The sequence below is a fragment of the Mycolicibacterium neoaurum ATCC 25795 genome (assembly GCF_000691525.1).
Taxonomy (GTDB): domain Bacteria; phylum Actinomycetota; class Actinomycetes; order Mycobacteriales; family Mycobacteriaceae; genus Mycobacterium; species Mycobacterium neoaurum.
The window spans coordinates 285260-342930 of sequence record NZ_JMDW01000011.1 but is presented as its reverse complement, the minus strand read 5'-3'; the positions used below and the strand labels follow the sequence as shown (position 1 = coordinate 342930).

The following is a 57671-nucleotide window of genomic DNA, read 5'->3' as shown; positions in this document are numbered from 1 at the left end:
GCGTGTTGGAGCGCAACGGCCGTCTGGTGTTGTTGGTCGAGGCGATGCACCCGGTGCAATCCCTGCCCGAGCTGTCCGGCAAGCACGGTCAGCAGGGTGTGATCCGGTGCGGTGAACGGCCGGTTCTCGGCGAGTTCCATCCACACGACCAGCACACCGTCCGGGTGCGACACCGCGATCGCCGCGGTTCCCGGCCCACCGGTGAGCGAGGTGAGCGGATCCGCGTCGCACAGCGACTCGATGAATCTGCGCTTGCTCGACGGGAGGTCATCCCATTCGGTGGGCACTCCGGCCGCGATCACTGCCGGGTGCTCGGCGTCGGTCCCGAAGGTGACGGCGAGGACCCGTCGCGCCTGCCAGATCTGGCGGACCACCGCGACGGTGGATGCCACGGCCTGGTCCACCGTCTCGGCGAGGACCAGCGCGTGATTGAGATCCGCCAGAGCGGTGTCATGGCGTCGCCGGTAGTGCTCGGCGGTCGCGTCGCGCAGCGTCCCGACAGTCAGACGCTCCCCGGTATCCGGGTCTTCGGCATGGGTGAACGAGAACGTCACCCATAGCCGATGGCCGTCGCGGTGACACACCGGCACCGTGTGCACGCCGCGGTCCTGGTGCAGCAGGTCCTCGAAAGCCGCCGCGATCTGCCGATGGGCGTCGGGCTCGGTGACCGCGTCGGGCCACCAGGGATGAATGGCCGAGTAGGGAAGGCCTTCGGGGCCGTAACCGAGGATCTCCGTGAATGCCGCGTTGATCTCGACGACGGCTCCGTCTGCGTCGCAGACGAAGAACGCTTCCTGCAGGGAGTCGATGAGTGCGTCATGCCAGCGTGCGTGATGAGCCCGCATCCGGGCCAGGCTGATGTTCGCCTGCACTCGTGCGAGCAGCTCCGATGCGGCGAAGGGCTTGACCAGGTAGTCGTCGGCGCCGGCGCGTAGGCCGTCGATGGAGGCCTCCGCGCCGGCACGCGCCGACAGCAGCAACACCGGCAACGCGGCAGTGCGCGGATCCGCGCGCAGCGTGGCCACCAACTCCAGGCCATCCAGATGCGGCATCATCACATCGCTGACCACCAGTTCCGGCGGCCGCGACCGGATGATGTCGAGGGCATGCCTGCCGTCGGAGGCCTCTTCCACGGCGTAACCCGCGCCGGTCAGCAGTCGGGTGATGTAATGCCGCATATCGGCGTTGTCATCGGCCACCAACACCCGTGCCGTGGCGCTCGCCGACGGTTCGGCCGCCGGTGCCGCATCGGTGCCCTCGTCCTCGGGCAGCCAGCGCAGGGCCTCCTCCAGGAAGGGATTCGCCGTCTGCGGTGGCGGGGCGCCGGGCGGGCCGGTAGCCGCGCCCGCGGCGACGATGGCGTCCTCGGGTAAGTGGTTGGCGCCGAACGGTATCCGCACCGTGAAGGTGGTGCCGACACCCTCGGTACTCTGCGCGGTGATGGTGCCGCCGTGCAGGGTCACCAGCTCACGCACCAACGCCAATCCGATACCGCTGCCTTCGTGCGATCGCGCCCATGCCGCCGGGATGCGGTGGAAACGATCGAAGAGCCGGGGCAGTTCATCGGCGGAGACACCGATGCCGGTATCGGCGATGACGAACACCGCGTCGCCGCCATCGCGCTCCGTACGCACCGAGATGGAGCCGGCGGCAGTGAATTTCACCGCGTTCGACAAGACGTTGAGGATGACCTTCTCCCACATGTCCCGATCGAGGTACACCGGTTCACCCAGCGGTGGGCACTCCACCAGGAACTCCAGGCCCGCGCGCTCGACCGCGGAGCGAAACCCGCTTGCCAGCTCGGCGGTCAGTGCCGCCGCGTCCACCGGTTCGTAGCGCGCCTGCGTCCGGCCCGCCTCGATGCGGGCGAAATCCAACAGCGTGTTGACCAGCTTGGTCAGACGAAAGCCGTTGCGTTGCACGACTTCCAGATCCCGCCGAGCGTCCGGGCTGATCTTGTCAGCGTCACCGCCGAGCAGTTCGGCGACCGGACCGAGCATCAACGTCAGTGGGGTCCGGAACTCGTGGCTGACATTCGAGAAGAACACCGTCTTGGCGCGGTCCAGTTCGGCGAGCTCGGCGGCGCGGCGTTGTTCGGCCAGATAGCTTCGTGCGCTGCCGATTTCGCCGGCGATGTGCCCGGCGACCAGGTCGATGAATCCGCGGTAGGAGTCGTCCAGCGGGCGCAACCTGTTGAGACCGGCGACGAGCATTCCGTAGGGCGCGGCGCCCTGTTGGGTGAGCGGAGCCAGCAGCGCCTGGACGGGCGGCTGCGACCACGGTTCGGTAGGCAGATCCGTGAACGGTGCGCCGGTGAGCTCGACGACCGTCGAGCGCCCGGCGACGGCATCTGTGCAGGGCCAGACCGTCGAGTCGGTGCAGTCATCTGTGATAGGCAGCTGTTCGGGTGCCGCCGGGTGCCCGGCGGGTATCCCGGTGCGCGCCACCAGGCGGGCGTGGTCGGTGCCGTCGAACAGGTACAACAGGGCGAACGGGAGGTCGAAGCGGTTGCGGCGCAGCTTGGCCGCCGCCGTCTGCAAAGTTTGATCTTCCGAGGGCAGCAGATTGGGATCGGAACCCAGCTCCCGCAGGGTGGCCATCCGCCGCTCCGTGATTACGCGGGTGGTGTCCTCACTGACGACGCACAACAAGCCCACCACGCGTCCGTCGTCGTCGCTGAGCGCGCTGTAGGAGAACGTGTGGTAGCTCTCCTCGGGGAACCCCGAGCGTTGGATGATCAGCTGCAACCCCTCGTCCCAGGTCGCCTCGCCGGTGCTGAACACGTGGTCGATCCGCGGGCCGATATCGTCCCAGATCTCGGCCCAGACCTCGCGGGCCGGTCTGCCGAGCGCCCACGGGTATTTGCTGCCCAACGTCTGGTCGCGGTAGGCCGCATTGCAGAAGAAGGTCAGTTCCGGCCCCCAGGCCATCCACATGGAGAACCGTGACCTGAGCAGGATGCGTACCGCGGTCTGCAGGCTCTGGGGCCAGGCCGAGGGATCACCCAGTGGGGTATCTGCCCAGTTCACCCGTGCCAGATCAACACCGATCTGCGGATCGGAACTGAAGACATCCCCGACCGGATGGCGCGGGTCGGGCGTGGTGTCAGCGCTCATCGGCGGCCTCGGGTGTCCTGGCAAGCGGCCTCATGATCGGTAACTACCCACCGAACGATCCCCTCCAACGTGATGTCGGCGTTCCGTTTTGCCGCACCGACCATACCCGGCAGATCATCGTTCACCGGACGACGGCGGTTGCGCCGTCCCCCCTCAACGGATCCGGGTGACCAGACCTCGATCACCGTCGACCCGGATGCGGTCACCGGTCTGGAAGGTCTGGGTGCCGATCAAGGTGTTCACCACACAAGGCAGGCCGTACTCGCGCGCCACCACTGCGCCGTGGGATACCGAGCTGCCGATATCGGTCACCAGAGCGGAGATCACGGTGAAGTACGGTGTCCAGCCGACATCGGTCACGGGTGCCACGAGGATCTCCCCGGGGCGCACGGCCCCGGCGTCGCGGACGGATTTCGCCACCCGCACGGTGCCCTCGACCACGCCTCGACTCGCCGGACGGCCGATGATCGTGTCATCGTCGCCGAGTTCTCCGGCGTGCGGTGTCGCGATCCGTGGTCTCGGTCGCCCCACCGAGACATCGTCGAATTCGAGCGCGTCCTGGTAGGGGAGGGCATCGCGGCGTTTCGCCGCACGGTGGACGAGATCGGTGATGTCATCGTCGCCCACCACCTGCTCCAGCTCGGAGCGGTCGAAGAAGAACACGAGATCGGCATCGGGCAGTCGGCCGGTGCGCTGGAGTAGCTCACCGAGATCGCGGTACCCACGCTTGAGCGCATGGGCCATCAGCGCCATCTTGGCTTTGGTCTGTTCGCGTCCGCGGGCGCCGCCCCTGGCGAGACGGGCCAGCAGTTCGATCGGCGCGGGGGACTTCTCATGCACCGCATCGGGTGCGGATACACGCCCGGGGGTGACGAGCGAGGCCCGCAGCATCGCCTGCATCATCGATCCGAGGCCCGCCGGGTCGTCTGCCCAGGACGGGTCGCGCATACACAGTTCCCGGTATCCGCGGTGTCCGTGCCTGCCGAGGAACTCGCGCAACCCGTTGCCCGCTACGTCGCCGCACAGATTTCGGACAGCCACATCGGGTGCATGGGCGAGGAACCGATCCGCCGCCGGCGGATCGGCAGCCAGCTGCGCCACCACCGACCTCAGCTGCTGGAGCATCAGCGCACTCTCGACGTCATCGGCGCCGGCCATCAGGCGCATGGCCTCGGCCCGACCGTCGGTTTCGGTACGACCCTGTCGGACGGCCCGGCCGATCAGGGTGCTCTCCAGGACGTTCGCCGCGACGGCGGCACGTGATGAGGACCGCACGTGGATGAGCGTGACGTCACAGTAGAGCTCGACACCGGATTCCAGCGCGCGCAACATTTCTCGTGCATCGGCGGTGGCGGGAATGCGGAATCGGGTGATCCGGTCGTCGAGTCGGCGGATTGCCGGGCCGACCGACAGCGCGTGGCTCACCAATCGAATGGTGTTGCCGAGCTTGCGGATGAATGGTTGTGCGGGTTTGGCTTCCAGCTCGTCGATCACCCGGCCGCATATCGACATCGAGAACTGCTCGCGCGAGTTGCCGAGGATGCCCGAGCTCAGCGCCGTACCTTCGGTGAGGTTCAAGAACATGTGGCCGTAGAAATAGCCGACCTGCAACCAGGGTGTCTCGTAGCGCGGCTGGGCTCGCGCGACCACCTGGGTCATCTGCATCGCGTAATCGATGGCGTAACCGGATACCGACGCCGTGAGCGGACAGAACGCACCCGGCATCATCTCTCCGATGTTGCAGCGGGTGTAGACATGATCGACACCCGCCGGCGGGGAGTCCATTTCGTTGAGGTCGCCGGGGAGGGTGGTGATGGGGCGGGCTTGCAACCACCACAGCGTTCCCGATCGGTCGATGGCCCATTCGAGGTCCATCGGCATGTCCCAGTGCCGAGCGGCCCGTAACGCGCCGGTGCGGATCGCGGCGATGTCGTCGGTGGTCAGTATCGGTGTTCCGGCGGATTCGCACAGTGCGGTGGTTCCGTCGGCGTTGAGCACGAGGTGGTCCGACGAGGCTGATCCATCGACCAGTGCCTCCCCGAGACCGGCGACGGAGTCGATGATCATCAGGTCGCGCCGTCCGGTGGTGGGATCGGCTGTGAAGACCACGCCCGCGGCGCGGGCGTCCACCATCTGCTGCACCACCAGATGCATGGTGGCCGTGTCGCGCCCGCTGTATGCCGACGCCCGTTGCGAGGCGACCGAGTCGGCGCACCGGCGCACTGCGGTGACGAACTCGTCGACGCTGCCGACGCTCAGCACGGTTTCGTACTGACCCGCGAAGGATTGGTCGACCCCGTCCTCGCCGATGGCCGAGGAGCGCACTGCGACGGGAACCGTTCCCGCGGAGACCATTTGGGTGAAGCGTTCGACCGCGTCCTGGAGGGTGTCGTGTTGCGCGGCATCGGCGAGGACGAATCCGACCGGCACGGGCAGGCCGATTCGGCGCAGCTCCGCCAGTCCGGCGGCTTTACCGCCGAGGCTGCCGTCGGTGATGTCGTCGAACTCCACGATCGGCGACGTCTCCATCAGGCCCCTTCAGAATACGATACGGACGGTATTGTAATTACGGTCGGCATCATGACAGCAGACGGCCGCGCGGTTGGCAAGACCGCGCTCTGATCCCTATCTGATGCCGAGACGTCGCCGCCGCTCAGCTACGGGTGTTGATCACCTGCTCGGCGATATCGGCAAGTTTGGTATTGCTGTCCTGGGACAGCTTGCGCAGCAAGGCGAATGCCTGCACGTCGTCGATCTTGAAGCGTTCCATGATGATCCCCTTGGCCTGCCCGATGCGGTCGCGGCTGGCCACCGCCGACTCGAGCTCTTCGCTCTGGCGGCTTGCCAGGATCGCCGCGGCGGCATGCGCGGCCAGCACCAGGCCTGTGGTTTCGGCGCGGGCGGTCCAGACGTTGGGGTGAAAGCTGAAGAGATTCAATGCTCCGGCAGTGCGGTTGGCGGTGTACAGCTTGAACGACAGGCCGCTGCGCACGCCGTGCTCCAGGGCCGCCGGTGAGTACTTCGGCCAGCGCGGCTCGTTGCGGAAGTCGTCGGTGCGCACCACGATGTCATCCAGCGCTGCCTGCATGCAGGGACCCTCACCGAAGGTGACCTGCAGCTCGTCGAGCTTGTTGGGCAGGTCGCTGGTGGTGGCCAGCGACTCGTACGTCGAGTCCTTGCCGATCAGCAGGATTCCCGCGGTGTCGGCCTCCGGGATCAGTTCGATTGCTGCGGTCGTGACATCGCGCAGCACGTCGTCGACACTCTGCAAGGCGACGGCGCGAGCCAGTTCGGCCATCCGCTGGGCGAGGTCGCCACTGGAGTCAAACGTCATCCCGCCACCCTAGAAGAATGCGCGCTGCCACGTACAGTTTGGTCAACCGAGTTCACGGGTAACGCGTCCTTAGTGCCGCGATGACAGGCTGCGTTATCCCGGCATGAGGTGGGCTCAGGGTTGGTCGGCAGCCGCGTTAAGAAGTCAGCGGGACCAGAGTCTCACCGTCGCGCTCACATGATCTTCCGGGTGGCTTTCTTCGCGGCCAGTGTGGTTGGCCAGAGCCCGGACAGCATTTCGCCAAACTGGCGGCCCGACCGTGGTCCAATGACGGCAGGGCAGCCGGACCAACGGTCCGGTCGAGGGGGGAGTCTGCTGTGGGCGACACCGGCGTGGTCGCCACGTTCGGACGGTGGTGGCGGCAACCCAGCCGCTATGACTGGCTCATCCAGCTCGTCCAGGACAGCGGCTACGGACGGCTCGCCCGATTCGGCGTCGGCGCATCTTGCGTCGCCATCGGGGCGTGGCCGATCCTGATGACGTTCAGCGCCCAGGGCGTCGTTGCGCCCGTCGCGCGCATCGTGACCATGTCGTGTGGCGTGCTGGCAATATTGCTCGGCTGGTGGTGGTTCGCCGGGTGGCCCACTTACCGACAGTCCAGATTCATCGTGATCGTCCTGAACGCCAGCATCGCCATCACCTGCGTGCTGTACATCCTCGACGGCAGTCCCGTCACCGGAACCTTGGCATTCGCCCTTACCGCCACCTACGTCGCCGGCCTACACACGTTGCCGCATCTGGCGACCGTATTGGGGATGGCCACGGTGCCGATCATCATGAAGATCGTGTCGGAGGCGCTGGCCGGCGACCTCTACGAGGGATTGGCCGATGGCGTGCTGCGACTGGCCACGGTCACGGTGGTGCCGATCACCCTGCGACTGCTTTTGCAACTGCTCAGCGACGCCGCCGTCGACTCCGATATCGACCCCCTGACGGGACTGGCGAATCGGCGCGGGCTGTCGCGATCTGTCGGCCAGCTCGTGGGGACCGCGGGGAACGGTGGAGGTGTCAAGGTATCCCTCACGATGCTCGATATCGACAACTTCAAGGCGATCAACGACACCCATGGACATGCCACCGGGGACGGCGTGTTGGTCACGCTGTCCAGATTGATGCGCATGACCTGTCCCGACCACGCGGTGATCGCCCGGGTCGGCGGCGAGGAGTTCGCGATCATCGCGATCGGGGCCATCGGAGATGCGGTGGTGATGGCCGAGCGGCTGTGCAGCCAGTTCCATCGGGCTCCGGCTCGCTTCACGGTCAGCATCGGCATTGCCGGCGCCACGCTCGAGCACGCCGCATTCGTCGACACCATTGCCCTCACCGAGCGCCTGCTCGACGCCGCCGACCGGGCGATGTACACCGCCAAGCGCGCAGGTGGCGACCGGGTTCAGGTCGCCGCTGGGTGAACCGCAGGTGAGGATGCGGGGGTGAGCGGGTACTCCTGAGCCGCGGCACCCGGTCGCGTGGCGGGAGGATCGCGATGTTGGCTTGGCTCGACCGTGTCCAACAGCGCAGCCGCGCCGCCGGATTTGCGATCGCGGTGGTCTACAAGTACGTCGACGACCAGGCCAATTACCTGGCCGCGTTGATCACCTACTACACCTTCGTCTCGCTCTTCCCGGTCCTCATGTTGCTCACCACGGCACTCGGGGTTGTGTTGCGCGATCGGCCGCAGTGGCGGGAGCAGATCGTCGATTCGGCCATCAGTCAGTTTCCGCTGCTGGGCGATCAGATGAGCGAGCCCAATGCGCTCAGCGGCGGGACGACGGCCGTCGTCGTAGGGATCATCGGCGCACTCTATGGCGGTCTCGGGGCGGGCACGGCGCTGCAGAACGCCATGGACACCATCTGGGCGGTGCCGCGCTATGTGCGGCCCGACCCGATCAGGGCTCGGCTGCGTAGCCTGATGCTGCTGCTGGTGCTCGGCTCGGCACTGATCGCCACCACGGTGCTCACCGCCGTGGGCCGCAGTTGGGCCGACCTCGGATTCCTCGGGACGAGTGCGGTGGTCATCGCCTCACTGGCCCTCAATACTGCGGTCTGCGTCATTGCATTCCGTGTCACGACGGTGCGCGAGCTGACCGTGCCCCAGGTGTTGCCGGGTGCGTTGATAGCTGCGTGCCTGTGGCAGATCCTGCAATGGTTCGGTGCCTCTTACGTCACCCATGTCGTCGGTTCGGCAAGCGTCACCAACAGCGTGTTCGCCATCGTTCTCGGCTTGCTGGCCTTCCTGTACCTGGTCTCCACGTCGCTGTTGGTCTGTGCCCAGATCAATGCCGTCCGCGTGGACCGTTTGCATCCCCGCGCACTGCTGACCCCGTTCACCGATAATGTCGAGCTGACCGCGGCGGATCGCCGCATGTACTCCGGGCAGGCCGAAGCCCAGCAGGCCAAGGGTTTTCAGCGAGTGGATGTCAGCTTCGACGAGACACCGGTCGATCACGAGGTTTCCCGGCGCGACGGTGAGGGTATGGCCGGAGCCAATCAGTGAGTGGCCGAAGATTGTCCGGCCACTCTTACTCCAGATGGGAGCATGCTTGTGAGCGTCACCGGTAAGGCGAAGTCTGCCACTCGGTTCGGACTCAAGGTGCAACGCAGGATCGTGATTGCGCAGGCCCTATGGTGGCCCACGCTCATCCTCGGGGGAATCGTCGCCGGGGCGACTGTGCTCGCCGCGGCTCGCCGACGTACTGTGCCGCAACCGATTTCGGCGCCGGAGCCGCTCACGACCGCCTACTGAGCTGTCCGTGCGCGGCGCGGGTGCCCAAGAAGAGCACCGCGCCGACGGCCACCAGAATGCCGGCGAACAGCCAGACCTTGGCCGACTGTTGGGTCAGCAACAGCACGCACGACGCCACACCGAGTACCGGGACGATAGTCCATACGCGGAAATGTGGATGCTCGACCACATCACGACGCAGCACCAGCACGGCGATATTGGTCGAGATGAACACCACCAACAGCAGCAGGACGACCGTCTCGGCCAGTGTCGACAGATCGCCGATCAGGGTCAGCGCCATGGCCACCGCGGTCGTCGACACGATGGCGACCCATGGGGTTCGGCGTCGTGGCAGGACTCTGCCCAAAACTCCGGGGAGCAGGCCGTGCTCGGCCATTCCGAATGCCAGCCTGCTCGCCATGATCATGGTGAGCAGCGCACCGTTGGCGACGGCGACCAGAGCGATGGCCGAGAAGACCCACGCCGGGATGTTCAGTCCGGAGGCCGAGACGACGTCGAGCAGCGGCCCACTCGATGCTGCCAACTAGTCAGTCGGCAGCACCACCGCGCTCGCCAGACCGACCAGGACGTACACCGCGCCCGCGGTGATCAGCGCGGCGAACAACGCCCGGGGATAGATCCTGCTCGGATCTCGGACTTCCTCGACGATATTGGCCGAGGTCTCGAATCCGACGAATGAGTAGTAGGCGATGATCGCACCACCCAGAATGGCCAACGCCGGGGTCGAGTCCGCCGGGAACTCCATAACGCGGTCGACATCGCCCCCGCCGCGACCGATGAGCACGGCACCGGCGATGATCACGATCAGCAGACCGGTGAGTTCGATGACCGTCATGACCACGTTGCTCTTCATCGATTCGCTGATGCCCCTGGCATTGAGCGCAGCGACCAGGCCGAGGAACACCACGGCGGCCGGTATGGCCGGGACGTCGATGAAGGTGCGCAGATAGTCGCCGGCAAAGGCCAGCGCCAGACCGGCCGCGCTGGTGACCCCGGCGGCCAGCATGCAAAATCCCACCAGGAACGAGACCAGTGGCTGGCGGAACGCTCGCTCGGCGAATACCGCGGCGCCGCCGGCCTTGGGGTACTTGGTCACCAGTTCGGCATAGGAACCCGCGGTGAGTAGCGCCAGCAACAGCGCAACCAGCAGCGGCGCCCACAGGGCACCGCCGACCTCCTCGGAAAGCACGCCCATCAACGCATAGATGCCCGCGCCCAGCACATCACCGAGGATGAACAGGAACAACAGCGGCGCTGTGATCCTGCGCTTGAGCTTCTCGGTGGTGCGTTGCGGGCCGACCAGTGTTTCCGACGACGTTGCTTCCTCCACACTCCGTTGATCTGCGCGCTGCGGTGTACCCGGCGGACCGCGGTTTATGCACGCAGTCCGCCTTGCGCATCAGGACGATTCGCCGGCGTGCCGTTTGGCCGCTGCCGAAACGAGCATCCGATGACACGTGACGCTCGGACACACACCATTCAGACAACCGGAGGAAACCCGATGACAGCACGTGATGCGTCAGGCCAGGCCCGCAGGGGTCTGATCGATTCGGTCAAGGGCAAGGCCAAGGAGTTTGCCGGCGCCGTGACCGGTAACAATTCGCTGACCGCAGAAGGACAGCTGGAGCAGGAACAGGCTCGTCAGCGCAAGGAAGCGAACACCGTCGAGGCGGTCGCGAACGCCGAAGCCGAGACGGCCCGCCGCCAGGAGCGCGAAGCGCATCGACAGGCCGCTGAGCAACGAGATTCGGTGCGACATGTCACCGCTGCGATCGACGAGTCGATTGCCGGGGAGCAGGACGCCCAGACACAGGCGGGTGTCGAGGCTGCCCGCAGCGAAGGTGCTCGGCAGCAGTTGCAGGCCGAGCAGGACGCTCGGTTGGAGATCGGGCGAGCCGAGGCGCAGGAGCGGGTTGATGCGCGGGCCGCTGCGGCTGACGCCGTCGATGCGCTCGAAACCCACGCCGCGCAGGTCGATGAGGCCGACCGCCGGGCGGCCGAGGCCGACGAATTGCGGAGCAGGGCAGAGAAGTTGACCGACCGGACCGAGAATCGGTGATCCCGAACCGAACAGGAGCTCGTATGAACGTCATGGAAGTCCCCCGCACGATAGCCAGGGCGCAGTATCGCTTGGCGCGAATCCCATTGCAGCTGTTCGAAGATCGAGTGCTATCCCGATTTGATGTAGAGGCGCCGGCGCGACTGCTCTACGAGCGGTCCGTCGGCGCGCTGGACGCTGTGATCGGGCATGCGCTGGGCGATCGGCAGCTATCCCACGACGGAGTTGTGCTGGCGCATCGCATCGCAGCGCAGCACGCGGCCGCGCCGCCCGGCTCGACGCCGACGCCGATGCCATGCGGCGACAGGCCGACGAAACGCTGCAGGAGGCGCGCGAGGAGGTCGTGCAAGAACGCGAGGATGCGCGCGCCGCCAAACGTGACGCCGTCGCCGAGGCGGTCAGCGATGCCGATCAACGCCGGCGCAATGCCACCGAGACCGCCGGACGCAAGGCCGACACTGCCGCGCGCCGAGCCGCCGATGCGGCCGCTCAGCGGCGGGAGTCGGTACGAAAGGTGCAACGCGGCGAATTCGACCGCATCGACGCGGCCGAGAACGCGGTCACCGCCGACGCATCGGACAAGCGCGCCGCGGCACAGACCAAACGCGAAGACGCCGCCGACAAACGCACCACCGCCGATCGGGTGGAGGGCTTGGCCCATGCCGAGAAGCAGGGGCGTCGCGACGCCGCCCGTTAACTCAATCGAGCGATTCGCCCCGGTGTTTCTCGACGACATCCGGGGCGACTTCGCGCGTCGCCATGCCCCCGGTGCGTCCCTGATCTGTCGGCCCGGGAGGTGGAACCTCATCAGTGTCGGTACTCGCGTCGGTGTCGGACTTGTCAGGTTGAGCGTTCATGGGGCGGGGGTGCCCGCCGAACCGGTCGGCCAATCCGCGGCACAGGCGGTACAGCACAATCGGGGTCATGCAGCAGGATGCGAAAACCATCGTCATCACAGGGGCCGGTAGCGGCATCGGGCGGGCGTGCGCGCGGTCCCTGCTCGGTGCGGGGCAGCGGGTCGTCTTGGCAGGTAGGCACGCCGACTCATTGGCCGAGACTGCGCAAGGCAGCACGGACGCACTCGTCGTTCCCACCGATGTCACCGATTCCGATTCCGTCGACGCGTTGTTTGCACAGGCTGTTGAACGATTCGGGCGGGTAGATGCACTCTTCAACAACGCCGGTGTCTTCGGGCCGCGTGCGTCGATCACCGATATCGAGGTCGAGCAGTGGCACACCGTCTGGCGCACCAATGTCGACGGTGCGGTGTTCTGCGCGCGTGCTGCTGCGCGCACGATGATCGCGCAGTCGCCACGCGGGGGGCGCATCATCAACAACGGGTCGCTCGCGGCGCACCGGCCACGGCCGGACAGCGTGGCTTACGCCGTCACCAAGCATGCGATAAGCGGGTTGACGGCATCCATGCTGCTCGATCTCCGGGATGTCGATATCGATGTGACCCAGATCGACATCGGCAATGCCGCCACCGACATGACCGCCGGATTCGCAGAGGCGTCGATCGACGTCGCCCATGTGGCCGAACTGATCACCCATATCGTGGGTCTGCCGGTCGATGTGTCGGTGCCGACCATCACCGTGATGGCCCGCGGGATGAAGTACGTCGGACGGGGTTGACGTGTCGTCCCGCTATGTCGTCAACTGCTCGATGCTGTTCGCCGACGTTCCGGTGTTGCAGCGGCCGCAGGCCGCTCGCGATGCCGGGTTCGAGGCTGTCGAGTTCTGGTGGCCGTTCGATTCGGCAGTCCCGAGGGACAGGGAAGTGCAGGCATTCATTCGGGCGGTCGAGGAAGCGGGTGTTCAGTTGGCCGCACTGAACCTCGCCGGTGGTGACATGGCCGTGGGGGAGCGCGGACTCGCCTCGGACCCGGATCGGCGAAACATGTTCCGCGACAACGCCGAAATTGCTTTCGGCATCGCAGAGCATTTGGGCGTCGGTGCTCTGAACACCCTCTATGGGAATCGGATGCCCGATATCAGCGCGGCGGCGCAGGACGAGATGGCGGCGGAGAACCTGGCCCATGTTGCGGGAATGGCCGAGCGCATCGGCGCGGTCATCCTGATCGAACCACTCAGCGGCATCGAGGCTTATCCGTTGCGGACCGCCGCAGACGCGATCGCCGTCATCGACGGGGTGGGCGCCCCTGCCCTGCGCCTACTCGCCGATCTCTATCACCTGAGTGTCAACGGTGACGATATCGGCACCGCCATAGCGGATTTCGGGGATCGGATCGGTCACGTCCAGATTGCCGACGACCCGGGCCGGGCTGAGCCCGGCACCGGGACGATCGATTTCGATGGTCTTCTCGCACAACTGTTCGCCCGCGGCTACCGGGGGCATGTCAGTCTCGAGTATCGACCGACCGCCCCCGATCCGTTCGGGTGGTTGCCGAGGAATCGACGCGGCGGCAGCCCCTGGGATCAGTCGGCGGCGCGGTCGAATTCGTAACGCTGCGCGACAGCGATCAGCTCTTCGCGCACCGTCGAATGGGGCATGGCGTTGATCCGCGCGTATAGGCGGCGCCGGTTGTTGGCCCGCTTCATATCGGCACGAAACTTCGCGAACGACATTCTTCTCACTCCCTCAAAGTGCCCTGGGTCACAGAGCTTGCGTTTCAAATCCGTTGTCACAGCGGGGATCACCCGATATGAGCAACACCTCGATCGTCGGTGTTAATTCTGTGTAAAGCAAGTTTCGAGGTGTGAGTTTGGCTACAACGCAAGCCATTACCGCACCTGTCAGGCGGTGCTCAGTGTCAGCAGAGTGATCTCACTGGGGGCGAAGATCCGGAACGGCGGACCCCAGTAGCCCGTGCCGCGGCTGGTGTAGAGCTGGGTGCGCTCGCCGTGGCTGCTCAGTCCCTGCACGACGGGCTGTTCGAGTCGTACCAGAAAGTTGAAGGGCCATATCTGGCCGCCATGGGTGTGACCGGATATCTGCAGATCCACTCCGGCGGCCACCGCGTGACGGATCTGTTTGGGTTGATGTGCCAGCAACAGGATCGGTGCGCCGTCTTCGGCACCGGCCAGCGCCGCCGCCAGGTCCTGGCCATGACCGCTGACACCGGAACCGGCGGCGGTGGCATCGTCGATCCCGGCCACGATCAGCCGGTCGCCGCCGCGCTCCACGGTCACGTGCCGATTGTGCAGGGAGCTCCAGCCGATGGAATCCAGGTGGTCGAGCCACTCCTGCGCCTCGCTGAAATACTCGTGATTGCCGGTCACGTACGCGCGCGTCGCCGCGGTGATCGCCGCCAGTGGCGCTGCCTGCTCGCGGCGCATCTCAACCGTGCCGTCGGCGATGTCGCCGACGTGGCAGACGATGTCCGCATCGAGTTCGTTCACCCTCCCCACCATGGCGGCAGACCAGCGCGCCCGGTTGATGGGGCCGTAGTGGGTGTCGGTGATGATCGCCACCCGCAGGCCGTCGAGGCCAGGGCCCAACCGCGACATCCGGACCGGCACCCGACGCACCCGCGGGATCCGCATCGCTTCGTAGTGACCCCAGGCCAGCAGCACGGTCGACACCACCAGGACGGCGGCGGCGATCAGACGTGACCGCAGCGGATCGTCGATTCCCAGGCCGATGAGCACGAGCCGCGCGATGTTGCCGAGAAGCGACCAGACGAACACCACCCAGATCACGCCGAGGAGCACGTCCCCGATCGCGGCCGGCACGTCGCGATGTTTGCCGTGCCCGGTAAACATCAGCAGCGGCAACGCCACCAGCGCGACCGCGAAAGCCAGCGTCCCTGCTATGAAGACCGGCGCCGGCCACGCGGCGGCGACCACCAGCGTCCACCAGGGGACGCCGAAAAGCAGTCCCAGCACCACCGACACCACCGCAAACCGCCGCCAGTGCTTTGACGCCGGCCGCGGGGGATGGCCGGTTTCTTCGACTACTTCGGCTGGGTTTTCGGTCATGGCACCTCGGTCACGCTCTGGGGGTTGAAAACGACGGTACCCATGGCGGGCGACCAGGCACGTTGCCGAACGGGCTGTCCATGATCAGACAGTGCGCGTAAGCTGACGTCATCCGGCTTTTTGCTCGGAGGTTAAGAGTCAGCCTTTGAGTCATCGCGCCCTACCAAATATTGGTCTGCGAGGCATCATGACTGATCCAGGCTCTATCACCGTCAAAACCATGTGGTTGGACTCGACGGTGATCATGAATTGTGTCGGCGATCTAGACATCACGACCGCCGCGGTACTCGAACGGCAGATCGATGAGGTCCTCAACCGCGGCCCTGATGCGATCGTCGTCGACCTGACCGAACTCGACTTTCTGGCCGCGCGCGGCATGAATGTACTGATCCGAGCAAATGGCCGGCTGAGCGACAGGGTGAAATTCCTGGTCGTCGCCGATGGTCCCAAGACGAGGCGGCCCATGACACTGATCGGTGTCGACAGCCAGGTACCCCTGCACAGCACACGCGATACCGCGCTTGCCGCTGTCAGGCGGGACCCGCTGGCCAGTCAGATCTGATCGGCGGACGCCTCAGCCCGGCAATGTTTCGCCGCCGATCGGTGCCAGCACTTCACCGCTGTAATAGGACGACATGCGTCCTGCGGCGAAGAACACATACGACGGTGCGATCTCGTCGGGTTCGGCTGCGCGCCCCATCGGTGTCTGTTCACCGAAGGACGCCGTCTTCTCGGCATCCATCGTCGCGGGGATCAGCGGGGTCCACACCGGCCCTGGCGCAACGCAATTGACGCGGATCCCGCGGTCGCTGAGCGCCTGAGACAGTGAGTAGGTCAAGGCGATGACTGCACCTTTGGTCGCCGAATAGTCGATCAGCGTCTTGTTACCGCGCAGCCCGTTGATCGACCCGGTGTTGATGATCGAGCCGCCCGGCGTCAGATGTGGCAGCGCGGCCTTGGTGACATAGAAGAAGCTGTCGATGTTCACGGCGAAGGTACGGCGCCATTGTTCGTCGGACAGCTCGGTGAGGTCGTCGACAGGCGACTGGTAGGCCGCGTTGTTGACCAAGATGTCCAGGCCCCCCAGAGCCGAGACCGACTCGTCCACGATGCGGCGGCAGTGCGCGGGGTCGGCCAAATCCCCTGGGAGTGCGAGGGCGCGGCGCCCTTGCGCCTCGATGAGTCCGACGGTGTGTGCGGCATCGGCGTCTTCGTTGAGATAGGAGATCGCGACATCGGCCCCCTCCTTGGCGAACGCCGCCGCGACGGCACGGCCGATACCCGAATCACCGCCGGTGATGAGGGCCCGCTTGCCTGCGAGCAGGTCGCGACCGACATAGTCGGCCATCTCGTCGCGGGGGGCGCGTTGCATCTCGTCCGTGCGGCCGGGGTAGGGGATGACGCCATGTGGTGCTGGGTCGGAATGGGAGGCCATATCTTCCTTCACTCGGGGTTTGAGCCGACGAGATACCCCGGCGCCTTTCCGTGAAACGGTCGACGCATCAGCAATCCGTAAAGATCGGCAGGGGTCGCGTCAGCGCCGCGTATGAGCCATTCCGCGGGCGTGCGGGCAGGCGTAGGCATGAGACATGACATCAGCTGTTGACGCCGCGATCGACGACCCGCTCCTACCCCCGGTTCCGCGCAGTGCCGGCCACAGTGTGCCGGCCGCCGCGTTGGGCGATCGCCGGTCGGCGCTGTGGGTTCGTGCGCATGGCATATCGGTGACGGCATGCGACGACCGGGACCTCGACCTGGTGCGGTTTTGCGGGATCCGGCCGCGGCAGGTCATCGTTCGTTGTCCTACGGCGACCGCGACGCTGCGTCGGGCTTGTGATCTGGGTGTTTCTCGTTTCGTGGTCACCACCGGTCCGCAGCTCGCACGGCTCGCGATGTGCGCCGAGCGCAATCACTATGTGTATCTCGACGATGATGCCCCGCTGATGCTCGGGGATCCGAAGGTGAAGGTCATCGGGCTGCACACGCGGGTGCAGGATCAGGACTGGTGTGGCGCAGCGCGAAAGTTGGTCGCCCGGTCGGCGGTCCTGTTGGCATGCGGATCGCGGGTCAGGCGGATCATGCTCAGCGGTGGTCCTGCGGAGTTGTGGATGGACGTCAACTCCGGCGGCGCGCGACAGATCGTGGCCGATGTCGATGCCGCTGTCCGTGCTGAGGCCCATCACTGGCATGTGCCGGTTCCCGCTGTCTCGATGGCGGCGCTGAGCAGCTGACCCACTGTCCTCGGACATAGCAATGGGCCCCGCGACGCTGCGGGGCCCATTGTCTTGTTTTGATGCTGCCGTCTTCTCGCGGGTTATTTGGCGCTCTCGGCGCTCTTCTGCCGCGCCTCGGCGGCGCTGGCGGCGGCGCGGGCGGCATCGGCCTGCGCTTCCTTCTTGGCGACGTTGCGCTCTGCCTCGGCCTTGTCTTGCTGGGCCCGTCCCTCTTCGCGAAGTCCGTCGTTGCCGGAGACGATCCCGGCGACCTCCTTCACCTTGCCCTTGACGTCTTCGACGACACCACTCACGGCATTTTCGGGTCCACTGTCAGCCATGGCGATTCCTTTCTACGGGGCGATATTCGCGAGGGCGATGTTCGCTGCGGTGTTAATACCCGTCGCTTTTCGGATCATTCCAATTTGTGATGTGCGTCACTTTTGGGTGAGATGGCGAGCTCGGCGGCGTTGCGGGTGCGTTCGGCGTTGATGCGGTATTGGCGGTCGTGTTGTCGGGTGCGTTGGCGGCGCGGGATGTCAGGTTCGCGGTCGCCGAGATTGCCGCGCTCCCCGATCAGGGTGATATGTCGTGTTCTCGGTATCGGGATGTCGATGGTGTTGTGCGGGAACAGGACCGGCCCGAGCGGCATCGTCGTGTAGGTCTGTCCGGACGGTGAGGTCCACTCGGTGGTGCCGTCGGGGTGCGCTTTCGGGGTCCACCCAACTTTCACGGTTTTCAGTAGGTGGTGTTCACGGCACAGTGGGCGCAGGTTGCCCGGGTGGGTCGCCCCAGCCGGCCAGGGGGTGACATGGTCCAGGTCGCAGCGCTGGGCGGGTTTTCCGCAGCCGGGGAAGCAGCAGGTCATGGCGGTCATGCGGACATAGGCGGCCAGTTTGGCTGAGGGGCGGTAGCGGGGTTCGGAGCCCAGGTCGGTTGCGCTGTTCAGGGGCCGGACTTTCGCGCCGGTGTTGATGAGCTCGGTGAGCAGGTGGGCGGGGATGATGGCCCCGTCGAGGGTGATACCCGCACCCAGTCGGGTGCTGGCGGCTGGGGCGGTAGGTGCGGCGGGCGTCGAGGGTGGCTGTGGCTCGGCCTCCGGCGGCGTGGCCGCGGGTTCCCCGGGCACTGCCGGTCCGGTCCTCGGGTCCTGTCTACCGCTGCCATCGGGCGTAGGCCCGTCATCGGGCTTCGCTCCGTGTCCGGTGTCGGGTTCTTGTCCGGTGAGCACGTAGATGGTGACCGCACCGGCCCGGGGATCCTTGCCCGACCCTGCGCAGTCGGGGTCACCGCACAGGCATGTCAAGGTTTCGGCGCCGGTCAGGACCGCGGCCAGGGCGTCGGCGCGGCGTTCGGCCACGGTCCGCGGATCACCGTCACACACACCGTGGGCGAGGTCGTTGAGCCGGGTGTCGCTGAGCGCGGCGTCGGTGGCACGCATCCGTCCCCAGAACGACACCACCCCGTCGGGGTCATCGGTGTCGCCGAAGTCGATATAGCGGTCGTTGGCCGCGGCCTTGGATCGGATGACCGCGATCGGATCGAACTTGTGCACCCAGAAGTCGACCGCCCGGATCAACGCGGTCTCCGATAAAGCCCCGTATTGGTGGGCGGTGCCGGCGATCCCGGCGTCGATCAACCCCAACGCCTCCTCATCGCAGACCAGCTGAGTGCGCCAAGTGATTGCATTGATCACTTTCGCCGACACCAACCCGCGGGCGAACACTTCCGCGGTCTTCGGCAGCCGATCACGCAGGGCCATCGCGATGCGCATCTGCGCGCTGGCGGCACGCGGACCAAGATTGCAGGCGGCACTGACCTCGGCCTTCGCGAGTGCCCACCCGTCGATCAACCTCAACGCCGACGACTCGTCTTCGTCCTCGCAGTGCCGTGCGGTGACCTCGGCCACCAATGCCAGCCGCCGGGCCGCCGCAGCCGCCTCCGCGCGGGTGGCATCGGTGACCGCGGCGATGAGCTCCCCATCGCTCAACTCCGACGACCCCGACTGTTCGAACATATGAGCGATTCTACTGACACCCACCGACAAGGTCGGCCACCGAAACATTGGAACGGCCCCGGGAAACACACCGGGGCCGTTCCGTGGGCCTGGAGCACCCGCTCCGTAAAGATCGTTGCCGCCTCAGTACCCGCGGCATACGACGATACTAACTTCTTTGTGACGCGGATCACATGCGGGGTAGCAATCAGACATCCAATCGTGACCCGACCAATATCGTTCGGTCTGGCGGCAGGTGGAAGTAGCCGGCCGCATCGGCTGTGAGGAACGATGTGGCGACGAAAAGCCTTTTGCGCCAACCGGTCATGTCGGGGCTGTCGCCCGGTACCAGCTCCAGGTGCGACAGGAAGTACGACGCCGTGTCCAGGTCGACACCTCCTTCGGTGACCTCACTGGGCAACATTCGCAGGGCAGCCGGGACGTCCGGGCGCTCCATATAGCCGGCATGGACCGTGACGTGCACGATCCCGTCATCGCGGTAGCCAAGAGAGTCCACGGAGATGCGCTTGTCGTCGGGCAAGCGGGGCACCGGGACGGTCTCGACAGCCACGATCACCGCATGTTCGTGCAGGACGTGGTTGTGCTCGACATTGGTGCGCATTGCCAGCGGAGTGGTGTCATCGGACCGGTTCAGGAACACCGCGGTGCCTGGAACGCGTACCAGCGGGGGTTGCCGGTCGGCCAGTTCGTCGATGAAGGGCCGAAGCGGTCCTTCGATCTCGTGCCGGGCCGCGGTCACCAGATGTCGTCCGCGCTGCCAGGTCGTCATCACGACGAAGGCGCAGATCGCGATGACCAGCGGTAGCCAGGCGCCGTGGACCAGTTTGGTGAGGTTGGCCGCCAAGAACATCACATCCACGAGCAGCAGTGCGCCGCCGCCCGCCACCAGGCCCCACAGCGGCCACCTCCACTCCTGTCTGGCGTAGTAGAGGAACAACAATGTGGTGATCGTGATCGTCCCGCTGACCGCCATGCCGAACGCGTAGGCCAGTGCTGCCGAGGACCGGAAGGCGAATACGAGGGTGAGTACCGACATCATCAGTACCCAGTTGATCCACGGGACGTAGATCTGCCCGATCGCGTTGGCCGATGTGTGTGTGATGCGCAGGCGCGGCAGATAGCCGAGCTGGACGGCCTGGGACACCACGGAGAACGCGCCGGTGATCACCGCCTGCGAGGCGATCACGGTGGCCGCCGTGGCCAACAGAACCAGCGGCAGCCGCGCCCACTCGGGGGCCAGCAGGAAGAACGGCGCGCTGTGCACGTTGTCATCGCGCAACAGCAGCGCACCCTGCCCGACGTAGTTCAGCGTGCAGGCCGGCAATACCAGGCCCAGCCATCCGATGACGATGGCCCGTCGTCCGAAGTGCCCCATGTCGGCGTAGAGCGCCTCGGCACCGGTGACCGCCAGCACGATCGCGGCAAGCGCAAAGAACGCGATGTGGAAGTGTCCGCCCATGAACGCGATGGCATACGTCGGCGACAGCGCCGCCAGAATCCCCGGGTTACCGGCGATGCCGAGGACGCCGCACGCACCGATCGCGATGAACCACAGGATCATGACCGGACCGAAGAATCGTCCGACCACCGCCGTGCCCTGGCGTTGCACGCTGAACAGCGCAACGATGATCACCGCGGTGATCGGGACAACCCAATCCTTGAGGCCGGGTTCGACCGTCTTGAGGCCCTCCACCGCCGACAGCACCGATATGGCCGGCGTGATCATCGAATCGCCGAAGAACAGTGCGGCCCCGAACAGGCCGAGGAAGCCCAGCGTGATCGCGGTCCGGTGACCGCGCGTACTCGCACCGCGGCGCAGCAGCGTGATCAGCGCCATGATGCCACCCTCGCCGTGGTTGTCGGCACGCATCACCAGGGTCACGTAGGTGAGGGTGACGATCGTCATGACCGACCAGAAGATCAGGGAGACAACGCCGTACACATTGGCCTCGGTCAGTGGCACCGGGTGCGGATCGGCGGGGTTGAAGACCGTCTGCAATGTGTAGATGGGACTGGTGCCGATATCGCCGAACACCACGCCCAGCGCTCCGATGATGATCGCCAGCCGCAGCGGTGGCGCGGACTGCTGTGGCTGTGCGGTTTGGTCTGGCATGCCTACATCATCGGTACCAGCGCGGGATGAAGCTGCACTTCCTGGGTTTTCATGACGAAGTACACCCGCTGCCCGACCTCCAGGTCCAGCTCAGCGGCCGCGGCGGGGGTGATATCGGCGGCCAGACCCGTGCCGCCGTCGGGTTGCTCGGCGCCGCGAACCCGCACCGTCGAACCGTGGATGTCGAGTTCGGCGATCTGCACCTGGAAGATATTGCGCGGACTGGCGTGCGGTGCGCTCAGGTGGACCGCGACCGTGGCGGGACGGAACAGTGCGACGCCGGCCGACCCGACCTCCAGATCGCCCAGCCCGGAGATGGTGTGACCCCATGCAGTTCGGAGAAGACCAGGTTCGGACGCGACGCCCGCAACCAGATTCACCCCGGCGATGCGCGCGGCGAAGTCGCTTCGCGGCGAGCTCAGCACCTCGCGGACATTCCCGCTCTCCATCACGCGGCCGCCCTCGATGACGACCACGGTGTCGGCGAGCGCGAGCGCGTCGAGCAGATCGTGGGTGACGATGATCGCCGTGCGTCCGGTTTCTCGCAGCACCGTGCGCAGCAGACGCCGCATGGCGGGCGCTGCGGTGACATCGAGGGCGGCCATCGGTTCGTCGAGCAGCAGCAGCCGCGGTTCGGCGGCCAGCGCCCGGGCGACCGCGATGCGCTGCGCCTGTCCACCGGACAGCTCCATCGGCCTGCGTGCTGCCAGCTCCATGGCGTCGACGGCCGTCAGCCAGTGTCGAGCCTGCTCTCGGGCGGCCGAGCGCGACAGTCCTCGGCAGCGGGGGGCGTAGGCCACGTTGGTCTCGGCCGTCATATGCGGAAACAGCATCGCCTGCTGGGACAACATGGCGATGCCCCGGCCGTGCGGCGGGATGAACGTCTTGGCGGCGGTGTCGGTGAGGACGGTGTCACCCAGGGTGATGCGTGCCGTCTCGGGCTGGAGGAGGCCGGCGATCATCTGCAACAGCGTCGACTTGCCGGCGCCGTTGGGGCCCAACACTGCCAGCACCTCGCCTCCTGCGACTGTGATGTCGACGTCGACATCACGTTGGGGGAGCCGAGCCCGCACCGAGAGATCGCTCACAGGGCTCCCGCCAGACGCCTACTGGCCGAGGCGATCACGATGGCCGCAGCGACGACGATGAGCAACAGCGATAACGCCACGGCCGCATCGGGATCCGTCTCACGTTGCAGATAGATCTCCAAAGGCAGCGTGCGGGTCACCCCCTGCAATGATCCCGCGAAGGTCAGCGTCGCCCCGAACTCGCCGAGGGAACGCGCGAAGGCCAACACCGCGCCCGATATCAGGCCGGGTAGCACCAGCGGCAGAGTCACCGTGCACAACACGGTGGTGGGGCGGGCGCCCAGGGTCGCCGCGATGTGCTCGTAGCCGTTACCCGCCGAGCGCAGCGCGCCCTCCAGGCTGACGACCAGGAATGGCAGCGAGACAAAGGATTGCGCGAGTACGACAGCGGTGGTGGAGAATGCGATGCGCAGACCCCACAGTTCGAGGTATTCGCCGAGCAGTCCTTGACGGCCGAACGTGTAGAGCAGTGCGATACCGCCGACCACCGGTGGCAGCACCAGCGGGAGCAGTACCAGCGAGCGCAGGATCGCTTGGCCGGGAAAGTGTCCGCGCGCCAGCACCAGCGCCATCGGTACCCCGAGCAACACACAGAGCACGGTGCTGGCGCTCGCCGTCCTGAGGCTCAACAGCAGTGCGGCACGCGATGATTCGGAGGTGATCAGCGGGACGAAGTTCGACCAGTCGATCCGCGTCAGCACGGCGATCAGTGGCAGGATGGCGAACAGGGCGCCGACAACGGCGGGCAGGTAAATCCAGACGGGCAGGCCGACCTGGCGTATCCCGCTACGGTGCCGGACGAATCTCACGGGGACGCGAAGCCCGCCGCGGTGAGCGCTTCCCGGCCGGGCTCGCCGACTACCAGATCGATGAACTGTTGTGCAGCTCCCGGGTTTCCGGCTTCGGCCACGGCCGCGATGGGATAGGTGTTGACCGCTTCGGCGGACTCGGGGAACGGGACCGCTGTCACGTCGTCTGCGGCGCCCGCCGCATCGGTGACGTACACCAGTCCGGCATCGGCCTGGCCCGAGGTCACCTTGCCCAACACATCCGTCACCGCCGATTCCTCACTCACCGGCGTGAGGGTGACTCCGGTGGCCTTCTCCACTTTCTCGGTGGCCGACCCGCACGGGACCTGCGGCGCGCACACCACAACCTGGGTGCCCGGCCGCGCCAGATCAGCGAAAGTCGTTATCTTCTTCGGATTGCCGAATGGCGTGACGATCGTCAGGGTGTTGGTGGCGAAATCGACGGGCGCTCCTGCGATGGCACCGGCATCCACTGCCTTCGTCATGTTCGCGGTATCCGCGGAGGCGAACACATCGGCGGGCGCGCCCTGGGTGATCTGGGTGACCAGGTCGGATGAGCCGGCGAAATTGAAGGTGACCTTCGTTCCGGGATGGTCCTGTTCGAATCGGGCACCCAGTTCGGTGAACGTCTTCTTCAACGATGCGGCGGCGAACACCGTGAGCTGTGCATCCGGTTGCGCGGAATCAGTCTGCGACGACGAGCATCCGGTGAGCAGGAGGGCGAGGGCCAACAGTCCGGCCAGCGGTTTCACGATGTTCCTCCGGGAGTTTCGATGATGACGTTGGTGGCCTTGACGACCGCGACCGCGAGCGCGCCGGGCTCCAGCCCGAGCTGTTCGGCGGAGGTGGTGCTCATCAGGGAGACGACGGTGAAAGGTCCGCACTGCATCTCGACCTCGCACATCACCCGGTCGGCCGTGACCTTCGTGACCAGTCCCACGAGGCGGTTGCGCGCGGAGCTGCTGGCCCCCGTGGGGTCGGCGGGAGGGGAGGCCTGGTCGCGCACGAACGCGGCCAGTACGTCGCCTGCGATGACCTTGCGGCCGCTGTCGTCCTTGTGGGATGCCAGCGCGCCGCTGTCGGTCCACCGGCGCACCGTGTCATCGCTGACGCCCAGTAGGGCGGCGGCGTCCCTGATGCGAATTGCGGGCACCAATATCCTCCTTGGTCCGCTTTTACGGTCAAGAAAGGATAGATCACCCGCTTTTGCGGTTCTCCGTCAGGGCGACGAAGACGAGGTCGAGCACCCGTGGTCGACCGGCTTCCTCGGCGGTCCGGCGAGACGCGTTGTTCAAGCCGTCGATGGTGCCGATCAAATGCTCATCGCGGTCGGCGCTCATATCGGCGGCCCATCTCCGCTGCGCGTGGCTCGCGTAATGGTGACCGGCATGATCGGTGTCCACGACCTCCTCGTGGATCTCGGCTCCAGGGAGCCAGTAGATGCGGCTCGGCCGGACGGCGAATGCCCCGACGGTGACATCGGACACGGTGATCGCGTGCAGCTGTCCGGCGGCATGCCAGGAGCGCAGATCCTCGGCGTCGGCAGCAACGATGTTCTGGGCCAGTACGGGATTGAGCGTGTGGTAGCGGGCTTGTATCAGGCCGACGGCGTCCTCGACCTGTTCGAAGGGAACCAGCTGGACCTGCGGGTCCGGCACGCCCAAATCCGTGCAGCGTGCGGCGTGCACGGTCTGATCCACGACGATGTCTGGGCCCTCTAGGCTCCGCGGCAGGGTCCGCAATCGCAGCGCCTTCGGCGCGAACGCCGACCACTCGGCGGCCACGCACCGTGCCAGGTCGTCGACGTCGTCGAAGGTGTGGGCGATGATCTCGATGAACGGCTTGTCGATGTCTCGTCCTCGAAACCGGATACCGCCCAACAAATCTCCGCGCTCGCTGCGGACGACGCGCTGCAGGTAATCCGATGATGACACCCCGGGCAGGTAGATGTGGTCGGAGAACGAACGGGCGAACGCGTCATCGGAGGTGCGGGCCAGTTCCTCGGCAAGCCACGCCGACACATGCCCGCGACCGGGTGCACCGAACAGGGCGTACGCCAGGTCGAATTCATGGGCTATTGACGGCCAGTCCTCGATCAAGCGCATGCGCGCATTCAACGCGACTATCCCGCCGGAGCCAATGTCTTTACGGCGAGGCGGGTGCTGTCACCTCGTCGACGACCACCTGCGAAGCGGTTCGCAGCGCCACCCAGTCGCCCCGCCAGCCGAGCAGGTGCACCGCCAGATCCGCGGTCCGGCGAGGCTGATCGGGCTCACCCAACCCGTCGGCACGCAGGTTCGGCAGGCTCTCGACCAGTCGGAACACGGTATCGGCATCGGCGCTGACATCCAGGGCGCCGTCAGCCGGTTCGATATCGGCGACCACCCGCGTCGACAGTTCCCGGTAGGCGCGACGCAATTCGGTTCGTTGCCGGTGGAATTCACCGAACTGCGGATCACGCACCTCGGGCAGCAGATAGAGGATGCCCAGATTCCACGGGCTGTCCCACAGTAGGCGGCAGTCGAGCAGGCTGAGTGCGTGCAACAACACCACCGGTGGCTCAGGTCGGTCGCGCAGTTGTTCGGCCGCCCGCAACGATGACAACACGGTGCCGCTCAACAGTGCCGCCAGGATGTCGTTCTTGGTGCGGAAGTGGTGATACAGCGACGCCTGCCGGATCCCGACGGCCTCGGCGATCTGGCGTGTCGAGGTCGCCGCCACCCCTGAGGTGGTGAACAGTTCGGCGGCCGCGTCGAGCACCTCGTCGCGCGCGGTCTGGCCGGGACGCTTGCGCCCCTCCAATCGAGGGCGGCCGCTTGCGGTGGTGCGCACGTGTCGATCCTGCCAGTCCGACAGGCGCGACACGTGCGCCACCGCCGACGTGTCCCGGGTCAGGACCGGGCCGCCGTCAACACCTCGGGCGCGGGTGCCGGTTCGGTCGGCAGGGTGTTCACGGTCGTACGGACCGTCGTGAACGATGCCGCGACGAGGTAGGCCGCCAACGACGCAGCCCCGGCCAGCAACGTGCTCCAGCCGTCGGCCGTGACCGTCACCAGATCGTTGGGGATGTAGAACAGCGTGTTGTCGACCCCGTAGATGGTCGGGGTGAGCATGAAGAACGTCATCCGCACACCGATACCGACCACGATGGCCGCCCAAGCCGCCGCGGCGCCGCCGCGCGACCAGTACAGGCCGAGGATGAACGGGACCACCAGGCTGGCCAACAGCAGGTCGAAGGCCAGCGTCAGCAGGATGCCTGTTTGCGGCACCCGCAGGGCGACGATGCCGGCTAGTACCGCCATCGGCAGAGTGGCCCAGCGGGTGGCGGTCAGCACCCGCGGCGTCATCGTGACCGCCTCCGCGTCGATCCGCAGGATATTGCGGATCAGGACTGCCGCCGTGGACAGCAGGATTCCGCTGATGGTGGTCAGCGTCGCGGCCAGCAACCCCGAGATGACGATGATCGCCAGCCAAGCCGGTGCGTAACCGCCCAGCAGCGTGTACAGGATCGGACCGTCGGTGGCGTCGTCACCCACGATGCTCACGGCGGCCAACGCCACGAAGGACAGTGGGATACAGAGCATCAGCAGTCCGGCGGCTGCGGCGAAGCATGCCTTCTGCGCACCTCCGGGAGTGCGGGCGGAGAACACCCGCTGCATCAGGTCGATGGCCACCAGGTTGCCCAGGCCCAGCGCGATGATGGTGGCCCAGTTGATCACTGCACCGGAATCGCTGGAGGTCAGCTGCGCGAGATCACCGGCACCCATCCCCTCGGGAGCGCTGAAGCCGTGCGTGGTGGCCACCCAGGTCACCAGTGCGGCAACGCCGATGACATTGACGATGACGCAGGCGACGCCGGTGTACACCGAGGCGAACATGCCTCCGCTGATGGTGTACAGCAGCGCCAGCGGGATGGTGAGGAGAATGGCGTAGGCGTATGAGACACCGAGGAAGCGCTCCAGCAGGAAGCCGACCGCGACCAGATTTCCGGCGAGCAGGATGATGAAGCTGGCGATGGTGAGAAATGACGACGCTACCTCGGTGCTGCGACCGAAGCGGTTACGGAAGTACTCGGGCAGTGTCACCACATCGGCGGCGCGCATGCGTTTGGCGAAGAACAGTCCCATGAGCAGCAGGCAGATGGCCAGCCCGATGGGTAGTGCGGCACCGGCCCAGAATCCGAAAGCTGCTGACAGATCGGCATTACCGATGGTGGCGTTGGAGTCGACGGGCTGTGCGATGAGCACGGCGGTCACCAGAACCGCGGGCAGGGCCCGACCGGCGACCAGATAGTTCGAACAGTCGCCGCGCACCCGTCGGGCGGAGATGACACCGCTGACGGTGAGGATGAGCAGGAAGACGGCAACGCCGGCAATGATCATGGCGAACTCCAAGAGGGAGTAGGGGTTTGTGGTTCGGCGACGTTGCCGGACAGCTCGGGGTGCGGTGCAGGGAGGTCAGGGGCTGGTGAGTGCCTTGCGGCCGAAGGTTGCGAGCGGATGGGCGCCCGCGGGCAGTGTCACCTCCCCTCGGGCGAGACGCTCCTGCAGATAGCGGAAGCTCTGGGCGGTCTGTGCGAACAGGTGCTCACCGGCGATCACCGGGGTGCGTGCGGGCTTTCCGTTGTCTGCGAAGGCAGGTAGCGGTGCCACCTCGGTGTCATGGTCGACGTTGACGAACAGCGGGAAGGAATAACGCTCCTCGGCAACCCTGCGGACACGGTGGGTCGTGGCCACGAATTCCCCGTTGCTCCAGATCTCCAGCAGATCACCGATGTTCAGGACGAACGCGTCCTCGATCAGCGGCACGTCGACCCATGTTCCTGCGGCGTTGAGAACTTCCAGGCCGGGCGCCGTCGGCCGCAGCAGCGTGAAGCATTCGTAATCGGTGTGCGCGCCGATGCCCGGTCGGTCGGCCGCAGCCGGGTCGAACGGGTAGTGGATCAACCGCAACTGTGACGGCGGCGCGGTGACATGGCGGTCGAACCGATCGGCCGGCTCGCCGAGTGCCACCGCGAAGGCGCGCAACAACCGGCGCGACAGCGCGAATACCGCGTCGTACCAGGCGGTCACGGCCTCCCGGAACCCGGGTAGCTCGGGCCACTGGTTTGGACCCAACAGCGGGTTACCCGCCAGGTAGCGCGGGTCATCGGCGGGCAGGTCAACCGACAGGTCGAAGGCTTCCTTGGCATCGACGGTGCCCGCGGCGAACACCTCCTCACCGGGCGGCACATACCCCCGATGGTTGCTCGAGCGGCCGATGTGGACCTTGAGCTTCTCCTGCTCGGACAAGGCGAAGAAGGCCCGGGTGGCGGTGAGCAGGTCATCGAACAGCGTGGAATCGATTCCATGGCCGACTATCTGGGCGAACCCCACCCGCCGGGCGGCGTCACCCAGGTTGGCGACCGCTCTGGCGTATCCGGGATCGGTCTCGTCGAGCAGGGCGGCGATGTCGAGCACCGGCACCTCGGTGAAATCGGCGGTCATGGTGTTCCTCAGGGGTCAGAGGGGGAGCAGGTGATCGGAGCGGTCGAGCGACACGACGGTCCAGCGGCGCCGAATGGCCGCGCCGGAAGAATCTCGTTCGGCGGTGGTGACCTCGGACGTGCTGAGATCCGGTGCCAGGTCGTCACCGATGCGGAACGGAAGCGTCGAACGGGTGATGCGCCAACCGGATTGCCCGACGGTGCCCAGGGAGAACTCGATATCCAGGATCTTGCGGGCCGCCGTAAGGTCGGCCGTGGCGACGGCGTCGGCCAGTCTGCCGGCGTCTGGGTCGACATCGCGGCCGCGAACGAACCCGAACCGGTCTCCGACCCGCAACAGCATCCCGAGTCGGCCGGCGGCGTCGCGCAGACGCAGTTCGATGCCGTCGGTGACTGGATGGTCGGCGACCCAGTCCTCGTGATAGTCGCGGCCCACGCCGGTTTCGACCAGAACCCGGTCGGCAAGGTGTAGTCGCCCCCGATCCGGCACCTCCTCGGCCGGATGCAGATCGAGTTCCCGATGCCAGGTCCACACCCCGTCGTCCTCGGCGAGCAGGCCCGCGAACGCCTGTTGGCGGCACATGGCCACCATGTCGTCCCGGGTGAGGGTGTCCAATGAGGTACCGGTTACCGCCGGCATGTCCGCCGGGGTACGCAGGTCGATGTAGAGCGCACCGGCCTGTAACCACTGCACCTCGGTGGTGGTGTCGATCGCGGTGTCGGGGGCGGCGATCGCCGTGCGTCGCCAGCAGCGGTGCATCAGGTCGGACCGGCTGACCGCGGTCCCGGGCCGTACTCGACGTAGATAGCCGGGCCAATCGCCGTGGTGGGTGATGTCGATACCGGATTCCCAGGCCTGCAGGCTGCACCCGAAACCGACGACCGCGCTGCCGTCGGCGAGCTCGACCCGCCCGAGCGACATCGGCGCGGGAAGTGCGGCAAGGAAGTCGCCGAGCATGGCGGTGCCGATCGACCACAGCTCGCCGGCGATCGTCGTGCCCGCACCGGGCGCGACCCGCACGAGTCCGGGTTTGGGCGGCTCGGTATCCAGTCGGGCCAACCGGTAATGCGGTGCGGTGCGCGCGGGCCCGATCCAGCGGGCACCGCGGTCGTCGAGTTGCCAGGCAAGCGGTTGGCCGCGTAGATGGGCACCCACCACCAGCAGCGTGGTGGTGTCCAGCCCGGCGCGCGCCGGCCAGGGATCCGTGGTCGTGGGTACGCCGGTGAGCAGGCGCGCGATGTCGAGGGCAACCGCATCGGCGCCTGCGCGGGCGACCACGCTCACGCCGAATTGGGCTCCCGCCGAATCGGATCCGGCGGGCACCGCGACGGCGCACAGGTCCATCAGGTTGCAGAAGTTGGTATAGACACCCATTTGTGAATTGACCGCCACCGGATCGGCGGTCACCTCGGCGATCGTCGGGTGGCCGGTGGTGGTGGGCACCAGCAAGGCATCGCAGTCGCCGAGTTGGGCCATCGCTACGGCGGTGAGTTCGGCCAACCGCACCCGGTCCCGTAACAGGGTGGTGGCCGGCACCGTGCCCGCGGACTCGATGATGCCGGCGACGGTCGGATCGAGATCGGGCGAGTCGCGGTGGGATTCGACGAACGCCCCGACCGCCTCGTACCGTTCGGCGACCAGGCCACCGTCATAGAGCAGTCGTGCCGCAGCCAGGAAGGGCGCGAGGTCGATAGCGACGAGTTCGACACCGCGTGCGGTGAGCTCGGTACAGGTGGAGTGGAACAACCGTGCCCATTCTCCGGACAGTCCGGGCAACTCCCGTGGCACCGCGACGCGGGCCGTCGGCGGCGCGGCCAGTCGCGCGTCCGGCGGAAACGTCCTGGCCCCGCCTCCGATCACGCCCACTGCGGCATCGGCGGTGTCGAGATCCCTGGCGAACACCGTCACACAGTCATAGGACCGGCAGGCGGGCACCACACCGTCGGTGGGCACCACGCCCAAGGTGGGCTTGATGCCGATGATGCCTTGCAGCGCGGCCGGCACCCGACCGGATCCTGCGGTGTCGGTACCCAGTGCGATGTCCACCAGGCCGAGGGCAACGGCCACCGCCGAACCGGAACTCGAGCCGCCCGAGATATATGCCGGACGACGGGAATCACGCACCTGCCCATAGGGGCTGCGGGTACCGACCAGACCGGTGGCGAACTGGTCCAGATTGGTGGCACCGATGATGACCACACCCGCCGCCCGCAACCTGGCCACCGCCGTGGCATCGGTGTCCGCCGGCCCGTCGGCATAGCTCGGGCAACCCGCCGTCGTCGGGATGCCCGCGACGTCGATGTTGTTCTTCACCGCGCCCACCAGGCCGGCCAACGGAAGGCCAGGATCGGCGGCATCCACGGCCCGGGCATCGGCCAGTGCATCTTCCAACGGCCGCAGCATGATCCAGATCTCCGGTCGTTGCGCCGCGTCGATGGCATCGTAGGCGGCGCGGACCCGTTCGACCGCGCTCATGCGCCTGCTCCGGTCCCGACGACCACCAGCGGGGTGCCCGGATCGACCAGATGTCCGGCGGAGACCAGGATCTGGGTCACCACACCGTCCGACGGTGCACGCAACACCGTCTCCATCTTCATGGCCTCCAGCGCCAGCAGCGGTTGGCCACTTACGACCTGCTCGCCGACGGCCACGTCGACCTTCCAGACGCTGGAAGAGAACGGTGCGTCGATGCGGTGATCACCGTCGTTGAGGACGATCTCGTCGGTCGACACCGGGGCATTGGCGGCGGCCCGCTCGGCACGATCGAACTCACCGCCCCGCTCCCATGCGGTGCGTTCCGCGGCGAAAGCCGCCGCCTGCCGGTCACGGAATGCGGCGATATCGTCAGCATTGTCGGCCAGGAAGCGATCATGTTCGGCGAGTGAGAAGGTGCCCTCGGTGATGTCGACATCGCCTCGCCCGGCGGCCATGTCGGCCCGCAGCTCCAGCAGTTCCTCCGCCGAGACCGGGTACCAGGAGATCCGGTCGAAGAACCGCAGCAGCCACGGGCTGCCCGGTTCGAACGGCGCGGTATGCCGGTATCGGCTCCACACCTGGGTGGTGCGCCCGACGAACTGGTAGCCGCCCGGGCCCTCCATACCGTAGATGCACAGGTAGGCGCCGCCGATGCCGACGGAGTTCTCCGCGGTCCAGGTGCGGGCCGGGTTGTACTTCGTTGTGACCAACCGGTGTCGCGGATCCAGCGGGGTGGCCACCGGTGCGCCCAGGTAGACGTCACCCAGGCCCAGTGTCAGATACTCGGCGGCGAAGACGGTGTCGTAGACATCGGCCGGGCTGTCCAATCCGTTGATGCGGCGGATGAATTCGATATTCGACGGGCACCATGGCGCATCGTCACGCACTCCCGAGGTGTACCTGGCGATCGCCTCCCGGGTGGCCGGGTCATCCCAGCTGAGCGGCAACCTGACCCGTCGGCTCGGCACGATGAGCTCCGAGGACGCCGGCAGCTCGTCCTCGATCTCGGCCAGCAAGCCCAGCAGTCGTGATATCGGCAGCACATCGGGATCGACATGCACCTGCAGCGACCTGATGCCCGGTGTCAGGTCCAGGATGCCGGCACAGCTGCCGTCCAGCCGGGTGTGCAGGGCGTGTACCCGAGCCCGCAACGCGAGATCCAGGACGATATCGCCGTATTCGACGAGCACGTTGTCATCCCCACTGCGCCGGTAGGTCACCGCGGGAGCGCCGGCGACACCCGCGCGGCGGGCCAGGACGCCATCGTCGCCGTCGCCGCACCGTGCGGGCGTGGCGACCCGGCGGGGGCTCAGGTCGGTGCGCGACGGTGCATCCGCTGCGCGGACCGGTACGAACCGGACCGTGTCACCCGGGCGCAACTGTCCGAGCTTCCAGCGTTGCGCGGCGATCACCGTGACGGGACAGACGAAACCGCCAAGGCTCGGCCCGTCCGGTCCGAGCAGGATCGGGGTATCCCCGGTGAAGTCCAGCGCGCCCACCGAGTAGGCGTTGTCGTGGATGTTGGACGGATGCAGACCCGCCTCACCGCCGTCGGGACGGGCCCATTGCGGTTTCGGGCCCTCCAGCCGAACCCCGGTGCGTGCGGAATTGAAGTGCACCCGGTAGGACGCCTCGAACAGCGTGTCGATGTCGTTGCGGGTGAAGAACTCCGGGGCTCCGTGCGGGCCCTCGGTGACGGCGAGCTCCCATTCCCGGGCGAACGTCGGGCGGGACTTCTGCGGAACCGGGCCGGCGGACCCGGCCGTCGCGGTGCGGGTGCGCAGCACGTCACCGGCGTGCAGTTCGCGACCGCCGTGGCCGCCGAACCGGCCGAGGGTGAACGTGGCGGCGCTGCCCAGGTAGGTGGGCACGTCCAGCCCACCGGCCAGCAGCAGATAGGTTCGCAGGCCCAGGGTTTCGGCTGCGCCGATATCGAGCACGCCACCGGCGGGTACCTCGATCGGTTCCCACATCGGCGCGGGCACACCGTCGACGGTGACCAGGCACTCGGCCCCGGTGACGCACACCGTCGTGGGGTGGCTGAACCGCAGTGCCGGCCCGGACGCGGTGCACTCCAAGCCCGCGGCCTGCTCGGGGTTGCCCAGCGCGCGGTTGCCGAGCCGGAAGGACAGGTCGTCCATCGGTCCGCTCGGCGGCACGCCCACCTGCCACAGGCCGACTCGGCCCGGTACGTCCTGAACGGTGGTCAGCAGGCCGGGTCGTTCGACGGTGATGCGCGGCCGCGGGTCGCGGACGTGTGCCAGCGTGGCGGTGCTGTGCCGCGCCGCCCGCACATCCGGGTGGGCGATGGCGGCGCCGAGCATGCCGATATTGACCTCGATACCGTGCAATACGGTCTCCGACAGCGCCTCGGCGAGCCGGTCGAACGCGGTGTCGCGGTCATCGGCGCCGATGATCATCTTGGCCAGCAGCGGGTCGTAGGAGGCGGTGACCTCGGTGCCGTCGGCGATCCAGCCGTCGACCCGGACATGGGGGTGACTCGCCGGGTCGGGGAATCCGACCGTCGTGATGGTGCCGGTGCTGGGCCGGTAGTCGCGGGTAGGGTCCTCGGCATAGATGCGCGCCTCGACGGCGTGCCCGGTGACGGCGACGGTACCGGACGGGTGGTCATCGAACATCGCGGTGTCACCGGTGGCCAACCGCAGCATCCAGCCCGCGAGGTCGACACCGGTGACAACCTCGGTCACCGGATGTTCCACCTGCAGGCGGGCATTCACCTCCAGGAAGGACGCCTCCCGCCGGACGGCGTCGTAGACGAACTCGACGGTGCCCGCGGAACGGTATCGCACCGAGGCAGCCAGCGCCCGCGAGGTGGCGTGCAGCTGTTCCCGCACGGTATCCGGAAGGCCGGGGGCGGGAGCCTCCTCGATGACCTTCTGATGCCTGCGTTGCAACGAACAGTCCCGATCGCCCAGGGACAGCACCCGTCCGGTGCCGTCACCGAAGATCTGCACCTCGACGTGGCGGGCATTTTCGACGTAGCGCTCGACGAACACGCCGGCGGAACCGAAGCTGCGCTCGGCCTGCGCGACCACCCGCTGATAGGCCGTACGCAGATCGTCGGCGTCGCGGCACACCTGCATACCGATGCCCCCTCCGCCGCCGGTGGCCTTCAGCATCACCGGATAGCCGATGCCCTCGGCGGCGGTCACCGCCTCGTCGAGACCACCGAGCAGATCCGAACCGGCGAAGATGGGAACTCCGGCCGCGCGGGCGGCCGCCCGCGCGGTGTGTTTGGTGCCGAATTCCCGCAACTGCGCGGGGCTCGGTCCGGCGAAGCAGATGCCCGCCCGCTCCACGGCGGCCGCGAAATCGGCATCCTCGGAGAGGAATCCGTACCCCGGGTGCACGATGGTGGCGCCGGTGGCCGCAGCGGCATCCAGGATGGCGTCGGTGCGAAGGTAGCTGTCGCGAGGCGCGGCGGGCCCGATCCGCACGGCCCGGTCGGCCTGCTCGACATGCGGTGCACCCCGGTCGGCGTCGGAGAACACCACGACGGTGCGCATGCCCAGGCTCGTCGCGGCACGCAGCAGGCGCACCGCGATCTCGCCGCGGTTGGCGATCAGGACGGTGTGCTTCATGCGCTCGCCTCGCGGGTGACGATCATCCGGACCGGTGTCGGGTCGAATGCGTTGCAGGGGTTGTTGATCTGCGGGCAGTTCGACACCAGAACCAGGGTGTCGATCTCAGCGCGCAACGCGACGCGCTTGCCCGGGCCGGACAGTCCGTCGACGATGCCGAGCGCACCGTCGGGGTCCACCGGAACGTTCATGAACCAGTTGATGTTGCTGGCCATGTCGCGGGCATCGAGGCCGTGCCGGGACCCTTCGAGCAGGAAGTTGTCCAGGCAGCCGTGCTGGGCGCGGGTGTGCTGGCCGTAGCGCAAGGTGTTGGATTCCTTGGAGCAGGCGCCACCGAGGGTGTCGTGCACGCCGACCTCGTCGGCCACGACGGTCATCAGCGCGTCGCCGGTGTCGGCCCGTAGTACCGACCCGGTGGTCAGCGTGATACGGCCCTGGCGCCGGATGGTTTCCGGTGCCGAGTACCGGACCCCGGTATCGGCGGCCGAGTACAGCAGGCAGTCGACGGCCTGGTTTCCGGCCAGGTCGACGATCGTCAGGACATCACCGGCGTTGACGACCGCCGACCATGAGGCGCGGGCGGCGACATGCTCGTCGAGGACGACGGTCCCGGGGATCAGAGCGGGAATCTCGACAGTGGTCACAGCTGCCCCCTTGCGGTGAGGTCGGCATCGGTGTTGGCGATGGCCTGGGTGTGCTCGGGGCCCAACGGCCCCAACAGTTCTCCGCTGACCAGACGATCCAGGTCGGCCGTGGCGCGCCAGGCGTGCACCTGCAGCGGCGAGCAGGTGAACTGCGGTCGCGGGTCCAACGGGTGGGCGGTGTTGGCCAGCAGGATGATCGTGTCGACGTGCAGCAGCAGGTCCAGCGTGGTCGCCGGGCCTGCGGACCCGAGCCACCGCAGCGTGCCGTCACCGTCGACCCGAACACCTTGGAAGAAGGACACCGACGGCGGCAGGTCGCGGCGGTCCAGTCCGTGCTTGAGCGCGGCGAGGGTGAACAGATCGCGGCCGGCAGGGGCTTCGGACTCGGGAGCCGATGAGCCGTAGCGCTCCATGTTGCCTGCACGCGTTGAAGTTCCGGTCAGGGCATCGTGGCGTCCGGAGGTGTCTCCGACGACGGTGGCCAGGACACGGCCGAAACCGCTGAGCAGCGGATGGCCCGTGCCCAGGTATGCCTGCCACGGCACCTTGACCGTATCGGCGACGTTGAGTCGCTCATACGATGCATCGGCACGGTGCAGCAGCAGATGCGCGCAGGCATCGCCGTCGGTATCGGTGAGTCGGATGCGGGTGCCGCGAGCCAGCACCGCGCTGGTATATCCGCCGGGGGCAACGGTCTCCGACCAGACCAGCTCGGTGGCACCCACGCCGGCCGGTGCGGTGGGTGAGGCCGACGCCGGGTGGTGGCGCATGAATTCGGCCGTCCGCCCGTGTTGGGCACGCGCATGGGCCCTGGCGCCGGCGGTGGTGGCCGTTTCGGATGTGCTCGACACAGTGGTGCTCACTGATCACTCTCGCGCAGTCGGGAGTCCGCCGAGGCGGACTTTCTGTCAGGTGACAGTTTTCGCGGTGAGCGCGATGTCGTGGTTGCCGCGATGTAACCGATGATTCGAGGACTGTTAACAACGGGTGCCGAATGTTTCTGTCAAGTGACAGGTATTGAGTTTCCATGCTCGATCGCGCAACTACGGTGGGAGAGGTGATGTTCGAACGAGCCAAGTTCATGGTCTCGTTCGTCGGTGCCTACCGGCAGGCCCGCCGCAACGGCGACGAACACCAGGCGGCCGTGCGCAGGGCCGTCGGTGACGTGCTCGGTGCCCCAGGCGTCGAGCTGCCCGATTCGGTGCGCGCTCTGTGGACCGATCCCGACGACCGCATCGCACTCGACGGCGGCAGCTGGTTCGGTGCCGGTGCGTTCGAGATCAGCGCCGCCCACCTGGACCTGCTGCGCCACGCCCGCCTCGGCTGGGACGGTGCCGAACGTGGTGCGCCCGGTTTCGATCCCGCGGCCCCCTACGGCCGCACCGATCTGTTGTCCCAACTCGGCGAGGTGTTCCAGACCGACGACGCCGACGAACTCGCCGGGCGACATGTCGAGATGTTTTTCGTGTTGGCACGCTTCCTGCGGCACGCCGATCTGCAGCCGGGGCGGTACCGGCTGCGCAATATCACCGCGCATCAGCTGCGTGCCGCGTTGCGCGGATATGGCGAACTCGACGACGAGGATGTCGGTCTCGGCACCGACGGCGTTCTCGTCGAGCCAGCACACCTACAGCTGCTGCGCGGCATCGAGATCCGCTGGCCATCGCGGTATGAGTGCGCCGACCGGTTGGCCGCGGGCCGGTACCCGGCGGCCGGCGCGGACCCGAAGCGGCCCTACGGCGACTTCACCTTCATCGAGGTGGACATGGCCCGCATCCTCGGGGTGTTGCCACCGCCGCCGGCCGAGGGGCCGGCAGTCTTCGAGCCGGGGCCCGAGCTCACCCGGCGCCTGCAGCGGTTGCACTGGCAGATGCTCGCCGTCATGCAGGTGTTCCTGGAGCACGCCGAGCTGGCACCCGGTCGCTACCAGCTGAACTGACGGGCCTTGCGGATGTGCTGCGCAGGTATCCGACAGACGTCCGCCTTCAGTCGGGTGGCACAGCTGATCTGTACTGGCCAGCGCGCTACGCTGCAGGCGATGTGCCCTTGAGCTACGCGGGTCGGGGTGTGCCCCGTTGCTAGGATTGCCGGCGTGCCAGACGATAACGAATCCGAGGTCAACGACACCGAAGTCGACGAGACCAAAGTCGACAGCACCGAAGTCGAGGAGACCGAAGGCCAGAAAGCGTCCGGCAAGAAAGCTCCCGACACCGCAGCCTCCGATGCCGACCTGGACGACGACGAGACGAGGTCGACCCGCGGACCCGCGGTCATCGCGGTCAGCGCGATGCTCGTGGCGATCGCGACGCTTGGGGCATCGGCCTATATGTGGCGCAATCCGGTCAACAGCGGCCCGGCCACCGCCGCCGCACCCGTGACCGAAACGTTCACCGAGGAGCAGCGCGCGCAGTCGCAGGCCCAGGTGTGCGATGCTTTTGCACTCGTCAGCGTCGGCGTCGCCAACAGCAGCGCGATGCAACAGCCGGCCGCCAACCAGGGCAATTTCGGTGCGGCGATCGCAGTCGCGGCGAATGCGCGCCTCGCGCTGCTCGGCGGCGGGCAGTTCCTGCTCAACCGTGTCGAGCCCGCCACCCCCGACGAGCTTGCCGAGGCGGCCCGCGACTTCGGCAACACATTGATGGACGTCGGCGCCGCGGCGATCGCCGAGATACCGACCAATGATCCCGCGCAGCAGCAGCGACTGAAGGACGCCGACGAGCAGAACACCAAGCTCGATCAGATCTGCAATCCGCCGACCGAGTCGGCGCCGCCGCCCCCGCCTGCGCCGGGAGCTCCCGCACTGCCGGGTGCTCCTACCCCCGGCGAGCCAGGGAACTGATGCAGGCCGACACCGGCCATTGCTGAGAGCACACTCAGCCACCGATGTCGGACCGATCGGGTGTCGGCCCACGTCGCAGCGGGTACGGCCACCAGCCCATAGAGGCTGAATTGTCGTCGGCGTCAGCGTAGGGACCCGATTTTGGCAAAGGTCATATAGTTTCCGGTCATGGATCGCATCACGATGCGCGGGGCGCGCGTCGCCACCGTGCCGGACGGCCGCCGGAGCCGGTGGTGAACGTGCTCGCGACGGCACTGGCAGAGACCCTGTCCCGCAGCCCGCGGGATCTGGTGCTGCTCGCCGACAAGCAATGGTCGCGACATCCCTGGCAGGAAATCCACGCCAGGGCAGGCAATGTCGCCGAGCGGCTACGCGACCAGGACATCCGCCGGGTCGGTCTGGTCGGTGCGCCGACCGCAGAACTCGTCTCGACCGTCATCGGTGCCTTCTATGCCGGCGCCGCCGTGTCGATCCTGCCCGGGCCGATCCGCGGTGCCGATGCCACCCAATGGGCGGATGCCACCCAGCGGCGATTCCGCGGCATCGGCGTGCAACTGGTCGCGAGCCAGGGCGCGTATCTGGAGAAGATCGGCACCGCCTGGCAGGCTGTGCCGGTCACAGATCTCACCGACCTCGCACCCGCCGGGCGATCGAGCGCCACACGATGCGCAGAGGTCGACGCGCCCGCAGCGATCCTGCAGGGCACCGCGGGGTCGACAGGCACCCCCAGGACGGTGGAGTTGTCGCCGGCGGCGGTGCTGGCCAATCTGCGCGGTCTCGGCAAGCGCATCGGTTTGCAGGGCGGCGATGTGGGGTGCTCCTGGCTTCCGCTCTACCACGACATGGGTCTGAGTTTCCTGCTTGCGGGTGCGCTGGCCGGTAACGAGGTGTGGCAGGCGCCGACGGCGGCCTTCCAGGCCTCGCCGTTCCGGTGGCTGAACTGGCTGTCGGATAGCCGTGCTTCGGTGACCGCAGCGCCCAACATGGCCTACGGCATGATCGGCAAGTATTCCCGTCGGGTCGCCGACGTCGACCTGTCCGCGCTGCGATTCGCCCTCAACGGCGGGGAGCCGGTCGACTGTGAGCTCACCGAGCGGTTCGCTGTCGAGATGGCCCGCTTCGGTTTCTCCGCAGGAGCCCTCTCGCCGTCCTACGGTCTTGCCGAATCTACCTGTGCGGTAACGGTTCCTGTCCCCGGAGAGGGTTTGCGCATCGACGAGACCGCCTTCACCACCGAGGAGGGCACCGCCACGCGCAGACACGCCGTGCTGGGCACACCGATCGAGGGTATGGAAATACGGATCGAACCCCACGAGGGGATGGCCGTGGCGGTATCCGACCGACAGATCGGCGAGGTGGCGATCCGGGGCACCTCCATGATGTCCGGTTACCTCGGCGACCTCCCACGCGTCGGCGACGACTGGTTCCGCACCGGCGATCTGGGTTATCTGGTCGACGGTGGACTGGTGGTGTGCGGCCGGGCCAAGGAGATCATCACCGTGGCCGGGCGCAACATCTTCCCCGCCGAAGTCGAACGGATCGCCGCACGGGTACCGGGCGTTCGTGAGGGTGCGGTGGTGGCGGTCGGCATCGGGGAAGGCTCGGTGCGTCCCGGACTGGTGGTCACCGCCGAATTCCGCGGGCCGGACGAGGCGGGTGCTCGTGCCGAACTCATGAGAGAGGTGGCCTCGGGCTGCGGTGTCGTGCCCGCCGAGGTGGTGTTCGTCAAACCCGGAACCCTGCCGCGTACATCATCGGGCAAGTTGCGGCGGCTCGAGGTCAAGCGCGGACTCGAGGTCGCCGCAACCTAACCGTTCATCGAGTTCCACGGGCAGAACGCGATGGTCGCGGTGCCGACCATGAACGTCGCCACGTTCTCGGGAACCTTGTCCGCGTTGATCACCACGTCGACGACGTCGAGCTGGTCGACCCCGCCGTCCATCGTTGCGCACAATTTGTGGCCGCTGGCCAGCGCGGTGGCGGGGGTGTAGAAGCCAGGGATGATGCCGGCGTTGCGCAGCGCATTGAGGTATGCACCCTCGGTGTTCTCGTCCGCGCCGGCCGCCGGCGAGCCGAGCAGTGCGGCGGCCCCTACCACCGACACGGCGAGGGCCCCACGGAACAGACTGCTGCGCATATCTCGACGCTAGTCACTGATCGTCGCCGGGACCAACGATTATGGCGACGATTCGGCCACAATGGTAGGCGATGGCTTCCACTCGACCCACCCCGCCCGGTCCATTCGTACGGCTGGCCACCCGCGTGGCGAGTGCGCGACTGCGGCTGCCGCCGGCGACGACGGGTTACCGGGTGGACCGCGATATCGCGGTCACCATGCGTGACGGTGTCGACCTGCTGACCGACGTCTACCTCCCGCACGTCCCGCACGCGGACCCCGCGGGCACGGTGCTGATCCGCACCCCCTATGGCCGAACGAACCTTCCCGCCGCCGTGACCGCCGCGGTTTATGCCGAACGCGGGTATCAGGTGGTGATGCAAAGCGTACGAGGCACTTTCGGCTCCGGTGGTGACTTTCACCCCGGGTATGCCGAGTCCGAGGATGCCGCCGATACGCTGACCTGGCTGCGCGATCAGCCGTGGTTCCGCGGGCGGCTGTTCACCGTCGGGTCCTCCTATCTCGGCTACACCCAGTGGGCACTGCTGATGGACCCACCCCCGGAGCTCGACACGTCGGTGATCGGCATGGCCCCGCACGATTTTGCCGAATCGGGCTGGGGTACAGGAGCATTCGCTTTGGCCGATTTCCTCACCTGGAGCTATCAGGTCGCCACTCAGGAAGACGGCGGGACATTGCGCACCGTCGTCCGGATGGTCACGATGCCGCGCCGGTTGCGCCGACCGCTGCGGATCGTGCCGCTGCGCGATGCCGGCGCGAAGATCCTGAAGGATCGTGCACCGTGGCATGAGTCGTGGCTGCGCACCCCGGACGCCACCGATCCTTACTGGCGGCCCGCCCGGCTCGGGGGTGCACTGCAGCGCACCCGGACCCCGGTGCTGCTGGTGACCGGCTGGCAGGACGTTTTCCTGACCCAGACCTTCGAGCAGTACCGCCGACTCCGTGACGGTGACGCCGGCCCGGCGCTGATCGTGGGGCCGTGGACCCACGGCGACGGTGGCGGTGACGTCCTGCGAGAGTCGTTGAGCTGGTTGGCCGATGAACGGTTCGGTGGGGTCCGGATCTTCGTCACCGGAGACGGCTGGCGCGACCTGCCATCCTGGCCTCCACCGGCCGAGCAGCAGCAGTGGTACCTGAGCCCGCGAGCCGCGCTGACACCGCAACCGGTGGACGGTCAGCCCGCCCGATTCGTCTACGACCCGGCGGACCCGACGCCGACGATCGGGGGCCGGTTGCTGTTCGCCCCCCGCGGTTACCGCGAGGATTCGGCGCTTGCCGCCCGCAATGACGTCATCACCTTCACCGGAGCGGTGCTGGACCGACCCATGGAGGTGCTCGGCACCCCCTCGGTAGAGCTTGTACACCGGACAGCCACCGGTTGGTGTGATGTCGCGGTGCGGATCAGTGAGGTCGGCGCCGATGGCCGTTCCCGCAATGTCAGCGACGGCTACGCCACCCGGACCCCCGCCGACGGCGAGATGCTCAGGCTGGATCTCGACCCGATCGCACATCGGTTCGCGGCGGGGTCGCGGATCCGGCTGTCCATTGCCGGCGGCTCATATCCGCGGTTCGCCCGCAACCCGGGCACCGGTGAGCCGGTGTGGACGGCATCGCGGTTGGTACCCACCACTCACGAGATCGGCACGCGGTCCCGGTTGACCCTGCCCATCCTGAATGGACACCGCGTCAACGAATTTTGAGTACCACCTTGCCGACGGCGGTCCGGTTCTCCAGCGAGGCGATGGCCGCACCGGCCTGCTCGAAGGGGAACACCACGGGTTCTGGAGCGCTGATGACCCCGGAGGCCAGCAACGGTGCCAGTTCGTTCCACTGTCCGGCCAGATACCCCGGATGGGTCGCGGCCCAGGCGCCCCAGCCGACCCCGATGGCGTCGACATTGTTGAGCAGCAACCGGTTCACCCGGACCGTGGGAATCTCACCGCCGGTGAATCCGACCACCAGCAGTCGGCCGGCCGGGGCCAGCGACCGCAACGAGTCGGTGAACCGGTCCCCGCCGACGGGGTCGAGCACGATATCGACCCCGCGGCCGCCGGTGAGTTCCTTGACCGTGTCCTTGAAACCGTCGACCTGCACCACATCGGTCGCCCCGGCGGCACGGGCGATATCGGCCTTTGCCTCGGTGCTGACCACCGCGATGGTGCGGGCGGCGCCGAACGCGGGCGCCAGTCGCAGCGCCGAGGTGCCGATACCGCCGGCGGCGCCGTGCACCAGTACCGTCTCGCCTTCGGCGAGCCTGCCCCTGGTGCGCAGGGCGCAGTGCACCGTCAGATCGTTGAACAGGATGCCGGCACCGGCCTCGAAGCTCACATTGTCCGGCAGCGCGAACACCCGGTCCGCCGGCAACGCCACCACCTCGGCCATCCCGCCGGTCAGCATGCACAGCCCCGCCACCCGGTCCCCGGCGCTGAACCCGGATTCCTGTGGGGCGCTGCGCACCACGCCGGCGACCTCGGCGCCCGGGATGTAGGGCAGCTCCGCCTTGTGCTGGTAGAGCCCGCGGGTCTGCAGTGCGTCGGGAAACGCCACTCCCGCGGCGTGCACGTCGATCACCACTCCGTCGGACCCCGGTTCGGCGATCTCGACCAGTTCGGCCACCTCGGGCCCGTCCAATCGGGGTATCTGTATAGCGCGCATGACTGACCATTTAACATGCGTCAAGTGATCAAGGCACGTGCCGCGGTGCTTCTGGAACCGGGCCAGGAACCGCAGCTCACCGATATCGAACTTCGCGATCCGGTCGGCGACGAGGTGTTGGTGCGCATCGATGCCGTCGGCATCTGCCACACCGATATCACCATGGCGTCCTGGTGCAGCAAGACGCCGATGGTGTTCGGTCACGAGGGTGCAGGCACCGTGCTGGCCGCCGGTCCGGCGGCCACGCCGCGCCCCGGCCAGCAGGTGGTGTTGACGTTCGCCAGCTGCGGACAGTGTGGCAACTGTGTGGCCGACCGGCCCGCCTACTGCGATCAGTCCACCAACCTCAACATGCGCGGGAGCCGCCGGGACGAGACGAGCCCGCTGCGGTTGAACGGCGCACCCATCACCGCCGGGTTCTTCGGTCAGTCCAGCTTCGCCTCCCATGCGATCGCGGGCAGTCGCAACGCCGTCGCGTTGCCCGCGGGCATGGACCCGGCCCTGGCCGCCCCGTTGGGCTGCAGTGTGCAGACCGGTGTCGGTGCGGTGCTGAACGTGTTGGGCGCCGCGCCCAGTGTGGCGGTGTTCGGCGCGGGCGCGGTCGGGCTGTCGGCGGTGATGGGCGCACGGATCGCCGGCGCCGAGACCATCATCGCCGTGGACCCGGTGCAAGAGCGACGTGCGCTGGCCGCCGAACTCGGTGCCACCACGACCATCGACCCGACATCCACCGACGCCGCCGCCGAGATCATCCGGATGACCGGGGGAGTCGCCGGCGCTGTCGACACCACGGCCCGCCCGGAGGTGATCAGCGCGGCGGTCGGTGTGCTCGCCTCACGTGGCACCCTGGCCCTCGTCGGTCTCGGCGCGCCGACGGCGGAGCTGCCGGTGACGCTGATCATGGGCAAGGGGCTGACGGTGCGCGGAGTGGTCGAAGGTGACAGCGACCCACAGGTGTTCATCCCACAGCTCACCCGCTGGTATCACGAGGGCCGGCTGCCGCTGGACCTGCTGGTGAGCACTTTCGCCTTCGACGATTTCGCGTCCGCCTGGTCGGCGGCCAAGTCCGCGACCGTCGTCAAACCGGTACTGGTCACGTAACGCCGGTACCTACCGGAACGGGGGCTACGCTCCCGTCTCAGGCAACGATGCCGAGGATTGGAGCCACCGTGACGCTGCCCGCCCTTCCCGAGGGACGCCCCCTGACGGTGCGCTCGGCCGACGGAACCCGCCTGCACGCCCAGGTGTTCGGTCCCGACGACGGCTATCCGATCGTGCTGGCGCACGGAATCACCTGTGCCATCGAGGTCTGGGCCCATCAGATAGCCGACCTGGCCGGTGATTACCGTGTCATCGCCTACGACCACCGCGGGCACGGTCGCAGCGAGACCCCGCGCCGACGTAGCGGTTACAGCCTGAATCACCTGGCCGCCGATCTGGACTCGGTGCTCGATGCCGCGCTCGCGCCGGGCGAGCGTGCTGTCATCGCCGGGCACTCGATGGGCGGGATCGCGATCACCTCGTGGTCGCAACGCTATCCGCGCCGCGTTGCCCAGTGCGCCGACGCCGTCGCCCTGATCAACACCAGCACCGGCGATCTGCTGCGCGATGTCCAGTTGGCCAGGGTGCCTGCTGCACTGGCCGCCACCCGTGTGCGTACCGCGGGCTCCCTGCTGAAGACGTTCGGCGCCGCGCCCGTACCCAAACTCGCCGACCGGGCCAACAGGCGCTTCGTCGACTATCTGGCCGTCGGTGCCGCCGCCGAGCCGGAGGTGGGCGAGCTCGTGTACCGGCTTTTCGCCACCACTCCACCCGCCGGGCGCGGCGGCTGGGCCAGAGTTCTGGTCGACGGTCTTGGTGCACAACATATCTCGTTGTCGAACCTGTCCGTGCCGACGCTGGTCATCGGGAGCACGCAGGACCGGTTGCTGCCCATCAACGCCTCACGTCACATCGCCGACAACGCACCCCAGCTCGCCGAGTTCGTCGAGCTGCCCGGCGGACATTGCGCCATCCTCGAATGCCCGGTAGAGGTGAACGGGCGGCTGCGCTCACTCACCGAGAACGTCGGTAGGAAACGCATCAGCTCGTGAGATAGGCGGCGGCCTCGGCGGCGGCACGCCGGCCCGAACGGACCGCGCCGTCGAGGAAACCCGTCCATTCGTCGGCGGTTTCGGTGCCTGCCCAGAAGATCCCGCCGACCGGTGTGCGCAGATGCGCACCGTGCGTGGTCCAGGATCCCGGCGGTACGGCCGCCGTCGGACCGCCCGGTGCGAACGGTTCGGCACTCCAACAATGATCGAGATAATCGATGGGTCGGGCGGCCTTGTCGCCGAACAATGTCACGAAGCACCGCAGTGCCTGCTCGCGGCGCGCCGCGGGGGAGAGCGGGTCGAAGGTGCGCGCGGACGCGAAGCCCAACAGCACGCCGGGACCCTGATCGCCCGGGCTGACATCGAAGGTGATGAACACCGGCCCGTCATCGGACAGTGACTCTCCCGAGCAGCCGTCGGCGCGCCAGAACGGCGTGTCGTAGGCCGCGTACGCCTTGCTGAGATTGCCCTGCGGCCAATTCGGGATGAGTTCGGCGTGCCCGGTGGGCAAGGCCGGCTCGAAGTCGATCGCACCGCGGTGGGCGGGCGGAATCGCGATGATCACCGCCCTGGCCGTATGCGTACCACGCCCGCATGCGACGACGTATCCGTTCTCGGTGCGTGAAACACTGTGTACCGGTGCCGATGTCAGGACCCGTTGGCCCAGATCCGCGGCCATCCGGGCGGCAATCGGCTGGGTTCCCGCCGGGAAGTGGTCCTGCTGCGCGCCACCCTTGACGTCGAGCATCCGGGCCAGTCCGCCGGCGGCCTTGATATAGCGCACGGCGTGCAGCATGGACACCTCGTCGGGCTCACAGCCCCAGGTGACGCGGGACATGATGGCCATCAGGTTGCGCGTCGACGCACCCGCGTGCACTGCGCGCAGCCAGCCCTCCAGGCTCTTCTGGTCCAGCCGCGCCGCGGCCGGCGCCGACCAGGTGTCGGTGACCGGGATGAGCCGGGACAGCCGGTCGAAGCGCCACTGGATCCGGGAGACGTCGAGAAGCTCGATCAGCGACAGCTTGGGGATGGTGCTCCGGTAGGACCGCACCTTGCCGTGCCAGTGGATCAGGTTCTTGCCGCGGCTGTATGTCGGCACCGTCGCACAGTCCAGTTCGGCGGCCAGTTCCCGCACCGCGTCCTGGGTGGGCCCGACGAAGGTGGCACCCAGGTCGACCGGCACGCCGGCCACGGCCGCGGTGTAGGAACGCCCGCCGACGCGGTCACGACCCTCCAGCACCAGCACATCGTGGCCGAGTCCGGTCAGCTCGCGCGCCGCCGACAGACCAGCAAACCCCGCCCCCACCACGATCACATCGGTCACGGCACCCAGTGTGCCGTCTCGGCGCGCCGAGGTGGGCGTTGCCTGCATTTTCGCATCGAAATCGCATTAGGGTGACGGCCTGTGAAGGTGATGACTGCACTGCATGGACTGTCCGGAGCTGCCGAGCGGGCCCGCGAGTTGCGCGATGCCGGGGCCAGCGGTGTGTTCACCTTCGAGGGGCCGCACGATGTGTTCGCCCCGCTGACCCTTGCGTCGACGGTCGGTGGGCTGGACCTGATGACCAATGTGGCAATCGCGTTTCCGCGCAATCCGATTCACCTGGCTCACCAGGCCATCGATCACCAGATCCTGACCGAGGGGCGGTTCACCCTCGGGCTGGGCACCCAGATCCGCACCCAGATCGAGAAGCGATTCGGTGCGGATTTCGACCGGCCGGTGGAACGGATGGTCGAACTCGTCGGTGCACTCCGCGCGATCTTCGCCACCTGGCAGACCGGTGAGCGGCTGGATTTCCGTGGCGAGTTCTACCGGCACACGCTGATGACGCCGACATTCACGCCGCGCGACAACCCCTACGGATCGCCGCCGATCTATGTCGGCGCGCTCGGGCCCCGGTTGACCAGGGCCACCGCTCAGCACGCCGACGGGCTGCTGGTGATGCCGTTCGGCAACAAGAAGTTTCTGCACGAGGTCACCATGGCCGCGGTCGACAAGGGCCTGGCCGCCGCCGGTCGGACCCGCGCCGATCTGGCGGTGGTCCCCGAGATCATCGTCTCGGTGGCCTCCGACACCAACGACGACCACCGGGCGACACGGCAGTTGCTGGCGTTCTACGGATCGACGCCGGCTTACCGACCCGTCCTGGACATCCACGGCTGGGGAGATTTGCAGCCGGAGCTCAATGCGTTGTCCAAGCAGGGTAAATGGGCCGAGATGGGATCGCTGATCGATGACGAGGTGCTGCACACCATTGCGGCATGCGGTACTCCGATCCAGATCGCTGACCATATCCGGGACAGGGTCGCCGGCATCTCCGACCGGATCTGCATCTACCAGCCGGGCCCCATCGAGACCGACTCGTTGGCCCAGATCGTTGACGCGTTACACACCTGAGGTCCTATGGTGGTTGGTACGGGAGAGGACCACGAGGAGGTTGTCCGATGGCCGAGCGCGCCGAGGCTGACGAAGCCGAGTTCAGCGATGTCCTGATCATCGGGGCGGGCATCTCCGGGATCAACGCCGCCTACCGCATCCGCGAGCGCAACCCGGATCTGAAGTTCACGATCCTGGAGCGGCGCGAACGCATCGGCGGTACCTGGGACCTGTTCCGTTATCCGGGGATTCGTTCCGATAGCGATATCTTCACGCTGAGCTTCCCGTACGAGCCGTGGACCGGTCGCGATCATGTTGCCGAAGGTGCCGATATCCGCGACTACCTGGTCGCCACGGCCCGAAAGTTCGGTATCGACCGACACATCCGGTTCGGCACGCAGGTGTCCTCGGCCGATTGGGATTCCTCGACCGACACCTGGACGGTGCATGCCGAAAACGACGGCGTCGCGACCACGTATCGATGCCGGTTCCTGTTTTTCGGCACCGGTTACTACAACTACGACGAGCCATACACTCCGGACTTCCCGGGTATCGAGAACTTCGGTGGCACGGTCGTGCACCCGCAGTTCTGGCCGGAGGATCTCGATTACACCGGTAAGCGCATCGTCGTGATCGGCAGCGGTGCCACCGCCATCAGCCTGGTGCCTGCGCTGTCCGCCACGGCGGGTCACGTCACGATGTTGCAGCGTTCGCCGACGTACATGATGTCCATGCCCGCGGTGCCCAAACCCACCGAGGCGGTCCGGCGGATGCTGCCGCGCAGGATCGCCCACCAGGTGGTCCGATTCCGCAACGCATGGATGCACTACTTCATCTACGTGTTCTTCCGCAGCATGCCGAAATTGGGACGCAAGCTGATCCGGCAGACCACCATCAATGCGCTGCCGAGCGGCTATCCCGTCGATGTGCATTTCAAGCCGCGCTACAACCCGTGGGATCAGCGGATGTGCCTGGTGCGCGACGGTGACCTGTTCGAGGACATCAGTGCGGGCAGGGCCGATGTGGTGACCGACCACATCGATCATGTCGATGCCGACGGGATCGTGCTGAAATCCGGCGACCGCATCGATGCCGACATCATCGTCACCGCCACCGGGTTGCAGCTCCTGGCACTCGGTGGGATCCAGATCGCCATCGACGGTGCCCCGATCGATCCGACCGACCGGTTCGTCTACAAGGAGTATCTGCTCGAGGACGTCCCGAACATGGCGTGGTGTATCGGCTACACCAACGCCTCGTGGACGTTGCGGGCCGATATGACCGCACGTGCGGTGGCCAGGTTGCTCGCCTATATGGACGAGAAGGGCTACACCCACGCCTACCCGCACCTGGGTTCGGTGGCCATGCCCGAGAAGCCGACGTTCGACCTCGCGGCCGGTTACGTGACCCGCGCGCTGCACGCGCTGCCGAAGTCGGGCACCCGCCGGCCATGGAAGGTGCGGCACAACTACGCGCTGGACACCTTCGAGCACCGGTTCGACCGGATCGAGGAGTCGATGACTTTTGGTCGGGTGCAATCGGGTTCGCGTCCTGCAGCCGCTGTCGCTCCCGCCGAAGTGGGTGCCTGACTCACGGGGTCCGAATCGTCAGGCCGGCCGCCAGCAGCTGGGTGGCCGATAGGCCGAACGTGGACTTGAAGCGGTCGGACAGATGGGACGAGCTGGCGAAACCGGCCTCGACGGCAGCGGTGGTGAGGTTGGCCCCGGCCGACAGTTCCGCCCCCGCGCGCATCAGCCGGCACCACATCCGGTACCGGCGCAGGCTGGTGCCGATCTCGGCGGAGAACAGATGCAGGAAACGGGATTCGGAGAGGCCGACTTCGGCGGCGAGCTCCGCGGCCCGTCCGGCGTGGACCGGGTCGTCGCGGATCTGTTTGGCGGCCAGTTCCATCCGCGGATCCACCGTGCGCAGCTCCCGGGGAGCGGCGATATCGAGCCAGCGTCCGGCTTGGGTGTCGTCGTCCGGAGCAGACAATAGCCGGTCCTCCTTCGCGTGCCCGGTGCCGATGCCGTGGATGATGTCACGGAACTGGTTGCGGCAGGCCGTGCTTCGTTGTGCGGCCGGATCGAGATAGCAGGACACCAGCGGACCGGTCATCGTCAGATGGTGGGTCAGCCGGGGCGGGATGAGCGCGCTGCGCGCGGTGATTCGATGACCGCCGATGTCGACGGTCAGCGGCGCATCCACGCCGACGGCCAGACACCACACCGACCCGGAATGCGGATCGAGACCCAGCGCCGGGCCGGAGTACAACGCCTGTCCCGGCCAGATCCAGACAGCGGGATAGCAGGTTTGTGGAAGCTCGGTTCCCTCACACGCTGACATGCTGGACTCCTCACCATCGATCAGGAGGTTACCGTGGCAGCAGCCGTCATCCTGTCCGTCGGGGTGTTCTTTGCCGGAATGGGGCTGTATGCGTTGTCCGCCCCCGCGGCACTGTTGCGCCCCTTCGGTTTTGCCGTCACCTCGGACACCCAGCGGGCCGAGGTGCGCGCCGTGTACGGCGGGTTCGGCCTCGCGATGGCCGGCGTGCTCGGCTACGCGCTGTGCGCCTCCGATGCCGTCCGGGCGGGCATATTGTTGACGGTGGGTGTGGCACTGGCCGGAATGGCTGTGGGCCGGATCATCTCGGCGGCGGTGGGCGACCGGACGGCCTTCTACCCCAACTGGTTCTACTGCCTGGTCGAAGTGGCCGCGGCCGCAGTGTTGTTCTGGGCGGCCTGACACACGCCCTGGATCTCACGGGGCGACAGTGAGCCAGTCGGCGAATCCGGAGGGGTCGTGGCGGCCCAGTGCGCCGTGTTCGAACAGACCCCAGCCCTCGCTGGTCGTTCCGCCTTCGGTGCACACCGCCCGCCCGACGTGGTCGATGACGCCGAAACCGGATCGACCGATGATCGCGGGATCGGTCATATCGTAGGTTCGGCGCTCGGTGAAATTCTCGCCCTTCCACACGCCGTGGATCCAGTCCGGATCACCGCCATAGCCACCGCCGACGTGAATGGGCACCGGCAGTTTGGATTCCACGTCGAAATGCAACTCCGCGCCGGTGGCCGTCGTCGTGGTGATGGTGGCCCCGGTCGGGATGCGCGTGCCCGAACGGTAGTGGATCTTGACCTGTGGCCAGCCGAGCTGCTCGACACGGCCGTCCTTGAACACCCTGGTGCAGTCGTTGAGGGAGCGGAAACCGTCGGGCGCCTCCTGGATGATCATGACGATGGAGAACTCGTCGAAGGCCATCGGTACGTAGAGCCACCACATGCCCTCGAACGGCGGGTCGGCAGGCCGGCCCGCGGGTTCGGCCTCGCCGATGGGACGGATGCCCCAGGACCGATCGCGGGAGCCGATCCAGGTAGCGGGATCGACCGTGATGCGCTCACCGTCGATGTCGAGATGCCCACTCCAGGAACCCAACTGGGCAAAACGCTGAGCGTTCAAGGTCACCCGGTTGCCTTGGCGCATCAGGTGCGGTTGTTCCTGCACCACGTCACACAGACCGTTCCAGGTGAGATCGACGGCGATTCCCTCGGTGTCATCCATGGTGATCCGCAACTGTTGCAGCGGTTCGGCGACGTCGACCCGGTAGGAATTGACATGCTGGTGCAAGCGATCCTGGTCGATGGCATCGGACAGGTGCACCGCGGTCTGGGTGTCGCCGCGGCGGATCAGGACGAAGGCGTCCTTGACGCCGAGGTTCGGGTAGTAGCCGATGCCGGAGATGAGGAAGATGTCTCCGGTCCGGTCGTGTGCGTTGAAGTAGGACCGATCGTAGAAATTGCGGTCCGATGATCCCGGCCATGCGATCGGTTGCGGTACCTGGTGAATCGGGAACTCATCCATCGGTCCGAGCATCAGTTCTCCTCAAGCAGTCGTCGGAGCAGGGAAGCGTGGTAGAACGTCGACTCCACGTCGTCTGGGGAATCCATCTCGCCGAAATGCACACGGCGCGCGGTGGTACGCATGAACACGCAGCACCAGATGACCCCGGAGTAGATGTAGAACCAGCGCAGATCCCCGAGCGTCACCCCGGTCAGCTGTTCGTAGGTCGCGCGCACATCGTCCTCGCGCAGGACATCCGGTAAGCCGGGAAGGCCGGCAAGTCCGGCGAGTTCCTGGAAGACCATGTGCGCGAAGATGAGCCACGCGACATCGAGTTCGCGCGGGCCGACGGTCGCCATCTCCCAATCGAGCACCGCGACCGGTCGGAAGTCCTCGTACAGCACATTGCCTACCCGCGAATCGCCCCACACCAGTACCGGTGTGCCGGATGCGGCATCGGTCGGGAAGTTCTCGTCGAGCCACGTCAGCGCCTGCTCGACAAGGGGGGAGCGGCCGATATCGGCGACGGCGAACTCGTACCATTGCCTGAGCCAGCCGAAATGGCGACGCAGTGGTGAATCGCCCGGAGGGTCGGCCTCGGAGAGGAAGGAGAAGCGCTGTGCGGCATCCGGTATCGCGTGCAGTTTCGCCAGTACCTCGACTGTGGCGTCCTGTAATTCGCGGCGGCGTGCCTGCGAAGCGTCGGCGAACCAGTTGCCACCGAAGGTATAGGGCATGACATCGGGCGGGACCTCGCCGGGCACGCGGTCCATCAGGAAGAACGGGGTGCCCAGCACCTCGCCGCCGTTGTCGATCCATCGCACCGTGGGTACCGGGACGTCGGTGAGTTCGCCGACGAGACGCATGAGGTCGAATTGATGATCAAGTCGGTAGGCGGAGAAGACGGGTACATCGGCCGCGGTGGGGGCAACGCGGGCGACAAGGGGATGCTCGTCCGCACCCCAGCGCGCGGTCAACAGGATGGTCTCCGACGACATCCCGTTGGCGTCGATGCCGCTTTCGAGGACGACCTGCGGTGCCGGACGCTCGGGTACCTGGGTTGCCAGCCAGTGCGACAGGACATCGGGCAGCGTGCTGGTATCGCGGGTGGAGCGCTGCAGACGGCTGACATCCTCGACAGCCGGGTCATTGGCCACGATGCTTCCTTCCGATCCGAATTACGATACGCTGGGTAGCGTTATGAAATCAGACTTGCCATCGGTTGACAAGGGTGCCGGGCGGCCGCGCGACCCGCGGATCGATGCCGCCATCCTGTCGGCGACAGTGGACCTGCTGGTCGAGATCGGCTACGCCAACCTGACCATGGCGGCGGTCGCGGAGCGGGCGGGAACGACCAAGACGGCCTTGTACAGGCGGTGGTCGAGCAAGGCGGAACTGGTGCACGAGGCGGCGTTCCCGACGGCGCCCACCGCCCTGAACATGCCCGAGGGCGATATCGCCTCCGACGTGCGAGCGATGATCGCGGCGGCAGGCGCGGTGTTCACCAGTCCGGTGGTGCGGGCAGCGCTGCCCGGACTCATCGCGGACATGGCCGCCGATCCCGACCTCAACGACCGGGTGATGAGTCGGTTCACCGGGCTGTTCGAGGTGGTCCGGTTGCGTCTGGTGCACGCCGTCGAACGTGGCGAGGTGCTCGAAAGCGTCGATCCGCAGCGGCTCATCGAATTGATCGGCGGCGCCACGTTGTTGCGCATGCTGCTCACGCCGGGCCAGGAGCTAGACGATCAATGGGTGCAGCAGACCACGGCCATCGTGGTCAACGGCATCGTCCTGTGATCCGAGACCGATCACCCCGACCGACCCCGATGTGTGACACCCGCCCCGCGGGCGCCATGCGTATGGTCGAGACGTAAAGGCTGTTCGCGTCATCTGTCGAAAGGTGTGCCTCGTCGTGTCCGTGTTGTCGACCCCCTTGATCGCCGACACCCTGGCCCGGTTGTTCTCCCGGTTGGTGAATCCGAGCCCCAAGCAGGCAGTGCGCTTTGCCGATATCCCGGCCCGGGTCAGTACGGTCAGCATCCCGACCCGCCACGGCGAGACCGCGGCCGATGTCTACCTCCCCGACGGTGAACCCGACGGCGTGTACGTCAACATCCACGGGGGCGGCTTTGTCGTGGGACACCGCGATCAGGACGATCCGTGGTGCCGGTTCCTGGCCGCCCGCGCCAACGTCGTCGTCGTCAACACCGACTACCTGCTGGCCCCCGAGCACCGCTTCCCGATCGCCGTCGAGCAGCTCTACGACGTCGTCACCTGGGCCGGTGCCGCCGAACGGGACTGGCCGGGCGAGCGATTGTGCGTGGGTGGCCAGAGCGCTGGGGGCAATCTGTCCGCTTCGGTATCCCGGCTGAGTCTCATCCACGGTGGTCCGACGATCGCCCTGCAGGTGCTGCATTACGCGCCGCTGGACCTGGTGACCGCAACCGGGCACAAGAGATCTCCCCGAGGTGCGCAGGCGATCATGAAACCGTGGATGGGTGAGGTCTTCGATACCGCCTACATCCCCGACCGGAAACGCCGCCGCGACCCGCTGGCTTCACCGGCATGGGGTGACAATGCCGACGAGATCGCAGGCATCGCACCGGCACTGGTGATCGCCTGCGAGTACGACCGGTTGCGTGACGAAGCCGCGGAGTACGCCAAGAGCCTCGACGCGGTCGCAGCGCTGGTCGACTACGTGGAGGTGCCCGATGTCGACCACGGATACAACATCATGAGCGACGCCGTGGATGTCACCCGCGGCATGTACGAGTTGATCGCCGGGCGGGTGCGCGACGCGGTGAGTTAACGCACGAACTGTTGCGCGTCGTTCGCCAGGTCCAGCAGCGGTTGGGGGAGCGCACCGAGGGCGAACGTGACCGCGGCGGTCACCGTCACCGCACCGGTGGTGAACACACTCGGGGCCACCACCTCGGGTGCATCCGCGGGCGGATCGGTGAAGAACATCAGCACGATCACCCGCACATAGAAATAGGCGGCCACCGCGCTGGCGATCACGCCGACGACCACCAACGCACCGGCCCCGCCCTGGGCCGCGGCCTTGAACACCGCGAACTTGCTGACGAACCCACTGGTCAGTGGGATGCCCGCGAAGGCCAACAAGAACAGCGAGAACACCACGCCCACCACCGGATACCGCCGGCCCAAACCGGCCCATTGCGCCAGCGAGGTCTCCTCCTCGCCATCGGCACGGCGCACCAATCCGGCCAGCGCGAACGCGCCCAGGGTGCTGAAACCGTAGGCGAACAAATAGAACAGCGTTGCCGACACCCCGGCATCGTCGAGTGCGATCACGCCGGTGAGGATGAATCCGGTGTGGGCGACCGCCGAGTAGGCCAACATGCGCTTGACATCGCTCTGACTGACGGCGGTGAGCGTACCGACGACCATGGTGACGATGGCGATGATCCACATCATCGGCCGCCAGTCGGCCGCCAGACCCGGAAGCGCGACGTAGAAGATACGCAACATCGCACCGAATGCCGCGATCTTGGTCGCCGCCGCCATGAACGCCGTCACCGGCGTCGGGGCACCCTGGTACACATCCGGAATCCACGAATGAAAAGGAACGGCACCGACTTTGAACAGGATGCCGACCGCCAGCAGTCCGGCACCCGCCAGGGCCAACGCCGGTCCGCCCGCGGGCTGCGGGCCGTCACCGGCGATCGCGTTGGCGATATCGTCGAGTCCGAAGCCGCCGGCATAGCCGTACAACAACGCGATCCCGTACAGGAAGAACGCCGAGGCGAACGCTCCGAGCAGGAAGTACTTGAGCGCGGCCTCCTGTGAGACCAACCGCCGCCGTCGGGCCAGCCCGCACATCAGGTACAGCGGCAGCGACAACACCTCCAGGGCCACGAACATCGTCAACAGGTCGTCGGCGGCGCCGAAGATCATCATGCCCGCCAACGCCAACATCATCAGCGGGAAGATCTCGGTCTGCGCCACAACGGCTTTGGCGGCGACCTTTTCAGCCACGCTTCCCGGTACCGCGGCGGCCTGCGGGGTGAAACCGTCCAGTCCGCCGCCGGCCGAGGCGGGGATGCGGCGCTCGGCGGCCAGCAGCACACCGAGGATGCCGATCAACAGCAACAGTCCCTGCAAGAACAGCGCCGGCCGGTCGACGGCCAGCGAGCCCACCGCGGCACTGTTGCCCGGCGAGGATCCCAGTCCGGCCGTCACCGACACCACCGCGACCAGCGCCCCGATCTGCCCGCCTAGCGCCAGTACGAGCTGGGTGCCGTAGCGAAGGCGGCGGGGGACGAAGGCTTCCACCATGATGCCTGCCACCGCGACGCCGAGGATGATCAGAAGCGGTGCCAGTTGCCCGTATTCGATATGCGGCGCCTCGACGTTCATCGGCCGTCTCCTTCCGCGGTGGCGGGCCTCGGATCCTGCACGTCGATCGTGGTCAGCGTGTGGGTGACGGCGGGATTGATGACATCGAGCGCAGGCTTGGGGTAGATGCCCAGCACGAGCAGCAGCACGATCAGCGGTGCCACCACGATCAGTTCGCGGGGGACCAGGTCGCGTAGTGACTCGTTGCCGCGTGCCACCGGCCCGGTCATCATCCGCTGGTAGGCCCACAGGATGTAGATCGCCGACAACACCAGCGCCAGTGCGGCGATGACCGCCAGCGCCGGGAACCGGCTGAATGTGCCGATCAACACCAGGAACTCACTGATGAACGGGCCGAGCCCCGGTAGCGACAGGGTGGCCAGGCCCGCGACCAGGAATGTGCCGGCCAGCACCGGTGCCACCTTCTGGATCCCGCCGTAATCCGCGATGAACCGGGACCCCCTGCGCGACACCAGGAATCCGGCGATCAGGAACAGGGCGGCGGTGGAGATGCCGTGGTTGACCATGTACAGCGTGGATCCCGACTGACCCTGGCTGGTCAGCACGAAGATGCCGAGGATGATGAACCCGAAGTGCGATATCGACGTGTAGGCGATCAGCCGCATCACATCGGTCTGTCCGATCGCGACGACGGCACCATAGATGATGCCGATGACGGCCAGCGTGATGATCACCGGTTGGAACGTCTTGGTGGCATCGGGAAACAGCTGTAGGCAGTACCGCAGCATGCCGAAGGTGCCGACCTTGTCGACGATGGCCATCATCAGCACCGCGGTCGCCGGGGTGGATTCGACCGCGGCGTCGGGCAACCAGCGATGGAACGGCCACAACGGCGCCTTCACGGCGAAGGCGAACATGAAGCCGAGGAACAGCGCGTTGAGCAAGGCGGGATCGACGGCCAGCTGACCGCTCTGCACGGCCGCCACGATCGCCCGGAAATCGAAAGTGCCGCCGAGGTCGTCGAGGGTGACGACGTAGAGCCCGATCACCGCGGCCAGCATGATGAGCCCGCCGAACAGGTTGTACAACAGGAACTTCACGGCCGCGGCACTGCGATGTGCCCCGCCGAACCCGCCGATCAGGAAGTACATCGGAATGAGCATGGCTTCGAAGAACACATAGAACAGCAGCACGTCGAGCGCCACCAGCGAGATGAGCACCATGCCCTCGACGGCCAGCGTCAGGGCCAGATAGGTCTGGCTGGACCGCGCGCGGCTGTCGTCCCGGGCGTCGTTCCAGCCCGCCACGATCAGCAGCGGTACCAACACCGCGGTCAGCACGACCAGCGCCAGCGCGATACCGTCCAGGCCCAGGATGTAGCCCGTGCCGAAGCTCGGGATCCAGGGATGGTCCTCGACGAACTGGAACTGCGGCCCGGCCGGATCGAACCTCACGGCCAGCAGTGCCGCGACGGCCAGGACGGCCAGGGACACCGCAAGCGCGGCCCACCGGGCAAACACCTTGGAGGGCAGCAGGATCACGATCGCGGCCCCGACCATCGGCACCGCCCACAGTGCGGTCAGCCAGCCGACCCCGGTCACCAGATCCTCACCATCAGTATCGCCCCGATCACCAGGACCGTGCCGGCCAGCATGGACAGTGCATATGACCGGGCGAACCCGGTCTGCCATCTCCGCAATCGTTGCGAGGCGTCGGAGATGACGGTGGCCAACCCACGGGTGGCGCCCTCGACGATGTCCTCGTCGATC

At 67.0% G+C, this 57671-nt stretch carries 49 protein-coding genes and 1 pseudogene (2 of these 50 running past the window's edge); 19 read left to right on the top strand and 31 right to left on the bottom strand.

Going from position 1 to position 57671, the window contains the following annotated elements; genetic code table 11:
- From IC40_RS0117565 to IC40_RS0117555, 3 genes are all read right to left on the bottom strand, one after another.
- On the bottom strand, window positions 1-3116 hold the 5' portion of the coding sequence (locus IC40_RS0117565; protein WP_030136005.1) for a SpoIIE family protein phosphatase. It extends 1051 nt beyond the left edge of the window; the window shows 3116 of its 4167 coding nt (coding positions 1-3116); it begins with the start codon at window positions 3114-3116; its stop codon lies off the left edge, out of view.
- 153 nt (window positions 3117-3269) lie between these two features.
- Window positions 3270-5645: a PEP/pyruvate-binding domain-containing protein gene (locus IC40_RS0117560; RefSeq protein ID WP_030136004.1), complete on the bottom strand. Its 2376-nt coding sequence runs from the start codon at window positions 5643-5645 to the stop codon at window positions 3270-3272.
- 124 nt (window positions 5646-5769) lie between these two features.
- Window positions 5770-6450: a GAF and ANTAR domain-containing protein gene (locus tag IC40_RS0117555; RefSeq protein WP_030136003.1), complete on the bottom strand. Its 681-nt coding sequence runs from the start codon at window positions 6448-6450 to the stop codon at window positions 5770-5772.
- A 317-nt stretch (window positions 6451-6767) separates the two neighbouring features.
- Here IC40_RS0117555 and IC40_RS26915 point away from each other — a divergent pair, with 317 nt between their 5' ends.
- A complete protein-coding gene (locus IC40_RS26915; protein ID WP_051644370.1) occupies window positions 6768-7859 on the top strand; it encodes a GGDEF domain-containing protein in 1092 nt (363 codons plus the stop codon).
- Between the two features lie 74 nt (window positions 7860-7933).
- The gene (locus tag IC40_RS0117545) at window positions 7934-8944 is read left to right on the top strand and encodes a YihY/virulence factor BrkB family protein (RefSeq protein ID WP_030136001.1); all 1011 of its coding nucleotides are present in this window, start codon (window positions 7934-7936) and stop codon (window positions 8942-8944) included.
- A 232-nt stretch (window positions 8945-9176) separates the two neighbouring features.
- Here the strand turns inward: IC40_RS0117545 and IC40_RS26580 are convergent.
- Window positions 9177-10523, bottom strand: a pseudogene (locus IC40_RS26580) (APC family permease).
- 171 nt (window positions 10524-10694) lie between these two features.
- On the opposite strand from IC40_RS26580, the gene IC40_RS0117530 reads away from it, so the two are divergent.
- The 4 genes from IC40_RS0117530 (at window position 10695) to IC40_RS0117510 (ending at window position 13719) form a co-directional block, all read left to right on the top strand.
- Entirely contained in the window at window positions 10695-11252 is a 558-nt protein-coding gene (locus IC40_RS0117530; RefSeq protein ID WP_030135999.1) for a hypothetical protein, read from the top strand.
- Between the two features lie 295 nt (window positions 11253-11547).
- Window positions 11548-11949 (top strand): hypothetical protein, encoded by a 402-nt coding sequence (locus IC40_RS26910; protein WP_051644369.1) that lies wholly within the window; start codon window positions 11548-11550, stop codon window positions 11947-11949.
- 227 nt (window positions 11950-12176) lie between these two features.
- Complete coding sequence (locus IC40_RS0117515) at window positions 12177-12887, top strand: SDR family oxidoreductase (protein WP_030135998.1); 711 nt, start codon at window positions 12177-12179, stop codon at window positions 12885-12887.
- Between the two features lie 31 nt (window positions 12888-12918).
- The gene (locus IC40_RS0117510; protein ID WP_042509987.1) at window positions 12919-13719 is read left to right on the top strand and encodes a hydroxypyruvate isomerase family protein; all 801 of its coding nucleotides are present in this window, start codon (window positions 12919-12921) and stop codon (window positions 13717-13719) included.
- On the opposite strand, the gene IC40_RS28035 is transcribed toward IC40_RS0117510, so the two are convergent.
- Complete coding sequence (locus tag IC40_RS28035; RefSeq protein ID WP_023985489.1) at window positions 13692-13841, bottom strand: hypothetical protein; 150 nt, start codon at window positions 13839-13841, stop codon at window positions 13692-13694. The genes IC40_RS0117510 and IC40_RS28035 overlap by 28 nt on opposite strands.
- A 168-nt stretch (window positions 13842-14009) precedes the next feature.
- A complete protein-coding gene (locus tag IC40_RS0117500) occupies window positions 14010-15194 on the bottom strand; it encodes a metallophosphoesterase (RefSeq protein WP_030135996.1) in 1185 nt (394 codons plus the stop codon).
- A gap of 187 nt (window positions 15195-15381) precedes the next feature.
- Between IC40_RS0117500 and IC40_RS0117495 the strand changes: the two genes are divergently transcribed.
- Window positions 15382-15756: an STAS domain-containing protein gene (locus IC40_RS0117495; RefSeq protein ID WP_081843469.1), complete on the top strand. Its 375-nt coding sequence runs from the start codon at window positions 15382-15384 to the stop codon at window positions 15754-15756.
- 12 nt (window positions 15757-15768) lie between these two features.
- Here IC40_RS0117495 and IC40_RS0117490 read toward each other — a convergent pair whose 3' ends face one another.
- Window positions 15769-16629: an SDR family oxidoreductase gene (locus tag IC40_RS0117490; RefSeq protein WP_030135994.1), complete on the bottom strand. Its 861-nt coding sequence runs from the start codon at window positions 16627-16629 to the stop codon at window positions 15769-15771.
- A gap of 154 nt (window positions 16630-16783) precedes the next feature.
- On the opposite strand from IC40_RS0117490, the gene IC40_RS27900 reads away from it, so the two are divergent.
- Window positions 16784-17425: a hypothetical protein gene (locus IC40_RS27900; protein WP_042509955.1), complete on the top strand. Its 642-nt coding sequence runs from the start codon at window positions 16784-16786 to the stop codon at window positions 17423-17425.
- A gap of 83 nt (window positions 17426-17508) precedes the next feature.
- On the opposite strand, the gene mbp1 is transcribed toward IC40_RS27900, so the two are convergent.
- The 15 genes from mbp1 to IC40_RS0117410 form a co-directional block, all read right to left on the bottom strand.
- Window positions 17509-17748 carry a microaggregate-binding protein 1 gene (gene mbp1 / locus IC40_RS0117480; protein ID WP_023985493.1) on the bottom strand — a complete coding sequence of 80 codons (240 nt, stop codon included), beginning with the start codon at window positions 17746-17748 and terminating at the stop codon, window positions 17509-17511.
- A gap of 74 nt (window positions 17749-17822) precedes the next feature.
- The gene (locus IC40_RS0117475) at window positions 17823-19424 is read right to left on the bottom strand and encodes an HNH endonuclease signature motif containing protein (protein WP_030135992.1); all 1602 of its coding nucleotides are present in this window, start codon (window positions 19422-19424) and stop codon (window positions 17823-17825) included.
- A 187-nt stretch (window positions 19425-19611) separates the two neighbouring features.
- Entirely contained in the window at window positions 19612-21537 is a 1926-nt protein-coding gene (locus IC40_RS0117470) for a potassium transporter Kup (protein WP_042509954.1), read from the bottom strand.
- A 2-nt stretch (window positions 21538-21539) separates the two neighbouring features.
- Entirely contained in the window at window positions 21540-22625 is a 1086-nt protein-coding gene (locus tag IC40_RS0117465) for a sulfate/molybdate ABC transporter ATP-binding protein (protein WP_030135990.1), read from the bottom strand.
- Window positions 22622-23434: an ABC transporter permease gene (locus tag IC40_RS0117460; RefSeq protein ID WP_030135989.1), complete on the bottom strand. Its 813-nt coding sequence runs from the start codon at window positions 23432-23434 to the stop codon at window positions 22622-22624. The genes IC40_RS0117465 and IC40_RS0117460 overlap by 4 nt, the downstream gene beginning before the upstream one ends.
- Complete coding sequence (modA, locus tag IC40_RS0117455) at window positions 23431-24186, bottom strand: molybdate ABC transporter substrate-binding protein (protein WP_030135988.1); 756 nt, start codon at window positions 24184-24186, stop codon at window positions 23431-23433. The genes IC40_RS0117460 and modA overlap by 4 nt, the downstream gene beginning before the upstream one ends.
- Entirely contained in the window at window positions 24183-24587 is a 405-nt protein-coding gene (locus IC40_RS0117450) for a TOBE domain-containing protein (protein ID WP_030135987.1), read from the bottom strand. Before IC40_RS0117450 ends, modA begins: the two co-directional genes overlap by 4 nt.
- 43 nt (window positions 24588-24630) lie before the next feature.
- Window positions 24631-25539, bottom strand: a complete 909-nt coding sequence (locus IC40_RS0117445; RefSeq protein ID WP_030135986.1) for a hypothetical protein — start codon at window positions 25537-25539, stop codon at window positions 24631-24633.
- A gap of 40 nt (window positions 25540-25579) precedes the next feature.
- Window positions 25580-26266 carry a TetR/AcrR family transcriptional regulator gene (locus tag IC40_RS0117440; RefSeq protein WP_036463086.1) on the bottom strand — a complete coding sequence of 229 codons (687 nt, stop codon included), beginning with the start codon at window positions 26264-26266 and terminating at the stop codon, window positions 25580-25582.
- 59 nt (window positions 26267-26325) lie between these two features.
- Window positions 26326-27816 carry a sodium:solute symporter family transporter gene (locus tag IC40_RS0117435; protein WP_030135984.1) on the bottom strand — a complete coding sequence of 497 codons (1491 nt, stop codon included), beginning with the start codon at window positions 27814-27816 and terminating at the stop codon, window positions 26326-26328.
- A gap of 75 nt (window positions 27817-27891) precedes the next feature.
- Window positions 27892-28920, bottom strand: a complete 1029-nt coding sequence (locus tag IC40_RS0117430; RefSeq protein ID WP_030135983.1) for an isopenicillin N synthase family dioxygenase — start codon at window positions 28918-28920, stop codon at window positions 27892-27894.
- Between the two features lie 15 nt (window positions 28921-28935).
- Window positions 28936-31395 carry an allophanate hydrolase gene (atzF, locus tag IC40_RS0117425; RefSeq protein WP_030135982.1) on the bottom strand — a complete coding sequence of 820 codons (2460 nt, stop codon included), beginning with the start codon at window positions 31393-31395 and terminating at the stop codon, window positions 28936-28938.
- Window positions 31392-34997, bottom strand: coding sequence for an urea carboxylase (gene uca / locus IC40_RS0117420; protein WP_030135981.1), 3606 nt, complete (start codon window positions 34995-34997; stop codon window positions 31392-31394). The genes atzF and uca overlap by 4 nt, the downstream gene beginning before the upstream one ends.
- Window positions 34994-35641, bottom strand: coding sequence for an urea amidolyase associated protein UAAP2 (locus IC40_RS0117415; protein WP_030135980.1), 648 nt, complete (start codon window positions 35639-35641; stop codon window positions 34994-34996). The genes uca and IC40_RS0117415 overlap by 4 nt, the downstream gene beginning before the upstream one ends.
- Complete coding sequence (locus IC40_RS0117410) at window positions 35638-36504, bottom strand: urea amidolyase associated protein UAAP1 (RefSeq protein WP_030135979.1); 867 nt, start codon at window positions 36502-36504, stop codon at window positions 35638-35640. Before IC40_RS0117410 ends, IC40_RS0117415 begins: the two co-directional genes overlap by 4 nt.
- Window positions 36505-36698: 194 nt before the next feature.
- On the opposite strand from IC40_RS0117410, the gene IC40_RS0117405 reads away from it, so the two are divergent.
- The 3 genes from IC40_RS0117405 (at window position 36699) to mbtM (ending at window position 40291) form a co-directional block, all read left to right on the top strand.
- Window positions 36699-37580: a hypothetical protein gene (locus IC40_RS0117405; RefSeq protein WP_138158125.1), complete on the top strand. Its 882-nt coding sequence runs from the start codon at window positions 36699-36701 to the stop codon at window positions 37578-37580.
- A gap of 153 nt (window positions 37581-37733) precedes the next feature.
- Complete coding sequence (locus tag IC40_RS26900; protein WP_051644367.1) at window positions 37734-38480, top strand: hypothetical protein; 747 nt, start codon at window positions 37734-37736, stop codon at window positions 38478-38480.
- A gap of 233 nt (window positions 38481-38713) precedes the next feature.
- Window positions 38714-40291, top strand: coding sequence for a long-chain-fatty acid--ACP ligase MbtM (gene mbtM, locus IC40_RS0117395; RefSeq protein WP_030135976.1), 1578 nt, complete (start codon window positions 38714-38716; stop codon window positions 40289-40291).
- Here mbtM and IC40_RS0117390 read toward each other — a convergent pair.
- The gene (locus IC40_RS0117390; RefSeq protein WP_030135975.1) at window positions 40288-40617 is read right to left on the bottom strand and encodes a DUF732 domain-containing protein; all 330 of its coding nucleotides are present in this window, start codon (window positions 40615-40617) and stop codon (window positions 40288-40290) included. The genes mbtM and IC40_RS0117390 overlap by 4 nt on opposite strands.
- Before the next feature lie 71 nt (window positions 40618-40688).
- Between IC40_RS0117390 and IC40_RS0117385 the strand changes: the two genes are divergently transcribed.
- Complete coding sequence (locus IC40_RS0117385) at window positions 40689-42317, top strand: CocE/NonD family hydrolase (RefSeq protein WP_030135974.1); 1629 nt, start codon at window positions 40689-40691, stop codon at window positions 42315-42317.
- Here IC40_RS0117385 and IC40_RS0117380 read toward each other — a convergent pair.
- A complete protein-coding gene (locus tag IC40_RS0117380) occupies window positions 42304-43272 on the bottom strand; it encodes an NADPH:quinone oxidoreductase family protein (RefSeq protein ID WP_030135973.1) in 969 nt (322 codons plus the stop codon). The genes IC40_RS0117385 and IC40_RS0117380 overlap by 14 nt on opposite strands.
- A gap of 24 nt (window positions 43273-43296) precedes the next feature.
- Here IC40_RS0117380 and IC40_RS0117375 point away from each other — a divergent pair, with 24 nt between their 5' ends.
- Window positions 43297-44373, top strand: coding sequence for an NAD(P)-dependent alcohol dehydrogenase (locus tag IC40_RS0117375; protein ID WP_030135972.1), 1077 nt, complete (start codon window positions 43297-43299; stop codon window positions 44371-44373).
- 68 nt (window positions 44374-44441) lie between these two features.
- On the top strand, window positions 44442-45365 hold the full coding sequence (locus tag IC40_RS0117370) for an alpha/beta fold hydrolase (protein WP_110783477.1): 924 nt from the start codon (window positions 44442-44444) through the stop codon (window positions 45363-45365).
- On the opposite strand, the gene IC40_RS0117365 is transcribed toward IC40_RS0117370, so the two are convergent.
- The gene (locus tag IC40_RS0117365; RefSeq protein WP_042509953.1) at window positions 45355-46737 is read right to left on the bottom strand and encodes a flavin monoamine oxidase family protein; all 1383 of its coding nucleotides are present in this window, start codon (window positions 46735-46737) and stop codon (window positions 45355-45357) included. The two genes, IC40_RS0117370 and IC40_RS0117365, sit on opposite strands and share 11 nt — an antisense overlap.
- A 42-nt stretch (window positions 46738-46779) precedes the next feature.
- Here IC40_RS0117365 and IC40_RS0117360 point away from each other — a divergent pair, with 42 nt between their 5' ends.
- Together IC40_RS0117360 and IC40_RS0117355 are read left to right on the top strand one after the other, a co-directional pair.
- Entirely contained in the window at window positions 46780-47763 is a 984-nt protein-coding gene (locus IC40_RS0117360) for a TIGR03617 family F420-dependent LLM class oxidoreductase (protein WP_030135969.1), read from the top strand.
- A 47-nt stretch (window positions 47764-47810) separates the two neighbouring features.
- Entirely contained in the window at window positions 47811-49331 is a 1521-nt protein-coding gene (locus IC40_RS0117355) for a flavin-containing monooxygenase (protein ID WP_030135968.1), read from the top strand.
- Window position 49332: 1 nt separating this feature from the next.
- Here the strand turns inward: IC40_RS0117355 and IC40_RS0117350 are convergent, their stop codons facing one another.
- Window positions 49333-50088 (bottom strand): helix-turn-helix transcriptional regulator, encoded by a 756-nt coding sequence (locus IC40_RS0117350; RefSeq protein WP_030135967.1) that lies wholly within the window; start codon window positions 50086-50088, stop codon window positions 49333-49335.
- Window positions 50089-50121: 33 nt separating this feature from the next.
- Here IC40_RS0117350 and IC40_RS0117345 point away from each other — a divergent pair, with 33 nt between their 5' ends.
- Window positions 50122-50487 carry a DUF4345 family protein gene (locus tag IC40_RS0117345; RefSeq protein ID WP_030135966.1) on the top strand — a complete coding sequence of 122 codons (366 nt, stop codon included), beginning with the start codon at window positions 50122-50124 and terminating at the stop codon, window positions 50485-50487.
- Window positions 50488-50502: 15 nt separating this feature from the next.
- On the opposite strand, the gene IC40_RS0117340 is transcribed toward IC40_RS0117345, so the two are convergent.
- Together IC40_RS0117340 and IC40_RS0117335 are read right to left on the bottom strand one after the other, a co-directional pair.
- A complete protein-coding gene (locus tag IC40_RS0117340; protein ID WP_030135965.1) occupies window positions 50503-51615 on the bottom strand; it encodes an Rv3169 family protein in 1113 nt (370 codons plus the stop codon).
- On the bottom strand, window positions 51615-52739 hold the full coding sequence (locus IC40_RS0117335) for a phosphotransferase family protein (RefSeq protein ID WP_030135964.1): 1125 nt from the start codon (window positions 52737-52739) through the stop codon (window positions 51615-51617). Before IC40_RS0117335 ends, IC40_RS0117340 begins: the two co-directional genes overlap by 1 nt.
- 43 nt (window positions 52740-52782) lie before the next feature.
- Here IC40_RS0117335 and IC40_RS0117330 point away from each other — a divergent pair, with 43 nt between their 5' ends.
- Window positions 52783-53379 carry a TetR/AcrR family transcriptional regulator gene (locus IC40_RS0117330; RefSeq protein WP_030135963.1) on the top strand — a complete coding sequence of 199 codons (597 nt, stop codon included), beginning with the start codon at window positions 52783-52785 and terminating at the stop codon, window positions 53377-53379.
- A 115-nt stretch (window positions 53380-53494) separates the two neighbouring features.
- Entirely contained in the window at window positions 53495-54391 is an 897-nt protein-coding gene (locus IC40_RS0117325) for an alpha/beta hydrolase (protein WP_030135962.1), read from the top strand.
- On the opposite strand, the gene nuoN is transcribed toward IC40_RS0117325, so the two are convergent.
- The 3 genes in view from nuoN to nuoL are tightly spaced (each overlapping or abutting the next) and all read right to left on the bottom strand, a layout consistent with a single transcriptional unit that may run on beyond the window.
- Window positions 54388-55962 carry an NADH-quinone oxidoreductase subunit NuoN gene (gene nuoN / locus IC40_RS0117320; RefSeq protein WP_030135961.1) on the bottom strand — a complete coding sequence of 525 codons (1575 nt, stop codon included), beginning with the start codon at window positions 55960-55962 and terminating at the stop codon, window positions 54388-54390. The two genes, IC40_RS0117325 and nuoN, sit on opposite strands and share 4 nt — an antisense overlap.
- Window positions 55959-57506 (bottom strand): NADH-quinone oxidoreductase subunit M, encoded by a 1548-nt coding sequence (locus IC40_RS0117315; protein ID WP_036470242.1) that lies wholly within the window; start codon window positions 57504-57506, stop codon window positions 55959-55961. Before IC40_RS0117315 ends, nuoN begins: the two co-directional genes overlap by 4 nt.
- A protein-coding gene (gene nuoL, locus IC40_RS0117310) for an NADH-quinone oxidoreductase subunit L (protein ID WP_030135959.1) crosses the window boundary here: on the bottom strand, window positions 57500-57671 show its 3' portion. Its footprint extends 1712 nt past the window's final position; 172 of the gene's 1884 nt are visible here — the last part of the coding sequence; the start codon falls outside the window, past its right edge; it ends in the stop codon at window positions 57500-57502. Before nuoL ends, IC40_RS0117315 begins: the two co-directional genes overlap by 7 nt.

Excerpts from the sequence above, each read along its gene's own strand:
- IC40_RS0117365 (WP_042509953.1), bottom strand. The coding sequence starts at position 46,737 with ATGCAGGCAACGCCCACCTCGGCGCGCCGAGACGGCACACTGGGTGCC.
- IC40_RS0117475 (WP_030135992.1), bottom strand. The coding sequence starts at position 19,424 with ATGTTCGAACAGTCGGGGTCGTCGGAGTTGAGCGATGGGGAGCTCATC.
- mbp1 (WP_023985493.1), bottom strand. The coding sequence starts at position 17,748 with ATGGCTGACAGTGGACCCGAAAATGCCGTGAGTGGTGTCGTCGAAGAC.
- IC40_RS0117340 (WP_030135965.1), bottom strand. The coding sequence starts at position 51,615 with ATGCTCGGACCGATGGATGAGTTCCCGATTCACCAGGTACCGCAACCG.
- IC40_RS0117355 (WP_030135968.1), top strand. The coding sequence starts at position 47,811 with ATGGCCGAGCGCGCCGAGGCTGACGAAGCCGAGTTCAGCGATGTCCTG.
- IC40_RS0117490 (WP_030135994.1), bottom strand. The coding sequence starts at position 16,629 with ATGGCCTCCCATTCCGACCCAGCACCACATGGCGTCATCCCCTACCCC.
- IC40_RS0117545 (WP_030136001.1), top strand. The coding sequence starts at position 7,934 with ATGTTGGCTTGGCTCGACCGTGTCCAACAGCGCAGCCGCGCCGCCGGA.
- IC40_RS0117430 (WP_030135983.1), bottom strand. The coding sequence starts at position 28,920 with ATGACCGCCGATTTCACCGAGGTGCCGGTGCTCGACATCGCCGCCCTG.
- IC40_RS0117515 (WP_030135998.1), top strand. The coding sequence starts at position 12,177 with ATGCAGCAGGATGCGAAAACCATCGTCATCACAGGGGCCGGTAGCGGC.
- IC40_RS0117445 (WP_030135986.1), bottom strand. The coding sequence starts at position 25,539 with ATGCGCTTGATCGAGGACTGGCCGTCAATAGCCCATGAATTCGACCTG.
- IC40_RS26910 (WP_051644369.1), top strand. The coding sequence starts at position 11,548 with ATGCGGCGACAGGCCGACGAAACGCTGCAGGAGGCGCGCGAGGAGGTC.
- IC40_RS0117435 (WP_030135984.1), bottom strand. The coding sequence starts at position 27,816 with ATGATCATTGCCGGCGTTGCCGTCTTCCTGCTCATCCTCACCGTCAGC.
- atzF (WP_030135982.1), bottom strand. The coding sequence starts at position 31,395 with ATGAGCGCGGTCGAACGGGTCCGCGCCGCCTACGATGCCATCGACGCG.
- nuoN (WP_030135961.1), bottom strand. The coding sequence starts at position 55,962 with ATGAACGTCGAGGCGCCGCATATCGAATACGGGCAACTGGCACCGCTT.
- IC40_RS0117495 (WP_081843469.1), top strand. The coding sequence starts at position 15,382 with ATGACTGATCCAGGCTCTATCACCGTCAAAACCATGTGGTTGGACTCG.
- IC40_RS0117470 (WP_042509954.1), bottom strand. The coding sequence starts at position 21,537 with ATGCCAGACCAAACCGCACAGCCACAGCAGTCCGCGCCACCGCTGCGG.
- IC40_RS0117390 (WP_030135975.1), bottom strand. The coding sequence starts at position 40,617 with ATGCGCAGCAGTCTGTTCCGTGGGGCCCTCGCCGTGTCGGTGGTAGGG.
- IC40_RS0117360 (WP_030135969.1), top strand. The coding sequence starts at position 46,780 with ATGACTGCACTGCATGGACTGTCCGGAGCTGCCGAGCGGGCCCGCGAG.
- IC40_RS0117380 (WP_030135973.1), bottom strand. The coding sequence starts at position 43,272 with ATGCGCGCTATACAGATACCCCGATTGGACGGGCCCGAGGTGGCCGAA.
- IC40_RS0117350 (WP_030135967.1), bottom strand. The coding sequence starts at position 50,088 with ATGTCAGCGTGTGAGGGAACCGAGCTTCCACAAACCTGCTATCCCGCT.
- IC40_RS0117385 (WP_030135974.1), top strand. The coding sequence starts at position 40,689 with ATGGCTTCCACTCGACCCACCCCGCCCGGTCCATTCGTACGGCTGGCC.
- IC40_RS0117560 (WP_030136004.1), bottom strand. The coding sequence starts at position 5,645 with ATGGAGACGTCGCCGATCGTGGAGTTCGACGACATCACCGACGGCAGC.
- IC40_RS28035 (WP_023985489.1), bottom strand. The coding sequence starts at position 13,841 with ATGTCGTTCGCGAAGTTTCGTGCCGATATGAAGCGGGCCAACAACCGG.
- IC40_RS0117555 (WP_030136003.1), bottom strand. The coding sequence starts at position 6,450 with ATGACGTTTGACTCCAGTGGCGACCTCGCCCAGCGGATGGCCGAACTG.
- uca (WP_030135981.1), bottom strand. The coding sequence starts at position 34,997 with ATGAAGCACACCGTCCTGATCGCCAACCGCGGCGAGATCGCGGTGCGC.
- IC40_RS27900 (WP_042509955.1), top strand. The coding sequence starts at position 16,784 with ATGACATCAGCTGTTGACGCCGCGATCGACGACCCGCTCCTACCCCCG.
- IC40_RS0117510 (WP_042509987.1), top strand. The coding sequence starts at position 12,919 with ATGCTGTTCGCCGACGTTCCGGTGTTGCAGCGGCCGCAGGCCGCTCGC.
- IC40_RS0117330 (WP_030135963.1), top strand. The coding sequence starts at position 52,783 with ATGAAATCAGACTTGCCATCGGTTGACAAGGGTGCCGGGCGGCCGCGC.
- IC40_RS0117500 (WP_030135996.1), bottom strand. The coding sequence starts at position 15,194 with ATGACCGAAAACCCAGCCGAAGTAGTCGAAGAAACCGGCCATCCCCCG.
- IC40_RS0117530 (WP_030135999.1), top strand. The coding sequence starts at position 10,695 with ATGACAGCACGTGATGCGTCAGGCCAGGCCCGCAGGGGTCTGATCGAT.